The organism is Rhizobium sp. BK181 (assembly GCF_014193305.1).
Taxonomy (GTDB): domain Bacteria; phylum Pseudomonadota; class Alphaproteobacteria; order Rhizobiales; family Rhizobiaceae; genus Rhizobium.
On record NZ_JACHZA010000003.1, the window covers coordinates 229334 to 285884 of the forward strand.

At 60.4% G+C, this 56551-nt stretch carries 55 protein-coding genes, 1 tRNA gene and 1 riboswitch (2 of these 57 cut by a window edge); of the genes, 28 read left to right on the plus strand and 28 right to left on the minus strand.

Annotated features, from left to right (window positions below; genetic code table 11):
• From FHT77_RS11010 to FHT77_RS11035, 6 genes are all read left to right on the plus strand, one after another.
• Nucleotides 1-413 carry the 3' portion of an NAD(P)/FAD-dependent oxidoreductase gene (locus FHT77_RS11010; RefSeq protein ID WP_183755096.1) on the plus strand. It extends 871 nt beyond the left edge of the window, so 413 of the gene's 1284 nt are visible here — the last part of the coding sequence; the start codon falls outside the window, past its left edge; the stop codon is at nt 411-413.
• An 18-nt stretch (nt 414-431) separates the two neighbouring features.
• Nucleotides 432-1970 carry an aldehyde dehydrogenase family protein gene (locus FHT77_RS11015; protein WP_183755097.1) on the plus strand — a complete coding sequence of 513 codons (1539 nt, stop codon included), beginning with the start codon at nt 432-434 and terminating at the stop codon, nt 1968-1970.
• A gap of 71 nt (nt 1971-2041) precedes the next feature.
• Nucleotides 2042-3031 carry an Ldh family oxidoreductase gene (locus FHT77_RS11020; RefSeq protein ID WP_183755098.1) on the plus strand — a complete coding sequence of 330 codons (990 nt, stop codon included), beginning with the start codon at nt 2042-2044 and terminating at the stop codon, nt 3029-3031.
• A gap of 137 nt (nt 3032-3168) precedes the next feature.
• Nucleotides 3169-4197 (plus strand): iron ABC transporter substrate-binding protein, encoded by a 1029-nt coding sequence (locus FHT77_RS11025; RefSeq protein ID WP_016556703.1) that lies wholly within the window; start codon nt 3169-3171, stop codon nt 4195-4197.
• A gap of 176 nt (nt 4198-4373) precedes the next feature.
• Nucleotides 4374-5930, plus strand: a complete 1557-nt coding sequence (locus FHT77_RS11030) for an ABC transporter permease (protein ID WP_210280862.1) — start codon at nt 4374-4376, stop codon at nt 5928-5930.
• A complete protein-coding gene (locus tag FHT77_RS11035; RefSeq protein ID WP_183755099.1) occupies nt 5927-6967 on the plus strand; it encodes an ABC transporter ATP-binding protein in 1041 nt (346 codons plus the stop codon). Before FHT77_RS11030 ends, FHT77_RS11035 begins: the two co-directional genes overlap by 4 nt.
• Here FHT77_RS11035 and FHT77_RS11040 read toward each other — a convergent pair whose 3' ends face one another.
• The 13 genes from FHT77_RS11040 to FHT77_RS11100 all read right to left on the minus strand — a co-directional run bounded on the left by FHT77_RS11040 (nt 6968) and on the right by FHT77_RS11100 (nt 20607).
• A complete protein-coding gene (locus FHT77_RS11040; protein ID WP_183755100.1) occupies nt 6968-8293 on the minus strand; it encodes a glucoamylase family protein in 1326 nt (441 codons plus the stop codon). It lies immediately after the preceding gene.
• A gap of 112 nt (nt 8294-8405) precedes the next feature.
• The gene (locus FHT77_RS11045; protein WP_183755101.1) at nt 8406-9035 is read right to left on the minus strand and encodes a thiamine phosphate synthase; all 630 of its coding nucleotides are present in this window, start codon (nt 9033-9035) and stop codon (nt 8406-8408) included.
• Entirely contained in the window at nt 9032-9805 is a 774-nt protein-coding gene (locus FHT77_RS11050; RefSeq protein ID WP_183755102.1) for a thiazole synthase, read from the minus strand. Before FHT77_RS11050 ends, FHT77_RS11045 begins: the two co-directional genes overlap by 4 nt.
• A 2-nt stretch (nt 9806-9807) precedes the next feature.
• Nucleotides 9808-10005, minus strand: coding sequence for a sulfur carrier protein ThiS (gene thiS / locus FHT77_RS11055; RefSeq protein WP_183755103.1), 198 nt, complete (start codon nt 10003-10005; stop codon nt 9808-9810).
• Nucleotides 10002-10970 carry a glycine oxidase ThiO gene (gene thiO / locus FHT77_RS11060; protein WP_183755325.1) on the minus strand — a complete coding sequence of 323 codons (969 nt, stop codon included), beginning with the start codon at nt 10968-10970 and terminating at the stop codon, nt 10002-10004. The genes thiS and thiO overlap by 4 nt, the downstream gene beginning before the upstream one ends.
• 1 nt (nt 10971) lies before the next feature.
• Nucleotides 10972-12798, minus strand: a complete 1827-nt coding sequence (gene thiC / locus FHT77_RS11065) for a phosphomethylpyrimidine synthase ThiC (RefSeq protein ID WP_183755104.1) — start codon at nt 12796-12798, stop codon at nt 10972-10974.
• Between the two features lie 93 nt (nt 12799-12891).
• Nucleotides 12892-13003, minus strand: a riboswitch (TPP riboswitch).
• Nucleotides 13004-13050: 47 nt separating this feature from the next.
• On the minus strand, nt 13051-13821 hold the full coding sequence (locus tag FHT77_RS11070; protein ID WP_183755105.1) for a FadR/GntR family transcriptional regulator: 771 nt from the start codon (nt 13819-13821) through the stop codon (nt 13051-13053).
• Between the two features lie 18 nt (nt 13822-13839).
• On the minus strand, nt 13840-14901 hold the full coding sequence (locus FHT77_RS11075; protein WP_183755106.1) for a four-carbon acid sugar kinase family protein: 1062 nt from the start codon (nt 14899-14901) through the stop codon (nt 13840-13842).
• Nucleotides 14898-15890, minus strand: a complete 993-nt coding sequence (locus tag FHT77_RS11080) for an ABC transporter ATP-binding protein (RefSeq protein ID WP_183755107.1) — start codon at nt 15888-15890, stop codon at nt 14898-14900. The genes FHT77_RS11075 and FHT77_RS11080 overlap by 4 nt, the downstream gene beginning before the upstream one ends.
• On the minus strand, nt 15890-16897 hold the full coding sequence (locus FHT77_RS11085) for an ABC transporter ATP-binding protein (protein ID WP_183755108.1): 1008 nt from the start codon (nt 16895-16897) through the stop codon (nt 15890-15892). The genes FHT77_RS11080 and FHT77_RS11085 overlap by 1 nt, the downstream gene beginning before the upstream one ends.
• Nucleotides 16897-17859, minus strand: coding sequence for an ABC transporter permease (locus FHT77_RS11090; RefSeq protein ID WP_016556690.1), 963 nt, complete (start codon nt 17857-17859; stop codon nt 16897-16899). Before FHT77_RS11090 ends, FHT77_RS11085 begins: the two co-directional genes overlap by 1 nt.
• A 2-nt stretch (nt 17860-17861) precedes the next feature.
• Nucleotides 17862-18818, minus strand: coding sequence for an ABC transporter permease (locus tag FHT77_RS11095; protein WP_183755109.1), 957 nt, complete (start codon nt 18816-18818; stop codon nt 17862-17864).
• A 139-nt stretch (nt 18819-18957) separates the two neighbouring features.
• Nucleotides 18958-20607, minus strand: coding sequence for an ABC transporter substrate-binding protein (locus FHT77_RS11100; protein ID WP_183755110.1), 1650 nt, complete (start codon nt 20605-20607; stop codon nt 18958-18960).
• Between the two features lie 307 nt (nt 20608-20914).
• Between FHT77_RS11100 and FHT77_RS11105 the strand changes: the two genes are divergently transcribed.
• The 8 genes from FHT77_RS11105 (at nt 20915) to FHT77_RS11140 (ending at nt 29045) form a co-directional block, all read left to right on the plus strand.
• Nucleotides 20915-21820: a dihydrodipicolinate synthase family protein gene (locus FHT77_RS11105; protein WP_183755111.1), complete on the plus strand. Its 906-nt coding sequence runs from the start codon at nt 20915-20917 to the stop codon at nt 21818-21820.
• Between the two features lie 10 nt (nt 21821-21830).
• Nucleotides 21831-23018 carry a sialidase family protein gene (locus tag FHT77_RS11110; protein WP_183755112.1) on the plus strand — a complete coding sequence of 396 codons (1188 nt, stop codon included), beginning with the start codon at nt 21831-21833 and terminating at the stop codon, nt 23016-23018.
• Between the two features lie 349 nt (nt 23019-23367).
• The gene (locus FHT77_RS11115) at nt 23368-24501 is read left to right on the plus strand and encodes an iron-containing alcohol dehydrogenase (protein ID WP_183755113.1); all 1134 of its coding nucleotides are present in this window, start codon (nt 23368-23370) and stop codon (nt 24499-24501) included.
• 31 nt (nt 24502-24532) lie between these two features.
• Nucleotides 24533-25522 carry a 4-hydroxythreonine-4-phosphate dehydrogenase PdxA gene (pdxA, locus tag FHT77_RS11120; RefSeq protein WP_183755326.1) on the plus strand — a complete coding sequence of 330 codons (990 nt, stop codon included), beginning with the start codon at nt 24533-24535 and terminating at the stop codon, nt 25520-25522.
• Between the two features lie 77 nt (nt 25523-25599).
• The gene (locus tag FHT77_RS11125; protein WP_183755114.1) at nt 25600-26565 is read left to right on the plus strand and encodes a hydroxyacid dehydrogenase; all 966 of its coding nucleotides are present in this window, start codon (nt 25600-25602) and stop codon (nt 26563-26565) included.
• Between the two features lie 33 nt (nt 26566-26598).
• Nucleotides 26599-27648, plus strand: coding sequence for an Ldh family oxidoreductase (locus tag FHT77_RS11130; protein ID WP_183755115.1), 1050 nt, complete (start codon nt 26599-26601; stop codon nt 27646-27648).
• Nucleotides 27649-27762: 114 nt separating this feature from the next.
• Nucleotides 27763-27936: a hypothetical protein gene (locus tag FHT77_RS11135; protein ID WP_183755116.1), complete on the plus strand. Its 174-nt coding sequence runs from the start codon at nt 27763-27765 to the stop codon at nt 27934-27936.
• A 296-nt stretch (nt 27937-28232) separates the two neighbouring features.
• On the plus strand, nt 28233-29045 hold the full coding sequence (locus FHT77_RS11140) for a sulfite exporter TauE/SafE family protein (RefSeq protein ID WP_409527444.1): 813 nt from the start codon (nt 28233-28235) through the stop codon (nt 29043-29045).
• 451 nt (nt 29046-29496) lie between these two features.
• On the opposite strand, the gene FHT77_RS11145 is transcribed toward FHT77_RS11140, so the two are convergent.
• A tRNA-Gly gene (locus FHT77_RS11145) sits at nt 29497-29571 on the minus strand.
• A gap of 251 nt (nt 29572-29822) precedes the next feature.
• Here FHT77_RS11145 and FHT77_RS11150 point away from each other — a divergent pair.
• From FHT77_RS11150 to FHT77_RS11165, 4 genes are all read left to right on the plus strand, one after another.
• Complete coding sequence (locus FHT77_RS11150; protein ID WP_183755118.1) at nt 29823-30332, plus strand: prolyl-tRNA synthetase associated domain-containing protein; 510 nt, start codon at nt 29823-29825, stop codon at nt 30330-30332.
• Nucleotides 30333-30385: 53 nt separating this feature from the next.
• Nucleotides 30386-31351 carry a thioredoxin gene (gene trxA, locus FHT77_RS11155; RefSeq protein WP_183755119.1) on the plus strand — a complete coding sequence of 322 codons (966 nt, stop codon included), beginning with the start codon at nt 30386-30388 and terminating at the stop codon, nt 31349-31351.
• Between the two features lie 106 nt (nt 31352-31457).
• Nucleotides 31458-32126 carry an LON peptidase substrate-binding domain-containing protein gene (locus FHT77_RS11160; RefSeq protein WP_183755120.1) on the plus strand — a complete coding sequence of 223 codons (669 nt, stop codon included), beginning with the start codon at nt 31458-31460 and terminating at the stop codon, nt 32124-32126.
• 9 nt (nt 32127-32135) lie between these two features.
• Entirely contained in the window at nt 32136-32324 is a 189-nt protein-coding gene (locus FHT77_RS11165) for a Trm112 family protein (RefSeq protein ID WP_007528286.1), read from the plus strand.
• Here the strand turns inward: FHT77_RS11165 and FHT77_RS11170 are convergent, their stop codons facing one another.
• Nucleotides 32325-33539, minus strand: coding sequence for a ubiquinone biosynthesis hydroxylase (locus tag FHT77_RS11170; RefSeq protein ID WP_183755121.1), 1215 nt, complete (start codon nt 33537-33539; stop codon nt 32325-32327).
• 85 nt (nt 33540-33624) lie between these two features.
• Between FHT77_RS11170 and tesB the strand changes: the two genes are divergently transcribed.
• The 6 genes from tesB to FHT77_RS11200 all read left to right on the plus strand — a co-directional run bounded on the left by tesB (nt 33625) and on the right by FHT77_RS11200 (nt 41160).
• Nucleotides 33625-34509 (plus strand): acyl-CoA thioesterase II, encoded by an 885-nt coding sequence (gene tesB, locus FHT77_RS11175; protein ID WP_183755122.1) that lies wholly within the window; start codon nt 33625-33627, stop codon nt 34507-34509.
• A 211-nt stretch (nt 34510-34720) separates the two neighbouring features.
• Nucleotides 34721-35071 (plus strand): P-II family nitrogen regulator, encoded by a 351-nt coding sequence (locus tag FHT77_RS11180; RefSeq protein ID WP_019280527.1) that lies wholly within the window; start codon nt 34721-34723, stop codon nt 35069-35071.
• A gap of 28 nt (nt 35072-35099) precedes the next feature.
• Nucleotides 35100-36524 (plus strand): ammonium transporter, encoded by a 1425-nt coding sequence (locus tag FHT77_RS11185; RefSeq protein ID WP_183755123.1) that lies wholly within the window; start codon nt 35100-35102, stop codon nt 36522-36524.
• A 240-nt stretch (nt 36525-36764) separates the two neighbouring features.
• Nucleotides 36765-39425 carry a DNA translocase FtsK gene (locus tag FHT77_RS11190; RefSeq protein WP_183755124.1) on the plus strand — a complete coding sequence of 887 codons (2661 nt, stop codon included), beginning with the start codon at nt 36765-36767 and terminating at the stop codon, nt 39423-39425.
• A 134-nt stretch (nt 39426-39559) separates the two neighbouring features.
• Complete coding sequence (locus tag FHT77_RS11195) at nt 39560-40231, plus strand: outer membrane lipoprotein carrier protein LolA (protein ID WP_183755125.1); 672 nt, start codon at nt 39560-39562, stop codon at nt 40229-40231.
• Nucleotides 40232-40356: 125 nt separating this feature from the next.
• Entirely contained in the window at nt 40357-41160 is an 804-nt protein-coding gene (locus tag FHT77_RS11200) for an exodeoxyribonuclease III (protein WP_183755126.1), read from the plus strand.
• Between the two features lie 5 nt (nt 41161-41165).
• Here the strand turns inward: FHT77_RS11200 and FHT77_RS11205 are convergent, their stop codons facing one another.
• Nucleotides 41166-41621 carry a cyclic nucleotide-binding domain-containing protein gene (locus FHT77_RS11205; protein WP_183755127.1) on the minus strand — a complete coding sequence of 152 codons (456 nt, stop codon included), beginning with the start codon at nt 41619-41621 and terminating at the stop codon, nt 41166-41168.
• Between the two features lies 1 nt (nt 41622).
• Complete coding sequence (locus FHT77_RS11210; protein WP_016556671.1) at nt 41623-42306, minus strand: response regulator transcription factor; 684 nt, start codon at nt 42304-42306, stop codon at nt 41623-41625.
• 143 nt (nt 42307-42449) lie between these two features.
• Between FHT77_RS11210 and FHT77_RS11215 the strand changes: the two genes are divergently transcribed.
• Nucleotides 42450-42998 carry a L,D-transpeptidase family protein gene (locus FHT77_RS11215; RefSeq protein ID WP_210280863.1) on the plus strand — a complete coding sequence of 183 codons (549 nt, stop codon included), beginning with the start codon at nt 42450-42452 and terminating at the stop codon, nt 42996-42998.
• 137 nt (nt 42999-43135) lie between these two features.
• Complete coding sequence (locus FHT77_RS11220) at nt 43136-43966, plus strand: aldo/keto reductase (RefSeq protein WP_183755128.1); 831 nt, start codon at nt 43136-43138, stop codon at nt 43964-43966.
• 53 nt (nt 43967-44019) lie between these two features.
• On the opposite strand, the gene FHT77_RS11225 is transcribed toward FHT77_RS11220, so the two are convergent.
• The 6 genes from FHT77_RS11225 to rplS form a co-directional block, all read right to left on the minus strand.
• Nucleotides 44020-44556 (minus strand): SixA phosphatase family protein, encoded by a 537-nt coding sequence (locus tag FHT77_RS11225; RefSeq protein WP_183755129.1) that lies wholly within the window; start codon nt 44554-44556, stop codon nt 44020-44022.
• Nucleotides 44557-44666: 110 nt separating this feature from the next.
• Entirely contained in the window at nt 44667-46076 is a 1410-nt protein-coding gene (leuC, locus tag FHT77_RS11230) for a 3-isopropylmalate dehydratase large subunit (protein WP_016556667.1), read from the minus strand.
• 244 nt (nt 46077-46320) lie between these two features.
• On the minus strand, nt 46321-47142 hold the full coding sequence (locus tag FHT77_RS11235) for an amino acid ABC transporter permease (RefSeq protein WP_183755130.1): 822 nt from the start codon (nt 47140-47142) through the stop codon (nt 46321-46323).
• Nucleotides 47143-47164: 22 nt separating this feature from the next.
• Nucleotides 47165-47962: a transporter substrate-binding domain-containing protein gene (locus FHT77_RS11240; RefSeq protein ID WP_183755131.1), complete on the minus strand. Its 798-nt coding sequence runs from the start codon at nt 47960-47962 to the stop codon at nt 47165-47167.
• A gap of 201 nt (nt 47963-48163) precedes the next feature.
• On the minus strand, nt 48164-49042 hold the full coding sequence (locus FHT77_RS11245) for an aldo/keto reductase family oxidoreductase (RefSeq protein ID WP_183755132.1): 879 nt from the start codon (nt 49040-49042) through the stop codon (nt 48164-48166).
• 186 nt (nt 49043-49228) lie between these two features.
• Nucleotides 49229-49765 carry a 50S ribosomal protein L19 gene (rplS, locus tag FHT77_RS11250; protein WP_016556661.1) on the minus strand — a complete coding sequence of 179 codons (537 nt, stop codon included), beginning with the start codon at nt 49763-49765 and terminating at the stop codon, nt 49229-49231.
• Nucleotides 49766-50112: 347 nt separating this feature from the next.
• On the opposite strand from rplS, the gene FHT77_RS11255 reads away from it, so the two are divergent.
• Nucleotides 50113-51567 (plus strand): NCS1 family nucleobase:cation symporter-1, encoded by a 1455-nt coding sequence (locus tag FHT77_RS11255; RefSeq protein WP_183755133.1) that lies wholly within the window; start codon nt 50113-50115, stop codon nt 51565-51567.
• A gap of 39 nt (nt 51568-51606) precedes the next feature.
• Here FHT77_RS11255 and trmD read toward each other — a convergent pair whose 3' ends face one another.
• From trmD to ffh, 5 genes are all read right to left on the minus strand, one after another.
• A complete protein-coding gene (gene trmD, locus FHT77_RS11260) occupies nt 51607-52287 on the minus strand; it encodes a tRNA (guanosine(37)-N1)-methyltransferase TrmD (protein ID WP_183755134.1) in 681 nt (226 codons plus the stop codon).
• 8 nt (nt 52288-52295) lie between these two features.
• A complete protein-coding gene (gene rimM / locus FHT77_RS11265) occupies nt 52296-52865 on the minus strand; it encodes a ribosome maturation factor RimM (RefSeq protein ID WP_016556658.1) in 570 nt (189 codons plus the stop codon).
• 117 nt (nt 52866-52982) lie between these two features.
• A complete protein-coding gene (gene rpsP / locus FHT77_RS11270; RefSeq protein WP_016556657.1) occupies nt 52983-53351 on the minus strand; it encodes a 30S ribosomal protein S16 in 369 nt (122 codons plus the stop codon).
• A 49-nt stretch (nt 53352-53400) separates the two neighbouring features.
• Nucleotides 53401-53721 (minus strand): chorismate mutase, encoded by a 321-nt coding sequence (locus FHT77_RS11275; RefSeq protein ID WP_016556656.1) that lies wholly within the window; start codon nt 53719-53721, stop codon nt 53401-53403.
• A 16-nt stretch (nt 53722-53737) separates the two neighbouring features.
• On the minus strand, nt 53738-55306 hold the full coding sequence (gene ffh / locus FHT77_RS11280; protein WP_183755135.1) for a signal recognition particle protein: 1569 nt from the start codon (nt 55304-55306) through the stop codon (nt 53738-53740).
• 304 nt (nt 55307-55610) lie between these two features.
• Here ffh and FHT77_RS11285 point away from each other — a divergent pair, with 304 nt between their 5' ends.
• Nucleotides 55611-56551, plus strand: the 5' portion of a protein-coding gene (locus tag FHT77_RS11285) for an MBL fold metallo-hydrolase (protein WP_183755136.1). 64 nt of this gene lie beyond the right edge of the window; only the first 941 of its 1005 coding nucleotides appear in the window; it begins with the start codon at nt 55611-55613; its stop codon lies off the right edge, out of view.

Consider the following 56551-nt stretch of genomic DNA (forward strand, 5'->3'; position numbering starts at 1 on the left):
GCATGGACCAGGCCGGGCGTTTGGTCTTCGGCAGTGTCGGTGCGCTACGCAATACCGGGCTTCAGATCCACACGGCCTGGGCCAAACGCTCCTTGAAGAAGCTCTTTCCGCAGCTTGGCGATGTCGAGTTCGAATGCGAGTGGTACGGCAAGATCGGGATGACCGACAATGCATTGCCGCGCTTCCACAGGTTCGCGCCGAATGTTGTAGGCTTCTCCGGCTATAATGGTCGCGGGATCGCGCCCGGCACGGTGTTTGGCCGCACGCTTGCGCAGCTTATCCTGGGGCAGACAACGGAAGCGGATCTGCCGCTGCCCCTGACAGCGCCGTCCGAACCGAGCTTCCGCGCCGTGAAGGAAATGTGGTACGAAGCCGGCGCCCAAGTGGCCCATTTCGCAGACGCCCGATTTTGAGAAACCGAGGTTGAACCCATGACCATCTCCGCACTTGATCTCGCCACCGAGACGAAAAACCTGCTTACGGAACTGGGCGTCGGCGCCGACCGCTATACCGGCGGCACCCTTCGCGTTACCTCGCCGGTAACCGGCAAGGAGATCGGTGCGCTGAAGGAGCATTCTGCCTCGGAAGCAAAGGACGCCATCGAGGCGGCACACAAGGCATTCCTCGAGTGGCGGGCCGTCCCGGCTCCGAAGCGCGGCGAACTCGTCCGCCTGCTCGGCGAAGAACTCCGAGCGGCAAAAGCCGCACTCGGTCGCCTGGTCTCGATCGAGGTTGGCAAGATCACCTCCGAGGGTCTCGGCGAAGTCCAGGAAATGATCGACATCTGCGACTTTGCCGTCGGCTTGTCGCGTCAGCTCTACGGTCTGACCATTGCCACCGAACGGTCAGAGCACCGGATGATGGAAAGCTGGCACCCCTTGGGCGTGGTCGGCATCATCTCGGCCTTCAATTTCCCGGTGGCCGTCTGGTCCTGGAATGCTGCCCTGGCGCTGGTTTGCGGTAACTCAACAGTCTGGAAGCCGTCTGAGAAGACGCCGCTGACGGCGCTTGCCGTTCAGGCCCTGTTTGAAAAGGCTCTGAAGCGCTTTGTCGCCGAAGGCGGAGTCGCTCCGTCGAACCTGTCGACGTTGCTCATTGGTGGACGCGATGTCGGGGAAGTCCTTGTCGACCATCCCAAGGTGCCGCTCGTCTCCGCCACCGGCTCGACGGCCATGGGCCGCGTTGTCGGTCCCCGCTTGTCACAGCGCTTTGCCCGATCGATCCTCGAGCTCGGCGGCAACAATGCCGCGATCATCTGCCCGACGGCCGATCTGGACCTGACGCTGCGGGGCGTCGCCTTTTCCGCCATGGGGACGGCCGGTCAGCGTTGCACGACGCTGCGCCGCCTGTTCGTTCACGAGAGCGTCTACGACAAGCTCGTTCCACGCCTGCAGAAGGCCTATGGCTCGGTCTCGATTGGCAACCCGCTGGAAACGGGGACGCTTGTAGGACCTCTGATCGACAAACAGGCCTTTACGAACATGCAGTCGGCTCTTGAGCAGGCGAGGGCTGGCGGCGGTAAGATCACGGGTGGCGAGCGCGTCGAAAACGGTGCGGCAGACGCTTTCTATGTTCGTCCGGCGCTCGTTGAAATGCCCCATCAAACCGGCCCCGTCGAGCATGAGACCTTTGCGCCGATCCTCTACGTGATGAAGTACACGGATTTCGACCAGGTGCTGGACCTGCACAACGCGGTGCCGCAGGGGCTGTCCTCTTCGATCTTCACGAACGACATGCGCGAGGCCGAGACCTTCGTTTCTGCTCGCGGTTCGGATTGCGGCATCGCCAACGTCAACCTCGGTCCGTCCGGGGCCGAAATCGGTGGTGCCTTCGGCGGCGAAAAGGAAACTGGTGGCGGCCGCGAATCCGGTTCGGATGCCTGGAGAGCCTACATGCGTAGGGCGACGAACACCGTCAATTACGGCAAGACCTTGCCGCTTGCGCAGGGCGTAAAGTTCGACGTCGAATGACCGTTGCTGCATTGCAGCTGTCAGGGTGATGGCATAACACGTCATCACCCTTTTCTTTTTCGCAGGTCGCTATGCATCTGACCCTATCTGCGGCGGAAACGCTGGTTGTCGACGCCCTGGTGCGCAATCGTGTGGACGAGGCCAATGCACGTTCGGTTGCGAGGGCTCTCGTTGCCGCCGAGGCCGCCGGGCAGGGTGGTCATGGTTTGCGCCGGGTCGAGGCCTACGCAAAGCAGGCGAAGGCAGGCAAGGTCGACGGGTTTGCCAAGCCGCGGCTCGAACGGCCGTTTCCCGCGGTCGTGCGGATCGACGCCTGCCATGGCTACGCCTATCCGGCCTTCGATCTCGCGGCGACCGCGCTTCCGGAGATTGTCCTGCAGCAAGGGATCGCTCTGGCTGCGGTTCATCGTTCGCACCATGCCGGCGTCCTTGCCTTAACCGTCGAGCGGTTTGCGGAAATGGGCTTTGTCGCTCTGATGGTCGCGAACGCCACGGCGTCCATGGCCGCTTGGGGTGGACGGAAACCCGTCTTTGGAACGAATCCCATCGCGTTCGCCGCGCCAATTCCGGGTGCTGACCCTCTTGTCATTGATCTTGCTTTGTCACGCGTCGCCCGTGGCAAGGTGATGGCTGCGCGCCAAAAAGGCGTCGCCATTCCTGCGAATTGGGCTTTTGACCGCAATGGCGAGCCGACGACGGATGCGATTGCGGCACTCGAGGGGACGATGGCTCCCTCTGGAGAAGCCAAGGGCGCTGCATTGGCGATGATGGTGGAGTTCCTCGCTGGCGCATTGACTGGGGCCAATTTTTCCTTCGAGTCCTCCTCGCTCTTTGATGACAAGGGCTCAGCGCCCGGCCTTGGTCAGATGCTTATGGTCATCAACCCCGCGGCCAGCGGTGGGAAAGGCGTCGCCGATCGACTGGCTATGCTGGTCGGCGAGATTTCCTCCGATCCCGGTGTACGGCTTCCAGGACGTCGCGGCCAAACGGCCCGACGGCAGGCACTGGAACATGGCATTGACGTGGAGGATGAAGTCATCGCCGCAATCCGCACGCTCTAGAATGATTCTAAACCTGACGAATGTTTTCAAGTATTTGTGATGCCAACGGCATCACTAAAACTTGAAATGCGAAATCAACAAAAATATACGGGCTCCATCACCCTGGGGATCTCGGGTGAAACACCATGGAGGGCTTCATGAAAACTTCCCTTAACCGCGTTTCCGGCGCGCTGGCGCTTGCCGCTTCGCTCGTTGCCGCAACGTCGTTGGCCACCGGCGCCGCCGTGGCGCAAGAATCCGAAGGCATTGTCGTCTACAACGCTCAGCACGAAAGCCTTGGCCGCGAGTGGATCGACGCGTTCACCAAGGCAACCGGCATCAAGGTGACGATGCGCCAGGGCAGCGACATGCAGCTCGCAAACCAGATCGTCCAGGAAGGCGACGCGTCGCCAGCCGACGTTTTCCTGACCGAGAACTCCCCGGCCATGACGCTTGTCGACGCCGCTGGCCTCTTTGCGCCGGTCGACAAGGAAACGCTGGACCAGGTTCCCGAGCAATATCGTCCGTCCGACGGCATGTGGACCGGCATTGCTGCCCGTTCGACGGTTTTTGCTTACGACAAGACGAAGCTGACCGAAGACAAGCTCCCGAAGTCGCTGCTCGACCTCGCCGATCCGGCGTGGAAGGGTCGCTGGGGTGCTTCGCCGGCCGGCGCTGACTTCCAGGCGATCGTCAGCGCCTTGCTCGAGCTCAAGGGCGAGGAAGCAACTGCGGCTTGGCTTAAGGCGCTCAAGGAAAACTCCACACCCTACAAGGGCAACAGCGTCGCGATGAAGGCGGTGAATGCGGGTGAAGTCGAGGGGGCGGTGATCTATCACTACTACTGGTTCGGCGATCAGGGGAAGACCGGTGAAAACAGCAAGAACGTAGGTCTGCACTACTTCAAGAACCAGGATCCGGGTGCTTTCGTCAGCGTCTCGGGTGGCGGCGTTTTGAAGTCGAGCCAGCATGCCAAGGATGCTCAGGCTTTCCTCAAGTTCGTAACCGGCAAGCCCGGTCAGGACATCCTGAAGAATGGCACCTCCTACGAATATGCTGTCGGCAAGGATGCAGCATCGAACGACAAGCTGGTCCCGCTGGCTGACCTCGATGCGCCGAAGGTCGATGCGGCCAACTTGAACAGCAAGAAGGTGACGGAACTGATGACCGCCGCCGGTATCATCTAAGTCCTTCTGACACATGTCCGGCTGGTCAAAACTGTTGCTTTTGGCTCAAGAAAAACGTAGGGCATGACGAAATCGGCAACCGTCTTCCGTGGGCGGTTGCCTTCCTTTTTCAGCGTGTGAAGGCGGCGGCCTTGCTGCAGGACAACAGATTGCTTGTTCCCGGCCATGAAGGGCCGATGGCACGGCCCGTGACAGGAATAGATCGGCTGCGGGCGCGTCTGCCTCACGCTTCCGTCATTCTCTTTGCCTCCGTCGTGGCGTTGTTTAGCCTGGTTCCGCTTGGTTTTATCGGCTGGATCACCTTTGATGTCGGCTGGCAGACCGTCAGGGAGCTCGTTTTCCGCGCGCGTGTCGGCGAACTGCTCGTCAACACGGTGCTGTTGGAAGCCTTCACCATTCCTCTGTCGATAGCTCTTGCTGTCACGCTGGCCTGGCTGGTCGAACGGACGGACATACCCTTCGCACGGCTTTGGTCGTGGCTGGCTGTCGCGCCCCTCGCGGTGCCGGCCTTCGTCCATAGCTACGCCTGGATCAGTCTCGTACCGGGGATGCGTGGGCTGCAGAGCGGTGTCTTCGTGTCCGTGCTGGCGTATTTTCCGTTTCTCTATTTGCCGGTTGCTGCCGCGCTTCGCCGGCTTGATCCCGCCATTGAGGACGCGGCTTCTTCCCTTGGCCTCGGGCCTTGGCGTCTGTTCTTTCGCACGATCCTGCCGCAGCTGCGCTTCGCCATTTGCGGCGGTTCGCTGCTGATCGGGCTGCACCTGCTGTCGGAGTACGGCCTCTTCGTGATGATCCGTTTCGACACCTTCGCGACCGCGATCGTCGACCAGTTCCAATCCGCTTACAATAGCCCGGCCGCCAACATGCTGGGTGGTGTTCTGGTCGCTTGCTGCTTGCTTTTGCTGGGTCTCGAAATCCTGTTGCGCGGCAACGAACGATATGCCCGCGTCGGCTCCGGCTCGGCACGGCCGGCGGATCGCCGTCGGCTCGGCTGGTTCGCAGTGCCGGCGATCGTGCTTCAGGTGGGGCTGGCGGCATTGACCCTCGGGGTTCCCCTCGTGACGCTCGTGCGGTGGCTCTATCTGGGTGGGCTTGAAGTCTGGCGCGTCGACACGGTCGGCAATGCGTTTGTGCAAACCATCATTCTTGCCATCTCCGGCGGCATTCTTGCCACGATTGCCGCGGCACCAATGGCTTGGCTTTCCGTCCGAGCGCCGGGGCGTCTTCAGCGCCTGCTCGAGGCCTGCCATTATTATGTCGGCTCATTGCCTGGCGTGGTCGTCGCGCTTGCGCTGGTGACGATTACGGTCCGGCTCGTTCTGCCTCTCTATCAAACCTTCGCGACCCTTGTTGCTGCCTACATCCTGCTGTTCCTGCCACGTGCCATGGTAGGCCTGCGGGCAAGCATCGCCCAGGCGCCCGTAGAGCTTGAGCGGGCCGCAATGGGCCTTGGGCGGACGCCTGCCCAGGCTGTGCGACAGATCACCATGCGACTGGCCGCGCCGGGTGCGGCGGCCAGCGTCGCCCTCGTTGGTCTCGGCATTACCAATGAGCTCACCGCGACATTGATGCTGGCACCCAATGGGGTGGAAACTCTCGCCACGAAGTTCTGGTCGCTGACCAGCGAGATCGACTACGTCGCGGCCGCGCCTTACGCATTCATGATGGTCGTGCTATCGCTGCCGCTCACCCTCCTTCTCTATGCCCAATCGAAACGGACTGCCGGACAATGACGCTGCTTACGATTGATCGCATCAGCAAGCGCTACGGGCATGTCCAGGCATTGCAGAACATCTCATTCGATGTCGCCGCCGGAAGCCGCACCGCCGTGGTCGGGCCTTCGGGGTCGGGAAAGACGACGCTGCTGCGCATTATTGCCGGCTTCGAGCAGCCTGATAGCGGTCGCGTCACGCTGAATGACGAGCTTCTGGCCGACGGTCCGGCAACGGTGCCCGCGCACAAGCGAGGCATCGGTATCGTGTCGCAGGATGGCGCGCTGTTTCCGCATCTGAGTGTCGCCGACAACATCGGTTTTGGCTTCGAGCGCGGCGCCCCCGATCGCGAGCGACGCATTGTCGATCTACTCGATATGGTTGAGCTTGACCGCAACATGCTCACCCGCCGGCCGCACCAGCTTTCCGGCGGTCAGCAGCAGCGCGTGGCCCTGGCCCGCGCGCTTGGCCGCAAGCCGCGCCTGATGCTGCTCGATGAACCGTTTTCAGCACTCGATACCGGTCTGCGTGAGAATATGCGCAAGGCCGTGGCGCGCGTCCTACAGTCAGCAGGCATCACGACGATCCTCGTCACCCATGACCAGGCGGAAGCGCTCTCCTTTGCCGATCAGGTCGCCGTCCTGCGGGAAGGCCGGTTGATCCAGGCCGGGTCACCGCAATCGGTTTACTTGCAGCCGATTGATCGCGAGACAGCCCTGTTTCTCGGAGACGCGGTTATGCTTCCGGCCATTGTTCGCAACGGCTTTGCCGATTGTGCGCTCGGCCGCGTCGCCGTCGATGGCGGCCATAGAGGTAAAGTCGAGATCATGCTGCGGCCTGAACAGATCCGCGTCGTTCCCGATGAAAGCGCGCAGACCTACCGCGGGCGGGTCGTCGAGGTCGAGTTCGGCGGGGCGACCTGCACCGTCGCCGTGTCGTTGGAAGGCGTTGCCCTGCCCCCCATCATGATCAAGACCTCAAGCGTGGCGCTTCCGGAGCGCGGAGATCATGTGCGTCTCGACATCGCCGGCAAGGCGCACGTTCTCGGAAGCCGCTGATCAGGCGATCTTGAGTTCGGAACTCTCGTCTTCCGATAACCAGCCGCCGCTAAATCCCGCTAGCTCGAGACCGCGCCGGATAACCGATGAACGCCGCATAAGGCTCCAAATGAAATCGGACCGATCGTTTTCGATTGTCATCACCAGCAGTCCCTGGTCGATGCCGACGCAGCGGTCGTCGACCCAGCCCTCAGGTCGCTTGGTCTTGACCGTCGGGTTGAATCCACCGGGGAAACGATCCTCGTAGAGCAGGTTCGGATAGGTGGATATCAGGGCGCGAAGACCATCGAGCGAGGCTCGGCGGTCATATGGCAGCGATGCAAGCGCTGCCCAGGGAGCAATCGTGCCATCATCCGGCCCGAGCGGTGCGCCACGCGCAGCATAGCCGAGCACGCGCGGATGCCGACCGCCACGCATGTTGCGGGTGGGAGGCGGGCCATCCGAGGCGGACAGGCCCCATATGTCCTTGTTGTAGCCGACGAAGTGGCCGGGATTGCGCTCGGCATAGTCTCGCTGCACGGCGATCGATAACTGGGTGTTCCGGAAATAATCCCAGTTGCGCTCGGCCATTGCCTTGTCCTGGATCCCACGGAAATCGATCCACGCATGCGAGAAGAAGTGAATGAAGAGCGGGCCGGCATAGAGATAGGGCTGGTCGCCAAACAGCATCCACGAATAGCTCGCGGTAAAGGCCTCATAGCTTGACGCCGGGATCGGATGCGTCGGGGAGGCAAGAGCCAGCGTATAAAGCAGAACTGCTTCATCATAGCCCTGCCACCGCCAACGCAGGAAACCACTGCCTGGCTTCCAGCCCATGCAAACGGTCTGGCCTTTGTTCAGCGCCCAGTGCCAGTCGATCCTCTCGTAAACCAAACTCGCGAGCCTGCGAATCTCCGTTTCGGCTTCGGTGTTGCGGTCGAAATAGGCGGCGGCGGTCAACATGCCTGCCACCAGAAGCGTAGTGTCGATCGTCGACAGCTCGCTGTTCCAGGCGCGGTGGCCCGTATCCATATGCAGGAAGTGATAGAAGAAGCCGCGATAGCCGATCGCGTGTCGCTCACGGCCTTGGTGACCGTTGGCAAAGAAACAAAGTGTCTTCAGTGTGTAGTCGATCGCGTCGGACCGCTGCATCCAGCCACGCTCGACGGCGACTGGATAGGACGATAGGGAAAAACCGACCGCGGCGATGCTGCAGGGGACCCCCGTGATGGACGTGTCCGCGACGAGCCCGTTGGCGGGATTGTAGTGCTTCGGGAAATAATTGAATGCGCCTTGCTGAAGCCTGTCGATTAGCGCGGCATCCGTTTCCTCGGTCCGTTGTAACATGCGTGCCAAGCCCAACCTGTTGTTCGCCCCTGTTTGAAAATGGCGAAGGAGAATGCGCAAATCAATCATTTTTGAAGGCGTGCGACAGCACGCCCCTCGCTGCCCGGTCCTACTACCGATGCGGTGACGTTTTGGCAGCTCGCCAGCGTGTGGTGGCAGCGAGCCACTCCCGTGTCCGCGTTTCGGGATCAGCGCTGCGCGTGATATCGGTCACGACAGCGGCGCTATCCGCTCCGTGCGCGAAGACCCGTTCAATTCGATCGACGTTCAAGCCGCCGATGGCGACGAGCGGCAGGTCGCCCACCTGCGCCTTCCATGTGCGGAGGCGTTCTGGTCCCTGCGGCAACCATTTCATCTGCTTGAGAATGGTCGGATAGATCGGACCAAGCGCAATATAGTCCGGCTTTGCCGCCATTGCAGTCTCGAGCTCCGCATCGTCGTGCGTAGAGAGGCCGAGTTTCAAGCCAGCGGCGCGAATGGTATCGAGGTCGACCGCTTCCAGATCCTCCTGACCGAGGTGGACGAAATCGCATCTTTCCTCGATCGCCAGCTGCCAATAGTCGTTGACGATCAGCTGGCAGTCATGCGCTGCGCAAATTGCTTTTGCGGTTCGAATTTCGGCGCGTAACTCGGTCGTTTCCTTCTCCTTGATCCTGAGTTGCACAAGCTTGACGCCGAGCGGCACCAGACGCGCGATCCATTCGGCGCTATCAACGATGAGATAGAAGGGATCGAGCCTCATGCGAATACGGCCTTTCCGATGATGGGTGTCGAGGGAACCGCGACATCGCGCGGTTCGAGCATGCCGGCGCCGAAAGCTTCATGACCCGATTCGATCGCCTTGGCGAATGCACTGGCCATGGCAACCGGGTCGCCGGCGCCGGCAACGGCGGTGTTCAGGAGGACGGCATCGAAGCCGAGTTCCATGACAGATGTCGCGTGTGACGGCCGACCGATGCCGGCGTCAACGATAAGCGGAATGTCCGGGAAATGCGCGCGCATAGAACGGAGCGCCGTTGGGTTCAGCGGTCCCGCGGCGCTGCCGATCGGGCCGCACCAGGGCATCAATACCCCGCAACCCGCTTCGAGCAGCTTCTCCGCCACCACGAGGTCGTCGGTCGTGTAGGGAAAGACCTCAAAACCGTCGGCTGAAAGGATGCTTGCCGCCTCTACCAGACCGAACACGTCAGGCTGGAGCGTGTCGTGATTGCCGATCACCTCCAGCTTGATCCAGTTGGTGCCGAACAGCTCACGTGCCATCTTGGCCGTCAAAACGGCCTCGGAGACCCCATGGCAACCGGCCGTGTTCGGCAGAACCCGAACGCCAAGCGAGCGGATCATTTCGAAGAACGCACCACCACTTCGTCCGCCTGCGGTTTCACGGCGCAGCGAGACCGTGACGATCTCCGTTCCCGATCGTTTAACGGCCTCCGCGAGGATCGCCGGTGAGGGGTATCGTGCTGTTCCTAGAAGCAGGCGGGAAGAGACTTCGGCGTCATAAAGCTTCAGCATGATCAGCCTCCCTGCATTGGTGACAGGATTTCGATCCTGTCGTTGTCGTTGAGTGCATGGTCGGCGCGATCCTCGCGGTGGACGATTTCGTCGTTGACGGCGGTCGCCAGCCAGTCGCCTTCGTATTCCATCACCGTCAGCAGTTCGGACAGCGTTGGTGCAATCAGGTCGTGATGCTCACCGTTGACGATCAGTTTCATCGGTCACTTCCTCCTGGTTCGGTTCGGGAGAAGACAAGGTCGACCGCTTCCTTCGCCATCGCGGGCGCCAGCAAGAAGCCGTGGCGGTAGAGCCCGTTCAGCACGACGGCATCGGCTTCGCGGGACACGCGCGGAAAATTATCGGCGAATGCCGGCCGGATTCCGACACCCGCTTCGACGACAGCCGCGTCCGCAAAGGCGGGATGCACGGCATAGGCGGCGTTCAGCAGCTCCATCATTGAACGCGCGGAAATCGGGCCACCGTGTTCCGTCTCGATCATGGTGGCGCCAACCATAAACAAGCCATCTCCACGCGGAACGATATAGACGGGGAAGCGGGGATGCAGTAGGCGCACCGGTCTGGCGAGGGCAACGTCCTGAGTGTACAGATAAAGCATCTCGCCGCGAACGCCACGAAGTCCGCTCATCTGCCCTATGCGCGCTGCGCCCGTGCAATCGACGATGTCGTCGTAGCCGGTGGTTTCATTCATCTGGTCGATGAATTTGACGCGCCGAGCGATCAGCTTTTCTCGCAGCAGACCCAGCGCCCGCCTTGGATTGAGATGGCCCTCCAGCGGGAAGAAAAGCGCGCGTCGGAAGCGGCCTGCCAAGGCCGGTTCTAATGCAGAGATTTGTTCGTCGTTCAGCCATTCATGGCCGCCGGTGCGGCCGGCGAAGCGATCAAGTTCGCCTTGGTCACGCGCTGGAGCAACGACCAGCGTTCCGTTTCGCTGGACCTCGCCAGGCAGCATTGTGTCCCAACGGTCGATGGCATCCCCGCCGCACAGCAAGACGGCTTTGTCGGCGCTTTCACACTCACACCAGGGCGCGAGCATGCCACCAGCAAACCATGAGGCCGCTTGGTGAGAACCTGGATTCATAACGGTGACGTCGGCGCCGCGAAGGCTGAGTTCGTGCGCGACCGCAAGGCCGGCAACGCCGGCCCCTTTGACGAGGACATGCATCTCAGTCACGCGACTGTTCGATGGCGTCGATCGGCATATAGAGATCGCCGCCCTCGCGGTATTTCGCCGCCATGGCGTCGAGCCCTTCCTTCTGCGCCTCGGCGCGGATGTCGTGTGATATCCGCATCGAGCAGAATTTCGGGCCGCACATGGAGCAGAAGTGCGCGACCTTGTGGGCTTCCTTCGGCAGCGTCTCGTCGTGAAAGCTGCGGGCCGTCTCCGGATCGAGCGACAGGTTGAATTGATCCTCCCATCGGAATTCGAAACGAGCGCGCGACAGGGCGTCATCGCGCAATTGAGCGGCCGGATGCCCCTTGGCGAGATCGGCGGCATGGGCGGCGATCTTGTAGGTGATGACGCCCGTCTTCACGTCGTTGCGGTCGGGCAGGCCAAGATGCTCCTTCGGCGTGACGTAGCAGAGCATTGCCGTGCCGAACCAGCCGATCATCGCGGCACCGATTCCCGAAGTAATGTGGTCGTAGCCTGGTGCGATATCTGTCGTCAGTGGCCCCAGCGTGTAGAAAGGCGCCTCGCCGCAGACGGCGAGCTGCTTGTCCATGTTTTCCTTGATCTTGTGCATCGGGACATGGCCCGGGCCCTCGATCATGACTTGGCAGTCCTTGGCCCAGGCGATCTTCGTCAGTTCGCCGAGGGTCTCCAGCTCGGCGAATTGCGCGGCGTCGTTGGCGTCGGCAATCGAACCCGGACGCAGGCCGTCGCCGAGCGAGAAGGAGACGTCGTAGGCTCGGCAGATGTCGCAGATCTCTTCGAAATGCTCGTAGAGGAAACTCTCACGATGGTGATGAAGACACCACTTGGCCATGATCGAGCCGCCGCGCGAGACGATGCCGGTAACGCGGTTGACGGTGAGCGGGATGTAATGGAGCCGCACGCCGGCGTGGATGGTAAAATAGTCGACGCCTTGCTCGGCTTGCTCGATCAGAGTGTCGCGATAGACCTCCCAGGTCAGGTTCTCGGCAATGCCCTCGACCTTCTCCAGCGCCTGATAGAGCGGAACGGTGCCGATCGGCAGCGGCGAATTGCGGATGATCCATTCGCGGATGTTGTGGATGTTGCGGCCGGTGGAGAGATCCATGACGGTATCGGCGCCCCAACGCGCGGCCCAGACCATCTTCTCGACCTCTTCTGCCATCGAAGACGTAACCGCGGAGTTGCCGATATTCGCGTTGATCTTCACCAGGAAGTTCCGGCCGATGATCATCGGTTCGGATTCGGGGTGGTTGATGTTGGCGGGGATGATCGCGCGGCCGGAAGCCACCTCCTGGCGGACGAATTCCGGCGTGACGTGATCGGGAATATGGGCGCCGAAGCTCTCGCCGTCGCGCACCATTGCCTCTGCCTTCGCCTTGCGTCCGAGATTTTCGCGGATCGCGATGAACTCCATCTCCGGCGTGATGATGCCGGCGCGCGCATAGGCGAGTTGGGTGACGGCTTTGCCGTCCTTGGCGCGGAGCGGCTGGCGTTTGGCGGAAAATTCCGGTGTCAGCCGTTCGCCACTGGCAAAGCCGTTATCCTCCGGGCGCACCTGGCGACCCCGATAGGCTTCAACGTCGCCGCGAGCGACGACCCAGTTGCGGCGCAGTTCTGGAAGGCCTTGCTCGATGCGGATGTCGGCACCCTCGACGGTATAGATGCCCGACGAATCATAAACCGTGACCGGCGGCTCTCCTGACGTCGGATGGACGCTGATCTCGCGCATGGGAACGCGGATATGGGGGTGGATCTCGCCCGGGATGTAGATCTTGCGGGAGGCCGGTAGCGGGCCCGTTGTAACGGTCAGGGTAATGTTCTTTGCGGCAATATTCATGGTTTGAGGCTCCAAGTTTTAGGTTTGGAGACCCAGTCATCAGCCGGAATGATGAAAAGACGCCGGCACGGATTCCACGCGAGAACCCAATGCCTTCGAGCGCTTGCACCGTCCCTACGCCAGTATGAACTGGATCAGGTTCAACGGGTCACTGCGCGCGATAGCAGTATCTCAGCCCCTTGCCGGGACCCCCCTGGTGAATGCGAAAAGGTTAGAGCCAGAGCGGCAAAGCTGTCAAGCCAACTGCCGCAACTACATGGAAAGGTCCAGAGCGCGGCCTTCGAAGAGGCGGCTCTGCGAGCCCTCAAGATGGGCCTTCATCAAGGCTCGTGCGTCTTCCGCGCGGCCTTCGACGATGGCGAGGTAAATCTTGTTGTGTTCCTCGTAGACCTGCTCAAGGCCTTGACGCGGACCAAGAAGCGATAGGCCGTGAAGGTGCATGCCGACAGCGATGTGTGCCTTCAGGGCGTCGATCGAGGCCGTGTAGTAGTGATTGTTGGCGGCTTCGGTGACCGCACGATGGAACGTGAAGTCGGCGTCGGTGCGATGAAGCTGGTGGCTGGTTGCCTCGCGCAGATCGGCAAGCGCAGCGGCAATCTTTTGGATCGCCGCCTCGTCGCGACGCTTGGCAGCAAAGTAGGCGGCAGCAGGCTCGATCGTCAGGCGAAACTCATAGCAGCGCTGGATATCTGCGATCGTCTTGACCGGCGAATAGGAAAGTTGCGTCGTCGGCGAACCGTGGGCACTGACAAAGGTTCCCGCTCCCTGACGGGCATAGACGATTCCCTGATCGCGCAGCCGTGCCAAGGCGTCGCGCACGATCGGGCGGGAGACGCCGAGCATCGATGCAAGTTCGTGCTCGCCGGGAAGGCGCGAGTCCGGAGGATAGTTTCCAGAGCGAATGCGCTCCTGCAACTGATCAAAGACCCGATCGACCAGCTTCACGGCCTTGCCACGCTCCGGCTTGGCTGCCGGGGTCGTCTGGGCTTTCGCCGATACACCGCTTGCTTCGTCCACCTTCATTCTCCCCGCCGGCATTGCTTATGCCGCCTGATTCTGTGCAATCAGTCTTAGCAAACTATCAGAATTCCCAAAGCCCCCGGACTTCACCGCACAGCGCAGACGCAAGCCATCAGCAGTCGTAACGTCAAACCACGGAATCCCCGCCTCGATTTCGCCCTTCGGCATCAGGACCCGAATTCCAAGTTCACAAAATACCGCCAGCGCCGTGTCACCGCCCCCGACCATCAGCGTTTCCGGGCGTGTGGCATCTATGACTGATTTTACGCCTTTCGCGAAGCGGTCGGCAACTGCTGCTGCATCGCTGGTTATTTCACCCGTGCAACGCAGAAGCAGGGGCAAGGTAAATTGCCCTTCGCGGGGCACCGCTCCGATAGGGGCATCAATGGCCGAAGTCAGGGCGCCAGACCCTTCCAGCTTGGTCATTTGTGCTGCCGTGATCGGATCGCGAGAGCCAAAGGCAAAGATGGTCTCGGACGATGCAGCAAGCGGTTTGCGTGGCCGATCCATCTGCCCGATCTTTCGGGCAAAGGCAGCACCCAAGCCGCGAGCGCCGACAGCAAGCGTCGTCCTCCACTCATACTCGCCAACCAGTCGGTCAAGGTCACTGTCAGTCTCGGCGTCTCGCACGAGCACTTCGCCGTCATTTGCCTTGAAGAGCTCAGCAATCGGGATGGGTTCGGTTACGCCACGACCAAAGACATGGCCATCGCGGGTCAAGCGCTGCTGGTCGGGGATGGCAGGCGCCACAACGATGGCTCCGTGACCGAAAACTTCAGCCAAGGCGACGCTTTCGGCTGCAACATTGCCCTTGAGACGGGAGTCTATCTTCTTCAGGACAATGCCCGGCGAGGCGGCAAGAAGAGCCTTCGCCGCAGCAGTGACTCTTCTCGCCGCTTCCTCCCCCAGGAGAGCTCGTGAAGCTGTGTTGACCACAACCACGTTGCAGCCAGTCAGAAGCGCTTCGGGAATTGCATCCACATCGATTGCGACAGCGACGGATAGACCGGCATCGACAAACGGAGTGCCCGTGTCGAGCGCGCCGGTCAAATCGTCAGCGATGATCGCGACCTCAAGCGTCATGCGTTCGTTTCCGTGTTGACCGCATGGCAGGCGACGAGATGGCCGGGCCTTGCTTCCTTCCACTCGGGGATCATCTTGCTGCAAACCTCCATGGCGATCGGGCAACGGGTATGGAAGCGGCAGCCGGTCGGTGGACTAAGCGGGCTCGGCACATCGCCCTGCAGGATCTGGCGCTTGCGAGTACGCTCCAGCTCTGGATCGGTTTCCGGAACGGCGGAGAGCAGCGCTTTGGTGTAAGGGTGCAGCGGGTTCTCGAACAGCTCCTCGCGGGTCGCAAGTTCGGCAAGGCGACCGAGATACATGACGCCGACGCGTGTGCTGATATGGCGTACGACCGCCAGATCGTGGGCGATGAACAGATAGGTCAGCCGGTATTTTTCCTGCAGGTCGAGCAGCAGGTTGATGATCTGCGCCTGAATGGAAACGTCGAGAGCGGAGATCGCCTCATCGCAGACGATGAACTTCGGCTGACACGCCAACGCCCGGGCGATAACCACGCGCTGGCGCTGACCGCCGGAAAGCTCATGCGGATAGCGCTGCGCAAAACGGGTGGGCAGCCCGACGTCGGTCAGCAGCGTCGCGATCCTGTCCTTCAGTTCCGCCTTGGTGCAAAGCTTGTGGAACAGGATCGGCTCGCCGATTGCCTCGCCGATCGTCATTCGCGGGTTGAGCGTCGAGTACGGGTCCTGGAAGACGATCTGCAGGTCGCGGCGGAACGGCCGCATCTGCTTCTCATCAAGGGTCGCGAGATCCTGCCCCTTGTAGACGACCTTGCCTGATGTCGCCTTGTAGAGGTTGAGGATGGTAAAGCCGGTTGTCGACTTGCCGCAGCCGGATTCGCCGACAAGCGAAAGCGTCTCGCCTTCCATGATATCAAGGTTGACGTTGTCAAGCGCATAAACCGTCGCCGCACGCTCGCCGAAGGCGCCGAGCTTGACGTGGAAATGCTTGACGAGGTTTTCGACCTTGAGAAGCGGTTGTGCACCCATCACGCAGCCTCCTGCACTTTCTGAACGACGAAGCAGGCGGCGCGGTGATTGCCGGCGCCAGCCAGCGGTTCGAGTTTTGGCACCCGTTCGTGACAGACAGGCTCGGCCAGGGGGCAGCGCGGTGCAAAAGGACATCCCTTTGGCCGGCGGCCGGGTTCCGGCGGTGTTCCTCCGATCGACGAGAGCCGGCTTGCGGGTGCATCCGAGAGCTTTGGAATCGAAGCAAGCAGACCGCGCGTATAGGGATGGCTCGGGCGTGCGTAGAGTTCGTCCACCGGCGCATCTTCCACAACCGTGCCGGCATAGAGGACGGCGACGCGATCGACGAGACCAGCGATCAGCGCGAGATCGTGCGTGATCCAGACGACAGACATGCCGAGCTTGGCACGCAGATCCTTCACCAGATCGACGATCTGGGCCTGGATGGTCACATCTAGCGCGGTCGTCGGTTCGTCAGCAATCAAGAGCTTCGGATTGCAGGCAAGGCCGATGGCGATCATGACGCGCTGGCGCATTCCGCCCGAAAGCTCGTGCGGATAGGCCTGCAGCCGCTCTTCCGGCCCCGGAATGCCAACGAGACGCAGCAGTTCGACGGCGCGCTGGCGGGCCTGCGCCTTGCTCATCTTGCGGTGATAGATCAGCGGTTCGCAGATCTGGTCGCCGATGCGCATCACGGGATTCAGCGATGTCATCGGATCCTGGAAGACGAAGCCGATATCGCCGCCGCGGACCTTGCGCAGTTCCTTGTTGGACATCTTCTGAAGATCGTTGCCGTCGAAACTCGCAGAGCCCTTCGTCACCTTGATCTTGTTGGGCAGGAGCCGCATCAGGCTGAGCATGGTCAGGCTCTTGCCGCAGCCGGATTCGCCGACGACGCCGAGCGTCTCGCCCTTGTTGACGTGTAGGTCGATGCCGTCGACAACGACGGCAGGGCCATTGCGTCCGTCGATCTCGACGGTGAGGCCGCGTACATCGAGTAGGCGTTCATTGGATTTGGTTGTGTTCATCACTTGCTGCCCCGCGGATTGAGTGCGTCGTTGAGGCCATCGCCGAGGAAGCTGAAAGCAACCGAGGCAAGGCCAAGAACGGCTGCCGGTGCGGCGAGGAGATGGGGATAGTGCTGCCAGACGCGCAGGCCATCCGAGATCATGTTACCCCAGCTGGGGGTCGGCGGATTGACGCCGACGCCGAGGAAGCTGAAGGCGCTCTCCAGAACCATGGCGGTGCCGAGGCCAGCACTGACGGAGACGATGAGTGGTCCGAGCGCGTTTGGCACGACGTAGCGCTTCATAATCACCCAGTTGGAGAGGCCAAGCGCCTGTGCCGCGGTGATATAGGGGCGGCTGCGAATCGACAGCACCTGAGCGCGCACGAGGCGGGCATAGGGCGGCCAGGAGATCAGCGCCATCGAGCCGAAGACGAGGAAGAAATCGACCCAAATGGTCTGGCGGTAGAATGGATTGAGGGTTGCCATGTACTGGGCCTCCATCCATTTTGCAATCGGCGTTTTCAGCGAAGCGTTGATGACGACGACGAGCAGCAGATTCGGCACCGACATGGTCACGTCAGTCAGCCACATGATGGCGCTGTCGAACGGGTTGCCGAAGAAGCCGGCGATGGCACCGAGCACGAGACCGATCGCAACCGCGATGAACGTCACGACGATAGCGACCAGGAAGGCCGTGCGCGTTCCGAAGACGACGCGGCTGAAAACATCCCGACCTAGATCATCGGTACCGAACAGGTGGTGAAGTGACGGAACCGCGTTTCGCGCCTGCAGATCCTGCGTCAGATAGTCGTAAGGCGTCAGGTATGGCCCGAAGATTGCGGTGAAACCGAGGATCAGCACGACAACCAGACCGAAAAGGGCAAGCTTGTTGCGCTTCAGACGGTACCAGGCGTCACGCCACAGGTTGACCGGCGGCTCTTCCTGCGTTGCTTCGATCGTGGAGAGAGGGATGGCGGACATGGTCAGCGGCTCCTTCTTGCATCGTTGGCGCGCGGATCAAGCAGCGGATAAAGCACATCGACCAACAGGTTCGAGGCCATGACCAGGAAGGAACCGATCAACGTGATCGCCAGGATGACGGGATAGTCAGAATTGGTCAGCGCCTGCACCGTCAGGCGCCCGAGGCCCGGCAGGCCGAAGACGAGCTCGACGAAGATCGCACCATTGACGATGGTGATCATGATCAGGCCGAGCTGCGTGACGACAGGCGTCAGCACCGGGCGCAGGATGTGGCGCAAAGCGACGACGATCTCAGGCACGCCCTTGGCGCGGGCCGTGCGGACGAAATCCTCGGACAGGACTTCGATGACCGCAGCGCGCGTCTGGCGAACGATCAGTGCGATCGGCTGGAACGACAATACGAGCAGCGGCAAGAGGATACGCACGTCGAACACGCCGCCCCAGCCATAGGGCACCTTGATCATCGGCAGCAGCACGATGAGCGCGACCATCAGCAACGGACCGGCGACATAGGCAGGGATCGCCCAGAGAAAGAGCGCGCTGCCAAGGATCGTGTAGTCGAGTCGCGTGTTCTGGTTGAGTGCCGCGATCATGCCGAGCGGAATGGCGACGACGGCGGTCAGAATGATGGAACAGAGGGCGAGTTGAAAGGAAACCGGCGCCGCAGCCGAAACCATGGCCCAGACCGAACGGCCCGAGGTCAGCGAATTGCCGAACTGGCCATGCAGAAGATTCCAGATGTAAAAGCCGAACTGCTCGATGAACGGCTTGTTGAGGCCGGCGCTCTCGCGGATAGCTTCGATGCGCTGGGGATTATAGGCAACATCGCCGGGTGCGCGCAGAAAGATCAACTTGATCGGATCGCCGGCGCCGTAGAAAGCCAGCGCGTAGACGGCCAGCATGACGATCAGCACGGACGGGATCCAGATGGCAAACCGGGTTAGCACGTAGCGTAACAAGGTCATCTCCCACCGGTTGGCAGACACCTTTCCGCATCAACGCGGACATGCGATGTCTTCTTGAAACTTGCGCGAAGGCCTTGAGGTCTTCGCGCGGTTGCTATTTGCCAGAGGCTATCTATTCGGGACGTTCGACGGCTCAGCCGACGGAAATATCCCAGGGCGCGACGACCTGCCAGTCGAGGTTCTTTTCCATGCCCTTGACCTCCTTGGTGGCCCAGCGCGACATCGCCTGAGAATACCACGGAATGAACGCCCAATCCTCGCGGAACGCCTTCTGCGCGTCCTGGGCGAGCTTGACGCGTTGCGGATCGTCGGCAGCCTTCGTGGCCGCTTCGGCAAGGGCCGCGTCGACCTTCTCGTTCTTGTATCCGCCAAGCTTGTTCTGCGCGTTCGATGAGGTCGAAGCGATGCAGCCCGCAAGATAGGAAACGGCGTCCGGAACACGCGTTCCGACGTCGTCACGGAAGATCTGTACCGCGTTCTGGTCCGGACCTGCGTAGGAGTCCTGCTGCGGCTTCATGTCGACGGCGGTGATGCCGAGATTCTGGCGCCACTGCTCGGCAATGAACTGGGCCGCAGCTTCGATGGCCGGCGCGGAAATGCCGACGAACAAGATCTTCGGCAGACGCTCGGGGCCGCCATAGCTCGACTCGGCGAGCAGCTTCTTGGCGGCTGCCGGATCGTACGGATAGGGCTCGAAGCCAGAGTTGTCGGCGCCGGGCACGGAATTGAGGATCTGATCCGCCTTTTTGTGCGGCCCATCCGGGTAGGAAGCCTTAAAGAGACCGTCACGGTCGATCGCCATGATCAGGGCCTGGCGGACCTTGGGGTCGTCCATCGGGGCACGAGTGACGTTGAACCAGAAGTGCTGGCTGGTCGGGATCAGCGGGCCGGAGGAGAATTCCGGACCGAGGTCCTGGATAATGGTGGAGGTCACGAGCTCGGTGTGAGCGTTGAACTCGCCCGAATTGATCAGCGAGGTCGCGGTGACGTTGTCTTCAACCGACGTGATTTCGATGCGCGCCAGCTTCGGCTTCGGCCCGAAGAAATTCTCGTTCGGTTCGAAGACCAGCTTGCCGGCGTCGATGTCGAGGCTGGTCAGCTTGAACGGGCCGGAGAAAACCGGCTTGCTGTCAGGCTTGTACCAATCGGCAACTTCCTCGCCGTCACTGCCGCGCGACTGCGCCGCCTTGGTGATGGGAGCAATGTGGTTGGCAAGGCGCATGAAGAAGATCGGGTCGACTTCCGTCAGGGTGACGACAACCGTGCCTTCATCAGGCGTTGCAACGCCCGTCAGTTCGTTGCCGGAACCGCCGCTGATTTCCTTATAGCCCTGAACCTTGCTCAGCACTTGGTCGGCGCGCTGGCTCTTCGTGTTGGGCATGGAAGCAACTTCCCAGGAGCCCTTGACATCAGCCGAGGTGATCTTGCTGCCGTCGGAGAAGACGGCCTTGGGGTCGATCTTGAAGGTCCAGACCTTGTTGTCGGGCGAGTCCCAGCTGGTGAAGACATATGGCTTGATCTTGCCTTCGCTATCGAAATACATCGGCGAAGCCCACCAGATCGAGTTCCAGCGGAAGGGGCGCCCGCCGCCGCGCAGCGGTGACCAGTCTTGGTCGAAAGCCGGATGCGCGGCCTTGAGAACCTGTCCCTCATCGGCGAACACGATCCGGGCGTTCATCCCGAATACGGTGAGGCCAACGCCAGCGGCGAGGCCGAGCTTCAAAGCCTCGCGGCGTGACATCTGCGTTCCCTGCGCAGATTTCCCTTCATTGCGGTCAGTCATAGTGTCCTCCCATGGCAAAATTGATGGCGTCTCCACTTTCCACTCTATCCCGAAAGTGCATCACGACATGGCGCAGACACTCGCTCGATAATGTAAATATGTCAACCAAAATTAATCAACGCCTCGAGCTTGAGGAAGATCTAAAATATTTTATTTCACGTTTTCAGTTAGTTACAAATACAACAAGCCGCTGTCGCATATTGTCATATTGACAACATCTGCTGTGAGGAAGATGAAAACCGCATCTCGCGGGCTCGAGTTCCCGCCTTGGCCGCCAGCTGTGCGGCGTTCATCCGAGGAGGACGATATGAACGATCACAAGATTTCAGGCGTATTCAGCGCGGCGGCGACCCCGCTCAATGCGGACGGCAGCCCGGACCTGGAGCTTTTCACCGAGCACTGCCAACGCTTGTTGCGGGAAGGATGTCACGGCGTAGCGCTGCTTGGCACGACCGGTGAGGCGAATTCCTTCTCCTCCGGCGAGCGTCGGTCGATCCTTGAGGCAGCCCTCAAGGCAGGCGTGCCCGCCGACAAGCTGCTTCCCGGTACTGGTGTCGTTGCCACTCCTGAAACGGTGGAGTTGACCAAGCATGCGCTCTCTCTTGGCGTGACAAAGGTCGTGATGCTGCCGCCCTTCTATTACAAAGGCGTATCCGACGACGGGTTGTTTGCTGCCTATTCGCAGGTTTTGGAAAAGATCGGCGATACCAGGCTGCAGGTCATTCTCTATCATATCCCGCAAGTCTCAGGCGTTCCGCTTTCGATCCCGTTGATCGGCAGGCTGATCGAAGCATTCCCGAACACGGTCGTCGGAATCAAGGAATCCGCAGGTGATTTCAATAACATGCAAGCGATCATCGCCGCTTATCCGGGCTTTTCCGTGCTGGCCGGAGCTGATCCACTGCTCTTGCCGCTCCTGAAGGCGGGAGGTGCGGGCTGCATCACGGCAACCTCCAATCTCGTCGCGGACTCGCTGCGCACCGTATACGACAAGGTCCACGATGAGGCGTGTGCCGGTGAGGTCGAGATTGCCCAAGCTCGCATCAATGCCTATCGAACGCTCTCTAACTCCTATGTCCAGATTCCGACGATCAAGGCAATGGTGGGCCTCAAGACCGGTAACGCAGCCTGGCGGCGGACCCGTGCGCCGTTGATGCCAATCAGCGACGCCGACTATGCGGCGCTTTCCGAAGCCTATGCCAAGCTGCCGTGAGGGACGGAACATGAGCTTTACAGGTTTGCCGCCCGAGGCGGTTCCGGCGTTGATGACCGGAGATATCGCCGAGCATTCCGCCGAGAAGGGTCGCGCTGAAGCGTATCTACCCTCTCCCTGTATCCAGAACCACGCGGCCAATCTCGCATTTCTGCCAGATGGAACCCTGACTTGCGTTTGGTTCGGAGGCACGATGGAGGGAATGGGTGATATCTCCATTTACATGTCGCGACTGGCGACGGGAGCGGCGGGCTGGTCGCAGCCGGAGAAGATGTCGGACGATCCGGCGAAATCCGAACAAAATCCTTTAGTTTTCAATGCGCCAGACGGAAGAGTCTGGTTACTTTATACCTCGCAGACCTCGGGCAACCAGGACGGCTCGATTGTAAAATGTCGTATCTCGGAGGATGGCGGAAAAACCTTCGGAGAGGTGCGCGTTCTCTGTGATATCCCGGGCACGTTCGTGCGCCAGCCGATCATCGTCAATCGCACTGGCACCTGGCTGTTGCCGGTCTTTCGCTGCATTGGATTGCCCGGAGAACGCTGGACGGGAGACGTCGATACGGCGGGCGTGCTGATCTCGCGCGACGCGGGCAAAAGCTGGGTCATGACGGAGGTCCCGGATAGTATCGGCGCGGTTCACATGAATATCGTGCCGATCGACGGCGACAACCTTGTGGCCTTCTATCGCAATCGATTTGCCGAATCGGTCTTGTCCAGCCGCTCGAGTGATGGCGGTACGCATTGGAGCGCGCCTCGACCGATTGATCTGCCGAACAACAACTCGTCAATTCAGGCGACGCGACTGGAAAACGGCATGATCGCAATGGTTTACAACCATTCCAATGCCTCGACCTCGGATGCTCGGCGCCAGTCGCTCTACGATGAGATCGAAGGTGACGAGGAGACAAAGGTGGCGCCGGTGCAAACAAGCGAGCGACGCAAGGCTGTCTGGGGCGTCCCTCGCGCGCCGCTCAGCCTTGCCCTCTCCGGTGATGGCGGCGTGAGCTTTCCCCGACATGTCGATCTTGATACCGGTGACGGATATTGCTTGAGCAACAACTCGAAAGACTCGGTGAACCGTGAGTTTTCCTACCCCTCGATTATTCAAGGGGCGGATGGCGTGGTGCATGTCGCCTACACTTATTATCGCCGTGCCATAAAATACGTGCGGCTTTCCGCCGATGCGATAGCGTAACGCCTTCATAGGTTGTCAGTTGTGAATTTTCCTCAACCGATTCCACTTCTTGACGACAGAAGTGGGTCGGATCGCGCGTTCATTTAACAACTTCCTATTATCTTATGGCCATTCGGCCCCCCAACTCCACCTCAATGTCCTCAATGACCGGCTCTTGTCATTTTTACTTGCAAAATCAGTTATTTGAACGATGAGGCGGGATAAATGGCGTGCGGACGTGATTGGCAAAAGCACGATTTCCTGGTCGCGGGCGATCTGACTGCTTGCCAAATGCCGTAGCTTTGTATAACAAATTTACATCTTATGCGACGGAGATAAGTCGCCAGCACTTGCAGGGAGGAGTGGTCCAGTGGTCAGCTTGGATTCGCCTATCACAATCGTCCGGCCGCACCTGATCGAGTTCGGCGTCGGCACGGCAGAGCGGCTCGGCAGGTGGGCGAACGAGAAAGGCTACAGCAGGATTCTCGTTATCTCCGACGCCTTCAACGCGACGCGCGTCGATACGCTTGCCCTCAAGGGCGACGTCACGGTGTTTGCCGATGTAACCCCAGAGCCGGATACTGCCAATCTCGACAAGGTGCTGGCCGTGGCAAATGCAGCAGACGCCCAACTGGTGGTTGGCTTCGGCGGCGGCAGTGCCATGGATCTTGCCAAGCTTGCCGCAGTACTTGCCGGTTCCTCGCAGACATTGCATGAAGTTGTCGGGCCGAACAAAGTCAGGGGGCCGCGCCGCGTTGCGCTAGCTCAGGTGCCGACGACATCAGGCACCGGCAGCGAAGCCGGCATCAGGGCCCTCGTCACCGACCCCACGACGATGGCCAAGCTTGCCGTCGAGAGCATGCACATGCTGGCCGATATCGCGGTTGTCGATCCGGCGCTGACCTTCAGCGTGCCTGCGCGCACGACCGCGGCAACCGGGGTCGACGCGATGGCGCACTGTGTCGAGGCTTTCACCAATCGCAAGGCGCATCCGATGATCGACCTTTATGCGATCGAAGGAACGCGGCTGGTCGGCAAGTATCTTGCTCGCGCCGTTCAGGATGGCTCCGACGCCGAGGCGCGTGCCGGCCTGGCGCTTGCCTCCCTGTATGGAGGCTTCTGTCTCGGCCCGGTCAATACCGCTGGTGGTCACGCTCTCGCCTATCCGCTCGGTACGCGTTGGCATGTGGCGCACGGCGCGGCAAATGCGCTGATCTTCCCTCATGTGCTCGCCTTCAATACGCCGGCGGTGCCTGAGAAGACCAATATCATCATGGAAGCATTGGGCCGCCAGACTTCAGGCCATATCGAATCTGTTTTCGATGCCGCCTATTCCTTTTGCGCCGAACTCGGGATTGAAATGAAACTCTCTGGCCTCGACGTGCCGGAAAGTGATCTGGATGCGATGGCTGACGATGCCTTTGCGATCCGTCGCCTGCTGGACAACAACCCGCGCGACCTGTCGCGCGCCGATATCCGCTCGATCTACCAAGCCGCTTTTTGAGGCCGCTTTCATTCAAAGAGGACCGTGAGTGATGGACAGGAATGCGAAAGTTGCCGTGACGCTCGGCGATCCGGCCGGTGTCGGCCCCGAGGTGATCGTCAAGGCGCTTGCCACGATGCCGAAGCAGGAGCGTCGCGATTTCGTCATCGTCGGCAACACGGAAGCGCTCGAGCGCGCCAATCGCGCCGCCGCAACCGGGCTTTCCTTCGCGCCAGCAGATGCAGCTGGCACGGGCAAGATTGCCGTCGACGAGGTCGAGCTCGGTGCGCCGCTGCCTGAGATCGGCAAGGTCAGTCCAGTCGCGGGTGACGCGTCGGTGCGCTACATCAGCCGTGCCGTCGATCTTGCGATGTCAGGCAACGCCGATGTCATCGTTACCGCGCCAATCAACAAAGAAGCGATGAATCTCGCCGGCCATCATTATGACGGCCACACCGGCCTGCTGGCGCATCTCACCGGTTCGAAGAGCTCGTTCATGCTGCTCGCTTCGGAGCGGCTGAACACCATCCACGTTTCTACCCATATCTCGCTGAAGGGCGCGATCGAACGCGCCAAGACCGAGCGCGTTCTCGCAACGATCGAGGCGGGGCACAATCACTTCATGCGCCTTGGCAGAAAGGCGCGGATCGCGGTTGCCGGTCTCAACCCGCACTGCGGCGAGAACGGCTTGTTCGGGACCGAGGATAGTGAATTCCTCGCGCCTGCCGTCGAACTGGCGCAGGCGAAGGGCATCGATGTCGTTGGTCCGATCTCGGCCGACACGGTCTTTGCGCGTGCCTATAATGGTGCCTTCGATCTTGTTATCGCGCAGTATCACGACCAGGGCCATATTCCGATCAAGCTCATCGCATTCGACACGGCGGTCAACGTCTCACTCGGCTTGCCGATCGATCGCGTGTCCGTCGACCACGGCACGGCCTTCGATATTGCCGGCACGGGCAAGGCAAACCACGTGAATATGCTTTCAGCCATCGCCTATGCGCGGTTGATGGCGCGGTCTCCACGCCGGCGGGCGGCTTAGCGCGTCGGTTCTTGCGGGGTTGTTGGCCGTGCCGTGGTGTGCCGCCTGCTGCTTTGCTCGCTGGAGGAGTTGAGCGAATGGAAAAGACTGTTGTCATTCTTGGTGGCGAATTGGCGCCCGAAGGCCGGGCGCTTTTGGAAAATGCCGGAGTACGCGTTATCTCCACGCCGCCCTACATCGACCGGCAGGCCGTCATTGAGGTCATGAAAGCTCATAAGCCGGATGCAGTCATCGTGCGGCTGCTCGCTGACTTGCTTGGGGCTGAGGAAATGCAGGCGGGCGGAAGGCTCCGACACATCGCCAAGCACGGGGTCGGAACGAACGACATCGACGTTAAGGCGGCCGCAGCGCTCGGCACCCCCGTGTCGATGACGACGGGAAGTAACGGACACTCGGTCGCCGAGCACGCGCTCGCGCTGATCATGGCGCTCGTCAAGGACTTGCCGCGCCAAGACGGGCTCATTCGGGACGGTATTTGGGACAAGAACCAATATAACGGGCGCGAGTTGCGCGGCCAGCGGCTTGGTCTTGTCGGGTTTGGCTTCATCGGCCAGACGCTCGCCCGTATGGCGGGCGCCATCGGCATGATCGTCTCGGCCTTCGATCCACATACGCCCGGTCACGCGTTTCACGATGGGGTCACCCGCGAAACCGACCTGGATACACTCATTGCGAACTCCGACATTGTCAGCCTCCACTGTCCGTTGACGCCGGAGACACAAAACCTCATCGATGCTCGTCGCATCAGGCTGATGAAGCGGGGCGCGCTATTGATCAACACGGCGCGAGGCGAAGTGGTCGACGAGAAGGCATTGATTTCCGCGCTTGAAGATGGGCACCTCGCCGGGGCCGGTTTGGACAGTTTCGCCGTCGAGCCGCCCGGCTCCGACAATCCCCTATTCCGACTTCCGAATACGCTGGTAACCCCGCACGTCGCCGGCGTCACCCTCGACGCGAAACGCGCCGTGTCGATCATGTCTGCCGAGAACGTGCTTGCGGCGTTCGATGGCAAGACATTGGAACCCCGCTTTCTCGCGCGCTGACCGGCTCGCTGCCGCCAAATGATGGAGAACAACATGGGCGAGGCTCCCGATATCCGCTATGCACCGGATACGTTGCGCATGTTCGCGCAGTCCTTGTTTGGCGCCGCCGGACTTGAGGAGGAAAAGGCGGCCGCCGTTGCGCACTATCTCGTCGAAGCCGATTTGATGGGCCACACGACGCATGGCCTGGCATTGGCCGGCTGGTATCTGCAAAGCATCGCCGATGGTGTGATGAACCGTGAGGGCCTACCGGATATTCTGTCGGATCGTGGTCCAGCCGTCGCCTGGCGTGGGCGCCGCCTTCCCGGCGCGTGGCTGACATCCGAAGCGGTGAAACTCGCCTGCGAGCGCGCTGCCACCTACGGCACAGCCACGATCGCGATCGCCGACAGTCATCATATCGGTTGTCTCGCCGCCTATCTCACCATCGCCACGGATCGCGGCTACATGGTCAGCATCGCAAGCTCCAGCCCATCCGGTGGACAGGTCGCGCCTTTCGGCGGACGAAAGGGTGTCTATACTCCCAACCCGGTTGCCCATGGCATCCCAACGCCCGGCGATCCCATCCTGATCGATATCAGCGCTTCGATCACGACGGTCAACATGGCGCAGCGGTTGGTGCGCGAGGGCCGGCAATATGAGCACGAGTGGCTGATGGATGAGAACGGCGAGCCCAGCTGTGATCCGCGGGTGATCGACCGTGGCGGCACGCTTATGCCGGTGGGAGGGCTCGATCATGGCCAGAAGGGCTATGGCATGGCGCTTCATGTCGAGGCCTTCACGCAGGGGCTTGGCGGTCTTGGGCGTGTCGACGAATTGAAGGGGACAAACGCGGCAGTCACCGTCCAGGTTTTCGACCCTGAAGCTTTTGGTGGCCGCGAGGCCTTTCTACGGCAGACGGGCTGGCTTGCCGAGGCATGCCGCAGCAATCCCCCGCGACCGGGTGTTGCGCGCGTTCGGCTGCCGGGAGAAAACGGGCTGGCCCGCAAGCGCGAGGCACTCGCTGAAGGGATCATGCTCCACCCCAATATCATGACCTCACTTGCGCCGCATGCCGAACGGCTAGGGGTGGCCACCCCCTAGTCTCGGGCGCTTGTCTTGTCCCCGAAAAAGCACGGGGAGAGTTCGATCGAACCATTTCGATCAGCGCTGTGACCCGCTAAATGTTTACAAACGGTAAACAGGGCGAGGGAAGAGATGAGGAGCTTTGCAGGCGGACTGACAGCGGCTCATTTGGAGCAAATGCTGGCACCCTACATTGCCGACCGGCAGGCCGAAACGGTTCGCGACAACGCCGAGCAGCGGGATGAGCGCGACCTTGCGCCGGCAAAGAAAGCCGCGGAAAATGCCTGGACGTCGCCCCGCAACTAAAATCCGCTGACCGCCCTTCGAGGATCTAAGGACCGACCATACCGGTATTGCGGAAAGGGCGGGAACGCGGGTGGCATGGTCGCCGCGATCATGGGACAGGCAAAGTTGTTGGGCCTGGAGGCTAAACAGAAACTTTAGATTATCCATAAGTCATCATCACTACCAACGCGTGTTCTTGAGCTTTCCGTTTCGGAGTGGGAGGCGCAGTTTGCGGTCGAGCGAGGACCAAACGCGCAGTAGCCCAACTGACGACATCCAGCTACCACTACAAGAGGTGAGATTTTCGCGGAGCTTGGATGATGACGGACGACACCTCTGTTGCGCAGCAATCACGCAACCTTCCGATGGCTTTAGGTGGTGGAGGTGTCATCGGCGCATTCGCTGGACTGATCGGCCTCGGTGGTGGTCAGTTTCGCTTGCCCCTTTTGATCGGCCTTTTCAATTTTCCAGCTTTGGAAGCAATCATTCTCAACAAGGCCATGAGCCTCGTTGTCGTTGTATCGGCATTGCTGTTTCGGGCGGCAACGGTTCCTTTCGGCACGATTGCGGCAAGCTGGCCTATCATCGTTAATCTCCTCTCCGGAAGCCTGTTAGGCGCATGGTTCGGAGCGGGTTTGGCTACGCGTCTAAAGTCCGACACGCTGTACAAAGTCATCGCCATTCTGCTCGTCGAATTCGCGATCGTATTGGTAGTTGGGCGTGACGTAGCAGCTGGGCAGCCGCTTCTGACGGGGGGCGCGCAACTGGTCGCGGGCGTCCTCGCGGGCTTCGTCATCGGGACAGTTGCCTCGCTGCTTGGTGTGGCGGCCGGTGAACTTCTAGTCGCGACTTTGGTGATATTATTCGGGGCAGACATCAAGCTAGCTGGCTCTATCTCCCTTGCGGTGAGCCTGCCGACAATGCTTGTCGGTTTCACTCGCTACAGCCGCGACCAAAGTTTTTCCGTCCTTGGGCGCAACCGGCTTTTCCTGCTCGTCATGGCAGCTGGGTCGATCGTCGGAACTTTCATCGGCGGCAAGCTGCTTGGCATCGTTCCCAACGCTTTCCTGCTTCCAGCTCTTGCTTTGATCCTGCTAGTTTCCGCCCTCAAGGTCTGGCGACACCACTAGTTCCGACAAGGCGGCCCTGTCTCCTCCGTAAGGAAGCTAAATCTAAGAGTAAGCGCCCACCAGCGCCGGAACCCGACCCCCCCGAGCAGTAGTAGGAAGGGATTGATTGGCTCCCGCCCCTGCGGGGGGCTTCGGCGGGATGGGGGCGGCGTTGTTAAAAGGAGCCCCCTTCCCACAAAGAAACCGTGCCGATAAAATCCCCACCCGTCGTGACCTTGTTCTTCCATGACATGGCTTCGTTTCAGCCACAGAAGCCCGGCAGCGCGCGATTTTGGCTTTTCGGCACGTCACCTCCATCGGGGATCGGAAGCAAGGTATAGCCCGTCGTCAGTCGGTCGGGCACTGAGGTGCCGTTACGCTGCGCCGTCTCTTCCGGTGGCGACACGGCCAAAAGCCCGAATTGGCTCCTCGACAAGCGAGGTCTTAAGATGTTGACTTATTCGAGGAAATTTGGAGCGGGCGAAGGGATTTGAACCCTCGACCCCAACCTTGGCAAGGTTGTGCTCTACCCCTGAGCTACACCCGCTCAATCCGCACCGGTCCGGGGTAGTTGTGAGGACCGTGGGCGCCACCTTGCGGCGACGGGCGCTATATCGCCCAAACGATTTTCAAATGCAACAGGGAAATGACGGAATTTCGAAGAAAAATTTCCGGGCCTCGTTCGAAGACATCGGAAGTGCCGCAAATGCAGGGCCAAGCGTCAACCACGAACATTGCAAAAGGCGATCGCGGACCGTAATCAGGCACCTTATCGCTCTCAGACCCACGGATTTTACGATGACCGATGTGACGCCGAAGACCAGAAATGACCTTTTTGCTTTCCTTGACGGCCTGGAGATCAAGCACAGCACCAAGGATCATGCGCCGGTCTTCACGGTCGCCGAATCGGTGGCACTGCGCGATGAAATTCCCGGCGGCCACACCAAAAATCTCTTTGTGAAGGACAAGAAAGATCAGTTCTTCTTGCTGACGGTAGAAGAGAATGCGGCTGTGGATCTGAAAACGGTGCATACGCTGATCGGCGCTTCCAGCAAGGTCTCATTCGGGAAACCGGAAAAGCTGATGGAGTATCTGGGCGTTGTTCCGGGGGCGGTTACGGCTTTTGGGGCCATCAACGATACAGGCGGACATGTCACATTCGTTCTCGATGCCGATCTGATGAAGGATGAGATCATCAACTGTCATCCGCTGTCGAACGATGCCACGACATCGATTGCCAGCAGCGACCTTATTCGCTTTATGGAAGCAACAGGACACAAGCCGCTTGTCTTGAAAGTGACGTCCTGACATACGATTTTAGCGCTACACAAGCCGGCTGACCGGCACGGCGGGAGATATCCATGAGCGGCAACGACAATCCTTACAGCAATTCCTTGGGCCAGATGACGGCAACGGCAAACTACGGGGCAGCGCCGGCACCCGGCGCGGGCGGCTATATCAAGGATACGACGACTGCTAATTTCACGAAGGATGTCATTGAGGAATCGCGCAACCAGCCGGTTCTCGTCGATTTCTGGGCACCGTGGTGCGGTCCCTGCAAGCAGCTGACGCCGGTCCTGGAAAAGGTCGTCAATGAGGCGCAGGGGCGCGTCAAGCTGGTCAAGATGAACATCGATGACCATCCCTCGATTGCCGGGCAGCTTGGTATCCAGTCGATCCCGGCCGTGATCGCCTTCGTTGGCGGTCGTCCCGCCGATGGCTTCATGGGCGCAGTGCCAGAGAGCCAGATCAACCAGTTCATCGATCGCATCGCCGGTCCGGCCGGCGCCGACCAGGCGGCAGAAATCGAGAGCGTTCTCAAGGAGGCCGACGAGCTGCTGGCTTCAGGCGATATCAACGGTGCCGCGCAGCTCTATGGTGCTGTCACGCAGGCCGATCCCGAGAATGCGAAGGCGTTGGCGGGAATGGCGGAGTGCATGATAGCCGCCAACCAGCATGAGCGTGCGCGCGAGGCGCTAACCGAACTGCCGGAGGAAATGGCGAAGGATCCGGCCATCCAGGCGGTCTCGAAGAAGCTCGATCAGATCGAGGAGGCGCGCAAGCTCGGCGATCCCGTAGCCCTGGAGCAGGAGTTGGCGCGAAATCCCGACGATCATGAAGCGCGTTTGAAGCTTGCCAAGATCCGCAACGTCGAGGGCCGGCGTGACGAGTCGGCAGATCACCTGCTCTACATCATGCGCAAGGACCGTGCCTTCGACGACGACGGCGCGCGGCGCCAATTGCTGCAGTTCTTCGACGTCTGGGGCTTCAAGGATCCGGCTACGGTTTCGGCACGCCGCAAGCTTTCGGCGATGCTGTTTTCATAATTCGGACTCCAGTTTCGATTCGTCGCCCTTGCGTTTTTAGAGGCGGGCACCACATTTCCGTTTGTGCGGGCGTGTCGCGCCCGCCGGCAATGCAGGACCAGTCTCTATGCAAGTGGGGAATGCACGATATCTGAAACCCGGTGATCTGCCTGATACGATCGCGGTCTTTCCGCTGGGCGGTGCGCTGCTGCTGCCTACAGGGCAGTTGCCTCTCAATATTTTCGAGCCGCGCTATCTTGCCATGTTCGATGCGGCCTTATCAGGTAATCGATTGATCGGCATGGTCCAGCCCGCGCTGGGCGACCAGGAAGGGCAGGGTGAGGCTAGTCTGGCGCCGGTTGGGTGCCTCGGACGCATCACTTCTTTTGCCGAGACCGGCGACGGTCGCTACATCGTGTCCCTGACTGGCATTTGCCGTTTTCGGCTGCTGGAGGAGCGGGAAACCCATAATCCGTTCCGAACCTTCCGCATTGCGCCGTTCATTGCCGATCTTTCGGCGCGCGACGAGGAAGATGCGGTTGATCGGACCGCGCTTCTGGCCGCCTTCAAGGCCTATCTCGACGCGAACAAGCTCGAGGCGGATTGGGAAAGTGTCGAGCGCGCCAGCAACCTGACGCTCGTCAACTCGCTGGCCATGATGTCTCCTTTCGGGCCGGCGGAGAAGCAGGCGCTACTCGAAGCGCCGGATCTGAAAACACGAGCGGAAACACTGATCGCGATCACAGAGATCGTGTTGGCCCGCGTCTTCGGTGACTCGGACACCGTTCTGCAGTAAAACCGGTTCATGGACGAAAAACTCAGCCGCGTTGACCCGAAGCTTCTGGAACTATTGGTATGCCCTCTGACCAAGGGCCGGCTGACATACGACCGCGAGCACAATGAACTGGTGTCGGAGAAGGCGCGTCTCGCCTATCCGATCCGAGATGGCATTCCAATCATGCTGGTTTCCGAGGCACGCGAGCTCGACGACTGACTAGATCGCCTGTCCCGCGAGCAGGCGGGGGTTGTCTTTGGCGGTTGTGCCGGCCGCCTGCCCGATAAAGAACGATTTGAGGCCGGGCAGCCGATCGACGATTCCGAGGCCAAAATCACGGGCGATACGCAGTGGTCCCACGTCGTTGGAGAAAAGCCGATTCAGCACATCGGTGGTGACGCCCATCCGGAAGGTGTCAAAGCGTCGCCAGGCCTGGTAGCGCTCGAGTATGTTGATTGAGCCGATATCAAGGCCAAGCCGATCGGCCTCGACGACGGTTTCGGCAAGGGCGGCGACATCCTTGAAGCCGAGGTTCAGGCCCTGACCTGAAATCGGATGAATACCATGCGCCGCATCTCCGGCGAGCGCCACACGTGGAGCTACGAAAGCCCGTGCAAGCGTCAGCCCCAGCGGGAAGGCGCGTTTGTCGCCGGCAACCCTCAATGCACCGAGCTTGTGACCGAAGCGGCGCTCCAGCTCTTCGTCGAAAATCAGATCGTCGGATGTGACGAGACGGTTTGCCTCCGGCGTCGGCTCGGTCCAGACGAGCGAGGAGCGGTTGCCTTTCAGAGGCAGGATGGCGAACGGTCCGGACGGAAGGAAATGTTCTTCCGCGCAACCGTGATGAGGGCGCTCATGCTCGACAGTCGTGACAATCCCGGATTGCCCATAGTCCCAGGAGACGGTCTTGATCCCTGCCAGGTCCCTGAGGTGTGAACGGACGCCGTCGCAGGCGACGACCAGCCGGGCTTCCTGCACGCTGCCATCCGCGGCCGTGACTGTCGCATGCGTATCGGCAATGGAGAGGCCGGTCGCGCCAAAGCCGTGATGAATTTCGATCCCAAGCCGTTCACATACGCCACGCAGCGCCCGGACGAGCACGACATTCGGAATCATATGTGCGAACGGCCGTCCATCCTCCACCTCGCCATCGAAGGTCAGGAAGACCGGACGTACGGGATCCGATGTCTTGGAATCGGTGACGATCATCTTGGTGATCGGCTGAGCGTCGGGCTCGATCTCATCCCAGATGCCGAAAACCTCGAGCATCCTGGTCGCGGCCGCGATAATGGCCGAGGCGCGCATGTCCTTCTGCCATACGCCGGCAGGAGCAGCCTCGACAACCGCGACCTCGAGGTGAGGTGCTGCCTGCTTGACCGCCACGGCCGCGGAAAGCCCCACATAACCCGCGCCTACAACCAGCATGTCCCGCATGGATTCCGTTCCGTTTCTTGTGAATATCGTATTGATCTATATAGATCATCGCTGCCGTACTTCCTACCGCCCGGAGCCGTACAAAATGACGCGTGACACCGAAAAGCCGACTGCGATGGAGACCCTGCTTTCTACGCTGGATCTCGAAGGGGTCGAGGTCGACATCTTTCGGGGTCGCAGCCCCCAGGTTGGCTGGCAGCGCGTCTTCGGCGGTCAGGTCATCTCGCAGGCCTTGATGGCGGCACAGCGCACAGTGGAGCGCGACCGGATCGTACATTCGCTGCACGCCTATTTTATGCGACCGGGCGATCCCTCCGTGCCGATTGTCTATCAGGTGGAAAGGATTCGCGACGGGTCGAGTTTCAATACGCGCCGGGCCGTGGCCATCCAGCATGGAAAAGCGATCTTCGCCCTGTCGGCCTCGTTTCAGATCGAGGAACCTGGTTTCGATCATCAGATCGTCATGCCCGACGTGCCCGTTCCGGAAAAGCTTCTCGATGAGCGGCAGATCGCGGCCCAGTTTCTAGCCAACGCGCCCGCGCCGATTCGGAAATACTGGGAGCGCGAGCGGCCGATCGAGATTCGCCCGATATCGCTCACGCACTATTTCTCTGACAAGAAGCTCGATCCGGTGCAGCATGTTTGGGTTCGGGCGACGGGGCCAGTTCCCGACGATGGGCACTATCAGGCAGCCATTCTTGCCTACCTCTCCGACATGACCCTGCTCGATACGTCGCTCCATCCGCATGGAACGTCGATTTTCGATCAGAGCATCCAGGTGGCCAGCCTCGATCATTCGATGTGGTTCCATCGGCCTACCAAACTCGATGATTGGCTTCTCTACACCCAGGACAGCCCCTCGGCTTCCGGTGCCAGGGGGCTCACCCGCGGTAGCCTGTTTACGAGAGACGGTGTCTTGATTGCGTCGGTGGCGCAGGAGGGGCTGATTCGTAAACGGGCAATTGAATAAATCGTAGGCATATTCATTCATTTGAACATTTTTTGAGCGATTATTGGGCAATCAATTGCCCGTTTATTAGCGCCGTTATAAATAACGTATACTTTTCAATCTGTTAGATCGCCAGATCGAATCTGGCACGTCCTTTGAATGTCTAGTCTCGGTCGCTGTTCGTGAACGTCAGCGGCAAGGAGAGTCGGCTCCGTGCCGAGGATAACGAAGGATGGGAAACCAGATGAAAATTGTGATGGCCATTATCAAGCCGTTCAAGCTGGATGAGGTGCGCGAAGCCCTCACGGCGATCGGCATCCAAGGCCTGACCGTGACCGAAGTGAAGGGCTACGGGCGCCAGAAGGGGCATACTGAAATTTATCGCGGCACCGAATATGCGGTCAGCTTCCTGCCGAAGCTCAAGATCGAGATCGCGGTCGCCTCCGAACTCGTCGACAAGGCTGTCGAAGCCATCGCCTCATCTGCCAAGACCGGCCAGATCGGTGACGGCAAGATCTTCGTCTATTCGATCGACCATGCCGTGCGCATTCGCACCGGCGAAACCGACACAGAAGCGCTGTAAGAGCCGCAGAGCAAGGGAGCCTGTTTCAATGTCAATTTCGAAGTTTTCTTCCACCTATGCGCGGCTTGCTGCTGCGTCGGCTGCGCTGCTCGCGCCCGCCGTCGCTTTCGCGCAGGATGCAGCTGCTCCTGCAGCCGCCGCTGCTGCTCCTGCGATGACGGTCGACAAGGGCGACAATACCTGGATGATGATCTCCACGGTTCTCGTCCTGCTGATGACGATCCCGGGCCTCGCCCTCTTCTACGGCGGTCTGGTTCGCGCCAAGAATATGCTCTCCGTTCTCATGCAGGTCTTCATGATCACGGCAGTGGTGATGATCATCTGGGTGACCTACGGCTACTCGCTCGCATTTACGGACGGCGGCTCGCTTAACAGCTTCGTCGGCGGCTTCTCGAAGGCTTTCCTCGCAGGCGTCGACACGACCACTCTGTCCGAAACATTCACAAAGGGCGTTGCCATTCCGGAGCTGACCTACGTTTGCTTCCAGATGACCTTCGCGTGCATCACGCCTGCCCTGATCGTCGGCGCTTTCGCCGAGCGCATCAAGTTCTCGGCCGTCATGCTGTTCGTCGTTCTGTGGGTCACCTTCGTCTACTTCCCGATGGCACACATGGTTTGGTTCTGGGGCGGTCCGAGCTCCTACACCTCGCCGTCGGGTCTGATCTTCTCCTACGGCGCACTTGACTTCGCTGGCGGTACGGTCGTCCACATCAATGCCGGTATCGCCGGTCTGATCGGGGCCATCATGCTCGGCAAGCGCACCGGCTATAAGAAGGAAATCATGGCTCCGCACTCCATGACCCTCACCATGGTCGGCGCATCACTTCTGTGGGTTGGTTGGTTCGGCTTCAATGCCGGCTCGAACCTCGAAGCCAACGCCTATGCCTCGCTCGCGATGATCAACACCTTCGTCGCAACGGCTGCAGCGGCTGTGTCCTGGTGCCTCGTCGAAAACTTCACTCGCGGCAAGGCGTCGATGCTCGGCGCAGCTTCGGGTGCCGTCGCCGGCCTGGTTGCCGTTACGCCGGCAGCAGGTTTCGCAGGCCCGATGGGTTCGATCGTCCTCGGCCTCATCGTTTCGCCGGTTTGCTACTTCTTCGTCGACGTCGTGAAGAACAAGTTCAACTATGATGACTCGCTCGATGTCTTTGGCGTGCATTGCGTTGGTGGTATCCTCGGCGCCATCGGCACTGGCATCCTAGTCAATCCGGCGCTCGGCGGCGCAGGCATCGTCGATTACTCGACGGCCGACTTCGCGGCCAGCTATCCGGGTACCGCGACGCAGGTTTTCGCCCAGCTGAAGGGCGTCCTGACGACGATCGCATGGTCGGGCATCGGTTCCTTCATCCTCTACAAGATCGTTGATGTCGTCATCGGTCTGCGCGTCTCTGTCGAAGCGGAGCGCGAGGGTCTCGACCTCGCAACCCACGGCGAAGCCGCGTACCATTCGTAATCTAGGCATTGCGGCGCTTGCATAACAGGCGCCGCTGAACAGCCCGTCGCGGCCTATTCGTCCGAATAGTCCGCTTTTGGCCCGGACCTCCATAGGTTCGGGCTTTTTTATTTTCAGATGCAAGATGTGGGGGTGGCATGGTTAATACCGCTTTAACCGTCCTTTGATTAGGTGGGGCGAAGGTACTGGGCGCAGACGCTTGGCGATTCGCACGCTCTCACGCATTGGACGGGTACACACATGGCAAGAAGCACATCGCCTGCAATGGATGGCCGGCCTGACCGTTTTTCCCTTTCGGGCTTCATGTTCCGGCAGGCGCAAACCCTTATCGGCTTCGGGATCTTTCTGCTGCTCGCTTTGGCCGTTGCTGCGCTTGCGACCTGGAATGTTGCGGATCCGAGCTACTCCTATGCAACAGGAAACGATCCGACCAACATTCTAGGCTATAGCGGGGCTGCCTTTGCCGACCTTGCAATGCAGTTTTTCGGACTTGCCAGCGTCGTCGCGCTTTTGCCTGTGGTCGCCTGGGCGCTTGCATTGATCTCAGGACGCCGCATCAGCCGCATCCCGGCGCGCGCCGCCGCCTGGGGTCTGGGATCGGTGCTTTCTTCCGCCGTAATAGGTTGCTTCCCGCCGCCGCTCACCTGGCCGATTCCCAACGGTATCGGCGGTGTCATCGGTGACATGATCCTGCGGTTCCCTGCGCTGTTTGTCGGCGCCTATCCGACCGGCGCCTTCGCAACAGCGGTTGGCTGCGTATTCGCCATCCCCACCGTCTGGATGCTGCTGTTTTCTGCCGGTCTCGTCGGTCGCAACGAGGAGGATGAGGACGAAGCTGCGGAAGACTACGCAAAAAGCCGCTCCAAGCTGCCCTCGGTAGGTGACGAGGAAGAAGATGACGATGAAGGCGGCTGGCTGGCGTTCGGCGCGCTGACGCATGCCTGGTACATGAGCCAGGCTCGCATGCGTCGCTTGCTCGGCATGGGCCCTCGCAAACGGCGGCAGGATGATTTCGAGTCGCCCTACGACTTCAATGATGACGAGTTTGGCAAGCTGAATGAGCCGGTCCGCGCCAAGGTGCCGGCTGCACGCGGAGAGCGCATGGATCCATCGATGGATCCGCGCGCCGCCTCACAGCGCCGTGTTGTTTCCGCGCCGTCCATCTCGCTCAATGACGACGACGATGACGATCTGCCGTTCGATGATATGCCGCCGCGTCCAGCCGACATTCTGCCTGATGACGACGACTGGATGATGCGCGCTCCCTCCAAGCCCGCCGGCGGACGTTCGGAGCCGCGCGTGGTACAGCCGACGGCGCGGCCGAAACCCGGCGCCCGCGTCGAACGCGAGCAACAGGGATCGTTCATCCGCCCCGAGGGCTTCCAGCTTCCGTCGATGCATCTCCTCGCCGAACCGAAGAATGTCGTGCGTGATTCGACGCTGTCTGCCGATGCGCTGGAACAGAATGCGCGCATGCTCGAAGGCGTGCTCGAGGATTTCGGTGTCAAGGGCGAAATCATCCACGTCCGTCCCGGTCCGGTTGTAACCCTCTATGAACTGGAGCCTGCTCCCGGTATCAAGTCGTCGCGCGTCATCGGCTTGGCCGACGATATCGCCCGCTCGATGAGCGCGATCGCTGCCCGCGTCGCTGTCGTGCCGGGCCGCAATGCCATCGGTATCGAGCTGCCGAACTCCACGCGCGAAACCGTCTATCTGCGCGAACTCATCGCTTCACGCGATTTCGAGGGCTCGAAGGCGAAGCTTGCCATGGCGCTCGGCAAGACCATCGGCGGCGAAGCTGTCATAGCGGATCTGGCCAAGATGCCGCACCTGCTCGTTGCGGGTACCACAGGCTCGGGTAAGTCAGTCGCCATCAACACAATGATCCTGTCGCTGCTCTACCGCATGACGCCGGAGCAATGCCGCCTGATCATGATCGATCCTAAGATGCTCGAATTGTCTGTTTACGACGGCATTCCGCATCTTCTCTCGCCTGTCGTCACGGACCCCAAAAAGGCTGTCGTTGCGCTCAAGTGGACCGTCCGCGAGATGGAAGAGCGCTACAAGAAGATGTCGAAGATCGGCGTCCGCAATATCGACGGCTTCAACAGCCGCGTCGAACAGGCCCTTGCCAAGGGCGAGGTGATCTCGCGCACCGTGCAGACCGGCTTCGACCGCCACACGGGCGAGGCGATGTACGAGACGGAAGAATTCGACCTGCAGCCGATGCCTTATATCGTCGTCATCATCGACGAGATGGCCGACCTGATGATGGTTGCCGGCAAAGACATCGAAGGCGCGGTGCAGCGACTGGCGCAGATGGCGCGTGCCGCCGGCATCCATGTCATCATGGCGACCCAGCGCCCGTCTGTCGACGTTATCACCGGCACCATCAAGGCAAACTTCCCGACCCGCATCTCCTTCCAGGTGACGTCGAAGATTGATAGTCGCACCATCCTCGGCGAACAGGGCGCGGAGCAGCTGCTCGGTATGGGTGACATGCTCTATATGGCCGGCGGCGGACGCATCCAGCGCGTCCACGGCCCGTTCGTTGCCGATATGGAGGTCGAGGAGATCGTCTCCTACCTGAAGACGCAAGGCGCGCCGCAATATCTCGACGCCATTACGGCTGACGAGGACGAAGATGGCGACTATGGCGGTGGTCCGGCGGGAACGTCCAATCTTTCTGAATCCGACGATCCGTACGATCAGGCCGTGGCCATCGTTCTACGTGACGGAAAGGCATCGACGTCGTATATTCAACGCAGACTTGGCATTGGATACAACCGCGCCGCATCACTGATCGAGCGGATGGAGCAGGAAGGCATCATCGGTCCCGCCAATCATGCTGGAAAACGCGAGATCCTGGTTCCGACCGAGGGCGATATTCTTGACCGCTGAGGCCGGCAGCATTGATTGATGCCAACCTCACGGAAACCTGATCGCATTGAAACCGTTAGTTTATGCAGGCCTGCGAGCTCCGCCATGAAGGCGCCGCGTTTCCGCAGCATTCAAAATGCATAAAGGAGACATAGATGAACAACTCCAATTCCGTCATGGACCGCATCTCGCTGACCCGGCGCCATCTTCTTGGCACGCTGGCCGTCGCTGCGGCGTCGGCAATCCCGATTGCGGCCTATGCACAGGCGGCGGCCGCTGCTTCCAGCGCCTCTACCGCGCAGGCGATTGCGGACCACTTCTCAAGCGTTGCGACGATGCAGGGCGAATTCGTCCAGTTTGGCCCGCGCGGCGAGCAGACCGGTGGGAAGTTCTATATCCAGCGCCCCGGGAAGCTGCGCTTTAACTATGACAACCCATCGCCGATCCGTGTCATCGCGGACGGAAAGAACGTTGCCGTCGGCAATATGAAGCTCAAGACCTGGGATTTGTATCCATTGTCGAAGACGCCGCTCAGCCTGCTGTTGGCACAGCGGATCGACCTCTCGGCAGGCTCCGTGAAGAGCGTGAAGCAGGAATCCGACCTGACGACGATCGCGCTTGGCAACAACACGATCTTTGGTAACTCGACGATTACGATGATGTTCGATCCGAAGACCTATGATCTCCGTCAGTGGACGATCACCGACAACCAGGGCAAGGACACCTCCGTCATGGTGTTCAACGTCAAGACCGGCATCCAGTTCGACGACAAGGTGTTCAGGGTGCCTTACGAAGTGATCCCCGGGACGGCCGCCTACCGAGATTGATTTCCCGCTGTTTTGTCAGGACAACGCCCTGCAATCTTACAGGGCGTTTTTCTTTGTGCGCATCCGTTCCATAGCGACAGCCTTTCCTCTAAAGCCAGTTCGTCCGGTTTTTGAAAGGCAATGGAATGGGCTTCTCGGTCACGACTTGGAATATCAACTCTCTGCGGTTGCGCATGCCGATCGTCGAGCAATTCGTCCTCAAGCATAAGCCAGACATCCTTTGCCTCCAGGAAACGAAGGTGCCAAACGATCTGTTTCCTGCCTCGCCGCTACGCGCGATGGGCTATGAACACATTATCATCCATGGCCAAAAGGGCTATCATGGTGTTGCCATTGCCTCACGTGTCCCGCTCGTCGAGGATCACCGTCAGGACTACTGCAACGTCGGTGATGCCAGGCACATCTCCGCCGTCTTCGAGCGCGGTGGCCGGCGTATTCGCCTGCATAACTTCTATGTGCCGGCCGGCGGCGACGAACCGGATCGGACGATCAATCCGAAGTTCGGGCACAAGCTCGACTTCATCGAGGAAATGAAGCAACTCAAGGCGAACGGCGAGACGAATACCTCGGCAATCCTTGTCGGCGATCTCAATATCGCTCCGCTCGAGCACGACGTATGGTCGCATAAGCCGCTGCTCAAGATCGTCAGCCACACGCCGGTGGAGACCGAAGGCCTTCTTGAGGTCATGCAGCGGGGCGCCTGGCTCGACCTGATGCGCCAACACGTTCCGGAGAATGAAAAACTCTATACGTGGTGGAGCTATCGCGCCAAGGACTGGCAAGCGGCCGATCGCGGCCGCCGGCTCGACCATATCTGGAGCTCAAAGGACCTCGGGCCACACCTGCAGCGCATCGATATCCTGAAGGAAGCGCGCGGTTGGGAACGGCCATCCGACCATGTGCCGGTTACCGCGCACTTCAATCTCTGATCGATTCAGACAAAGCGGTGGAGCTGTGCCACTGCTTTGGCCGCAAGCTCGGCGATGTTGTCCCGAATGCGGCTCTCTATCAGCCGGGCAGCATCCGGATATTCCTCGATGAGCCGATGGAACAGCGAGCGAGTGATGCGAATGATACTCGTGTCTTCGGTTGCAACGGCCGTGAACTTGCGCTCAACCAGCGTGATAAGCGCAAGTTCGGACAGAAGCGTGCCAGGTCCGACCGTATTCTGGACTTCAGGTTGGCCATCGCGGCCAGTCCGGCTGAGTTCGACGCCGCCAGCGAGGATGACGTAGGCGCTTTCCGCCGGCGAGCCTTCGCGGAAGAGCATCTGGCCTGCCGAAATGACGCGTCGATCCGCGCCGAAGGCGATCAGCCGCAGCTGATCCTCGGACATGCCGTGGAACAGAGGCAGCTGCGACAATAGCCGGATGTCATCGTTCAGAGCCATGCTACGGGATGATCTTGTAGCCGCCGTTTTCTGTCACCAGAATCTCGGCGTTGGATGGATCGCGCTCGATCTTCTGGCGCAGGCGGTAGACGTGGGTTTCCAACGTGTGCGTGGTGACGCCGGAATTGTAGCCCCACACTTCTTCCAGGAGCACGTCGCGGGTGACGACCTTCTGCTCGGCGCGATATAGGTAGCGAATGATTGCCGCTTCCTTCTCCGTCAGCCGGATCTTCTGGCCGCTGTCCATCGTCAACAGCTTCTGGCTCGGCTTGAAGACATAAGGGCCGACGCTGAAGGTGGCGTCCTCGCTTTGCTCGTGCTGGCGCAGTTGCACGCGGATGCGGGCAAGCAGGACAGCGAAGCGGAAGGGCTTGGTAACGTAGTCGTTGGCGCCCGCTTCGAGGCCGAGGATGGTATCGGAGTCCGTGTCATGACCGGTCAGCATGATGATCGGGGCTTTCAGTCCGCCCTTTCGCAGCAGCTTGACGGCCTCGCGTCCGTCCATATCGGGCAGCCCGACGTCCATGATGAGCAGGTCGATCGGCGTTGATCGCGCACGCTCGACGCCCTTGGCCGCCGTCGTTTCTTGAAGCACCGTGAATTCGTCGTAGAGCGAAAGCTGTTCCGTGAGTGTCTCGCGGAGGTCGTCATCATCATCCACCAAGAGAATGGTGCGTGCGGTCATGCGGCTCTATCCCTCGCCTGCGGTCCCTCACTCCTACGCCAATTCGCTAGCATTGGCAAAGATTGGGCAACCGAGCTGTTGTCGTATACGATGCTATATGTTTTCAATCGTAATCCTAGCAATCGCAACCACATGTGAGAAAAATGGAGAAAACAAGGCGTCCGAGACCGATACAGTCGACGACCCTCGTTGTTCGTCCTGCACCAGGCAAAAAAAGTAGGGCCCTGATCAAGTTCGGTACGATTATCGTGCCGGCCGCAATCGGTCGGTCTGGCCGAACGGTGCTCAAGCGTGAGGGAGATGGGGCCACTCCTATTGCCTCGATGAAGCTACTTTCCGGCTTTCGTCGCGGCGAGCGACTCACGCGTCTTGAGTCACCGCTTGCGGTTCTCCGCATCCGTAGCGATATGCTGTGGTGCGACCAACCTGATAGCGCGAACTACAACAGGCTAGTCAAAGCACCGTTTCGGCCGAGCCATGAGGAAATGAAGCGCAAGGACGCCCTCTATGACGTCTGCCTCGTCATGGACTGGAATATCACCTCGCGAGCCCGCAATCGCGGCTCGGCGATCTTCTTCCATCTGATCAAGCCCGGCTACGAGCCGACGGCTGGGTGCGTGGCCGTTCACCCACGAGACATGCGGCGCCTCTTGCCGTTCATGCGCAAGGGGACGGTCGTGCGCGTTCTTTGATCCGCGGGGGTGATAAACCAGCCCCGCCGACCTATATGCCCTTTCGACCGGCGCACGGGCTGAAATGCGCGCAGGGAAATCCGTAACCGCGGCTTCAATCACGCCCCGTCCAATTCTTCAAACTCCGGAGACATATTGTGGCACAGCAACCCATCATCACTTTCCATGACGGACATTCAATTCCCCAGGTCGGCCTCGGCGTCTGGCAGACGCCCCAGGAGATCGCCGCACCGACGGTGCGTGCGGCAATAGCCGCCGGCTATCGGCACATCGACACGGCGTCCGGCTACGACAACGAGGAAGGCGTCGGCGAGGGCATCCGCTCGTCCGACCTCGACCGCAAGGACATTTTCGTTACCACCAAGCTCCGCAATACCGATCAGGGCTACGACGCGACCATGCGCGCGTTCGAGGGCAGCCTGAGGAAGCTCGGCATGGAGTATGTCGACCTCTACCTCATCCACTGGCCGTCGCCGCACCGTGGGCTCTATCGCGAAACCTGGAAGGCCTTCGTGAAGATCAGGGAAGAAGGCCGTGCTCGTTCGATCGGCGTTTCGAACTTCTATCCGGATCATCTCGAACAGATCATCGGCGATACCGGCGTCGTTCCGGTCATCAACCAGATCGAACTGCACCCCGATTTCCAGCAGAAGGCTGCGCAGGAAGCGCACAAGAAGCTGAACATCGCCACCGAATCGTGGAGCCCGCTCGGTCAGGGCAAGTTGATCGCCAATCCGGCGATCGGTGAGATCGCCAGGAAGCACGGAAAAACACCGGCTCAGGTCATCATTCGCTGGCATATCGACAGCGGCCTTGTTGTCATTCCGAAGTCGGTTACGCCGTCGCGGATCGAGGAGAATCTCAAGGTCTTCGATTTCAAGCTGGATGCGGCCGACATGGAGGCAATCGCCAAGCTTGACGACAAGAGTGCCCGCATGGGGCCGGATCCATATACGGCCAATTTCTGATCGAAACTCTGCTCTCCCTTCTCTCTATTTCGAGGGAGGGGAGAGACGCCACCTCAGGCAAGCGAGCGTGGCGTGATGAAGCGTTCCAACATGCCACTTCGCGGCTTCAGATCCTTCCAGCGATCGGCATCGAACTCGATCACCGCAAGTGCGGCCGTCGGGAAGTTCTCCCTGATGCGAGCGCATGCGTCGGCATCGCCTTCGCCGATCAAACCGTCTGCGAGATCCTGAAAGCCGGGATTGTGCCCGATCAGCATAAGCGTCCGAACCTTGGGATCGATGGTTTGTACGACAGCCGCGATCTTTGCGGCAGAAGCTTCGTACAAGTCCTCCGCATCACGCTTTGCGATCGCAGACGGAAGCTTTTCGGCAAGAAGCCCCCAGGTCTCCTGGGTGCGCCGAGCCGAGGACACCAGAACCAGATCGGGGATAAGCTTTTCACGCGCGAGATAGCGGCCCATCAACGGTGCTGCCTTCTCTCCGCGACCCGCTAGCGGGCGATCGTGGTCGGGCACGTTCTCCGGCCATGCGGATTTGGCGTGACGAAGAAGGAGCAGGCGTCGTTTTGTGGACGGTTTTGCAGCGCTCATATGCTCACCTGAAAGGTGCTAAGGTTCGAACGCGGCTATTGTCTCACCGAATGCGTCCGGTGTCTGCTGAGATGGCCTCCCCGTCGTTTCCGAGGGGAGGCCGTCATGTCTTAGTTCCACTCGCGGATATCGACGAAGTGGCCGGCGATCGCGGCGGCTGCGGCCATCGCCGGGGAGACGAGGTGCGTGCGGCCCTTGAAGCCTTGGCGGCCTTCGAAGTTGCGGTTCGAGGTGGAAGCGCAACGCTCGCCCGGCTTCAGGCGGTCGTCGTTCATGGCGAGGCACATCGAGCAACCGGGTTCGCGCCAGTCAAAGCCGGCGGCCTTGAAGATCTTGTCGAGGCCTTCCTGCTCCGCCTGCTCCTTCACGAGGCCCGAGCCCGGAACGATCATGGCGTTGACTGTGGAGGCGACGGTCTTGCCTTCAACAACCTTGGCAACGGCGCGCAGGTCTTCGATGCGGCCATTCGTGCAGGAGCCGATGAAGACGCGGTCGATGTTGATCTCGGTGATTGGGGTGCCGGGTTTCAGGCCCATATAGTCGAGCGCACGCCACTTGGACGCGCGTTTCGTCTCCTCCGGGATTTCGTCCGGGTTCGGAACGACGCCCTGAACGGAGATGACGTCCTCCGGCGAGGAACCCCAAGACACAATCGGGGGCAATTCGGCGGCGTTGAGCTTCACAACGCGGTCAAAATGCGCGCCTTCGTCCGACTTCAGAGTCTTCCAATACGCGATCGCTTGCTCCAGCGCCTCGCCTTTCGGCGCGCGCGGCTTGCCCTTGATGTATTCGAAGGTGGTTTCGTCCGGCGCAATCAGCCCGGCGCGGGCGCCGCCTTCGATCGACATGTTGCAGATGGTCATGCGGCCTTCCATCGACAGCGCGCGAATGGCTTCGCCGGCATATTCGATGACGTAGCCGGTGCCGCCGGCGGTGCCGATTTCACCGATGATGGCAAGAACGATGTCCTTGGCGGTGACGCCGGCAGGCAGCTGCCCGTCGACCTGCACCAGCATGTTCTTCGCCTTCTTCTGGATCAGGGTCTGCGTGGCGAGCACGTGCTCGACCTCAGAAGTACCGATGCCATGGGCGAGCGAGCCGAAGGCGCCGTGCGTCGAGGTGTGGCTGTCGCCGCAGACGATCGTCATGCCGGGCAGGGTGAAGCCCTGTTCAGGTCCGATGATATGGACGATGCCCTGCCGCTTGTCGTTCTCCGAGTAGTATTCGACATTGAACTCGGCGGCATTGATGGCGAGCTGCTCTACCTGAATGCGGCTCTCTTCGTTCTTGATGCCGAGATGGCGGTCGGGCGACGTCGGAACGTTGTGGTCGACGACGGCCAGCGTCTTTTCCGGCGCGCGAACCTTGCGGCCAGTCATACGCAGGCCTTCGAAAGCCTGCGGCGAGGTGACTTCGTGGACCAGGTGGCGGTCGATGTAGAGAAGACAGGTGCCGTCAGCCTGTTCATCAACCAGATGGTCGGCCCAGATCTTGTCGTAAAGGGTACGCGGTGCGCTCATGGCGTTGTGTCCGTATTGAATGCGTATGGAGAGATAGAGTTTGGGCGGACAAGGCTCCGCCGGCCGTCATTCGATCAACGAAGTCGGCTGTTGAGTGCACCGGACACGGACGCAAAGAAGCGTGCCGGCAGGCGGTAATGATCCTGCAGCACGAAAATATGCGCGCCAATGCACTTGAACTTGGATTCCATGGGCCGTCACATATCAATTTTTGGCGACGGCGGCAATTCGAATCATGACGCCGCTATCGCCCGTCTCTTCTGCGCATCCGCTTCTCGACCTGGCGCAATGCAAGCGACAGGCCGATCGTCAGGATGAGATAGATGTAGGTGACGATCGAGTAGGTTTCAAAGAAGCGGAAGGAGCCGGAGGCGTAGATTTTTCCCATCTGGGTGATGTCGGACACGCCGAGGACCGATACCAGCGACGAGTCCTTGACCATCGCCACGAAGTCGTTCGATAGCGGCGGAAAGATCACCTTGATGGCCTGCGGGAAGACCACGAAGCGGAAACGGTGATAGCGCGAGAGGCCGAGCGCCTTGGCGGCCTCGATCTGCCCCTGATCGACTGACTGGATGCCGGCGCGGAAGACTTCGGCGATGAAGGAGGAGTAGCCGATCATAAGCGCGATGATCGCTCGCCACATCAGCGAGAAGTCGCGCACCATCACCGGTTCGCTGAAGCCCGCCTGGACCAGTGGACTGGTCAGGAAGTTGTAGGCGGCGACGATGCCGGGGGCGCCGACGAAGGCGACATAGAATAGCAGCACCAGCATCGGCACGCCGCGGATGACTTCGACATAGAAGCGGGAGATCTGGCGAAGCACGACACTGTCGGACAGTCCGAGCAACGCGATGCCAAGGCCAAGAAGGGTCGCGAGCGCAAACCCTACCAGCGTCACGAAGATGGTAACGCCGACGCCATTGAAGACGGTGCGGAAGACCTGCGCGTAGATGTCGTTGGTGACGATGACGACGGCAAGGACGATGCCGATCGCGACGAGGGCGACCAGCCACCAGGGGTAGTCGCCCTTACTCTGCCCAACCGGGGTCGGCTGAGGAGCCATTACGTGCTGACCAAAGAAGGGATCATTGTCCCATCTTGTAGTCGAGGAACCACTTTTTGTTCAGCGCATCGAAGGTGCCGTCCGCCTTGAGGCTGGCGATCGCCGCGTTGACGGGCGCCACGAGATCGGAGCCCTTCGGGAAGATGAAGCCGAAATCTTCGGTGCCGAGCGGGCCGCCGACGACCTTCAGGCCACCGTTCGAGGCATCGACATAGCCTTTGGCCGCGACGCTGTCGGTGAGCACGACATCGACGTCTCCGGCCTTGAGGGCCTGAACCGTGGCGCCGAAAGTCTCGAAAAGCTTGATGCGCGGGTTCTGCTCATTGCCGTCGAGGATTTCATAGACGGCCGTGTAAAAAGGCGAGGTGCCGGGCTGCGCGCCAACGAGGCCTTCATTGAAAGCGCCGAAGGTTTTCGCGTCGGTGAACCGATTTTCGTCGCCACGTACCAGCATGAACTGCTGCGAGCGCATGTAGGGATCGGAGAAATCCACCTTTGCCTTGCGGTCGTCCTTGATGGTGATACCGGTCATGCCGATGTTGTACTGGTTGTCGGAGACGGCCTGGATCATCGCGTCCCAGCTGGTGTTCTGGTACTCGACCTTGAAATTCAGCCGCTTTGCGATCTCGTTCATCGCGTCATATTCCCAGCCGATCGCCTTGCCGGACTTCGGGTCGACGAATTGCAGCGGCGGGTAGGCGTTTTCGGTCACGACAACGACTGCCTTGCCCTTGAGGTCGGGAAGATCGGCGGCCAAGGTCGCGAGCGGCGACAGGATGAGAGTGGTCAGTCCTGCAAGGACGTCGCGGCGGAACGGCATTAGGTATCTCCCCGAAATATAGCTCGCGAAACCTGTCATAGTTGCGAAGCGGATAGCAAGAGAATTGCCGCATGTCGCCGTGCAAAAACAGAAAAGGCGGCCCCAAAGACCGCCTCTTCCTGCGAAGATTTTTGCGAGATGCATTGCGAGCATCACCGGCCAAGTAACAGGATGGCAACGGCTCCATCACAGCCGCGAAAGCTAGCTCACTTTTGCCGATGCGCTGCCGTTCAATTTCGCAATCGCATCGGCGGGCAAGCCAATGTCTGCGACCGCGAGATTCTCCCTGAGGTGGACCCGTGACGAGGTGCCGGGTATGAGCAGGATATTCGGTGCGCGCTGCAGGAGCCAGGCAAGCGCAACCTGCATCGGTGTCGCGCCTAGTTCCTCGGCGACGTCCGAAAGCGTGGAGGATTGCAGCGGTGAGAAGCCGCCGAGCGGAAAGAACGGAACATAGGCTGTCTGCTCCACGGCAAGCTGGTCGATCAGTGCATCGTCCTCCCGATGCGCAAGATTGTATTGGTTCTGGACACAAGCGATCTCAGTGATCTTTCGGCCATCGGCAATTTGCTTGGCGGTGACGTTGGAGAGGCCGACGTGTTTGACAAGGCCCTGGCGCTGAAGGTCGGCGAGGACCGTGAGAGGCTCCTCCAAAGATCCTTCCGCGGGTCCGTGAACATCAAACATGGCGCGCAGATTGACCACCTCGATCACATCGAGGCCGAGGTTCGTCAGGTTGTCGTGGATCGCCTTCGTTAGCGCTTCCCGAGAGAAGGCCGGGTTCCAGGATGCATCCGGGCCGCGTGTCGCTCCGATCTTGGTTACGATCACGAGACTGTCCCTGTAAGGATGCAGCGCTTCCCTGATGATCTGATTGGTGACGTGCGGGCCATAGAAGTCGCTGGTGTCGATGTGGTTGACGCCGCTTTCGACGGCTTCACGCAGAACTGCTATGGCTTCGCCGCGGTCTTTCGGTGGGCCGAAGACGCCCTTACCGGCCAGTTGCATGGCACCATAACCGAGCCGCGTCACCGCATGGTCGCCCAGTGTGAATGTGCCCGATTTTTCGAGATTGGACATGGTCTACTCCGTTTAAAGACGGGGTAGACATAGGGCAGGCTCGGTCTGCTGATAACGCCATGCTTTCCGCACGGGTTGTTCGCAATTCCGGACAATGTTCCTTGGGGGACCGTCTGTGTATCATCGCGCGCAATAAAAAAGGCGACCCGAAGGTCGCCCTTTCCAACAATCCGTGAGGATTGAAACTTATTCTGCTGCCGGCTCGGCCGCTGCTGCAGCTTCTGCTGCTGCCTTGGCTTCTGCGGCTTCCTGAGCTGCCTTTTCGGCCGCGAGAGCCTGAGCTGCTGCAACCTTTTCGGCTTCCAGACGTGCCTTTTCCTCGGCAACGGCCTGGCGCTCGGCGTCGTTGAGCTTGCGGGCGCGGGTGCCGGTGTTCTCGACGATACGAGCCGACTTGCCGCGACGATCGCGCAGGTAGTAGAGCTTCGCGCGACGGACCTTACCGCGGCGAACGACTTCTACGCTTTCGATTGCCGGGGAGTAGACCGGGAATACGCGCTCGACGCCTTCGCCGTAGGAGATCTTGCGAACCGTGAAGTTCTCCTGCAGGCCACCGCCGGAGCGAGCGATGCAAACGCCTTCGTAGGCCTGTACGCGGGTACGGTTGCCTTCCTTGACCTTCACGTTGACGCGAACGGTATCGCCTGGGGAGAATTCAGGAAGCGTGCGCTGGGCTTCGATCTTGGCGACCTGTTCGGCCTCAAGCTGCTGAATGATGTTCATGACTCAACCTCTTTGTTGGTTCAACAGCCAGAGCGCTCTGAACGATCTATCCTTGGTCGAGCCTCAGATATTTGCCGGTGAGGGCAGGAGCGAATTCGTCTGTTTTTCTTTGCATGGTTGATGGGAGTTTTCCCATTCCGGGCGTGCGCATACCGTATTGCGCAGGCTTTGTCACCCCTTCGGCCCGGAAATTTCGCTGCGTCGGCCGATAAAACGCGGCCTTCAACGGCGCTGCACAATATCAAGCCTGTGACTCATTTGATTAAATATTTGTCAAATGCCCAACCGAGGAGCAGATTCTGTTTCGGATCAAATTGTGATCCGTGGGAGTTTTCGGAGGGGAATGAATGACAGTCAGTAATCCGTCGCCCTCGTTATATAACGAGGACCTCGCGCCCGCTCAGGAGAGGAAGTGGGGCGCCTTCAGCATTTTCAATGTGTGGACTTCTGATGTTCACAGCCTTTGGGGCTATTATCTCGCCGCCAGCCTTTTCCTGCTGTGCGGCAGCTTCATCAATTTCGTGATCGCCATCGGTCTCGGCTCGCTGGTCATCTTCTTCCTTATGAGCCTCGTCGGTAACGCCGGCGTCAAGACGGGCGTACCGTTCCCAGTACTTGCACGCGCCTCGTTCGGCACGTTCGGAGCCAATGCCCCGGCTCTGGTTCGCGCCGTTGTCGCCTGCTTCTGGTACGGCGCGCAGACGGCGGCTGCATCCGGCGCGATCGTCGCTCTTCTCATTCGCAACGAGAGCATGCTGTCATTCCATCAGAACAGCCACATGCTTGGTCACTCCACGCTTGAGGTGATCTGCTACGTCGTCGTCTGGGCGCTGCAGCTCCTGATCATTCAGCGCGGCATGGAGACGGTGCGCAAGTTCCAGGACCTGGCCGGCCCCGCCGTCTGGATCATGATGCTTGTCTTGGCGGTCTATCTCGTCACCAAGGCCGGCACTTTCTCCTTCGGCAGCGAGATTCCGCGCGACGTTCTGCTTGAGAAGACAAGGGACGCGGGCATTTCGTATGAACCCGGCACCTTCCCGGCTCTTGCCGCCGTTGCCGCCACCTGGATTACCTACTTCGCAGCGCTCTACCTGAACTTCTGCGATTTCTCGCGCTATGCCAAGGACACGAAAACCCTGCGCACCGGCAATCTCTGGGGCCTGCCGATCAACCTCCTTGCCTTCTGCCTGGTTGCAGGCGTTACGACCACAGCCGCATTCACCGTCTACGGCGAAGTGTTGCTGCATCCGGAAGCAATCTCGGCGAAATTCGACAGCTGGTTCCTGGCATTGCTTGCCGCCCTGACCTTTGCCGTCGCAACGCTTGGCATCAACGTGGTGGCCAACTTCGTCTCGCCAGCCTTCGATTTCTCGAATGTCTTCCCTCGCCAGATCAGCTTCAAGGGCGGCGGCTATATCGCAGCCCTGATCGCGCTGGTGCTCTACCCCTTCGCACCGTGGGAGACGGGTGCTGCACACTTCGTCAACTTCATCGGTTCGACAATGGGTCCGATCTTCGGGATCATGATGGTCGACTACTATCTGATACGGAAGGGTGAGCTGAATGTAGCAGACCTCTATCAGGAGAATGGCGAGTTCCGCTTCCAGAATGGCTGGCACACGAATGCGTTCATCGCCTTCATCATCGGCTCGCTGTTCTCGTCGGTTCTCCCGACTTTCACGTCGATCTTGCCGGAATGGTGGGGGACCTATGGCTGGTTCTTCGGCGTCGGCATTGGCGGTGTCGTCTACTACGTGTTGCGGATGGGCACACGTGGCTCCGCAGTCGGCGCTACGAACTGACACCAAACAATGCAATGCCCGGCTTCGGCCGGGCATTTTTCATTCTTCCAACAGGTCCGGGCGTCGTTCGCGAGTCAGCTGCAGCGCCTGCTCGCGGCGCCATTTTTCGATTGCGCCATGATTGCCCGACGTGAGGATTGCCGGAATTTCATGGCCTTCCCATTGCTGCGGGCGAGTGTAGTGCGGATGTTCCAGCAGCCCGCCCTCGAAGCTCTCATGCAAACCGGAAAGATCGTTTCCCATGACGCCCGGCAGAATGCGGACGATTGCGTCCAGCACGGTCAGCGCCGCCGGCTCGCCGCCCGACAGCACGTAGTCGCCGATCGAGACTTCTTCCAGCTCGCGCGCTTCGATGACGCGCTGATCGACACCCTCGAAGCGACCGCAGACGATGATGACGCCATCGCCGGACGCCAGTTCGCGCACGCGCTCCTGGGTCAGCGGCTTGCCGCGCGGGCTCATCAGCAGGCGTGGACGGCTGTCGTTCTCTGAAGCGCTGTCGATGGCGCGGGCGAGGACGTCGGGTTTGAGCACCATTCCGGCGCCGCCGCCAGCGGGCGTATCATCGACAGTACGGTGCTTGTCGGTGGCAAAATCGCGAATCTGCAACGTGTCGAGCGACCACTGGCCACGTTCCATCGCCTTGCCGGCAAGGGAATAGCCGAGGTGACCCGGAAACATTTCCGGGTAGAGGGTCAGCACGGTCGCGCGAAACGCCATCGACCGCCTCACTTCTTCTTTTTCGGCGTGTCTGGCGTGAATTTCGCGCTGTCATCCTCGGTATCGACGAGGCCGGCAGCCAAGGGATCGATGGTGATCCTGCCGCTTTCGAGGTCGATATCGAGAACCGAGGCTTCCGAGAAGGGGATCAACACGGGGCGCTTGCCGGGCCCCTTCAGTTCCAGGAGGTCGCCGGCACCGAAGTCGAAAACGCCGGTCACCGTGCCATAGCTGACGCCTTGGTCGTCGAGCGCTTCCAGGCCCTCGAGGTCGGCGTAGAAGAATTCGTCTTCCTCCAGTTCCTCGTCCGGCAGGTTGTCGCGCTCGATATAGAGCTCCAGTCCGTTCAGTGCCTCGGCAGCATTGCGATCGTTAATCCCGCGGAAGCGGACGACAACGACGTTCTTCATTTCCCGGATGTCGAGGATTTCGAAGGTACGGCCATCAAGGCTGTGCAGGTTGCCATAGTCGCCGAGGGCCGTCGGGTCGGCAGTGTAGGCCTTGGCGCGCACTTCGCCGCGCAGGCCCTGGGCGCCACCGATCGTTGCCATCAGAACGGGATTTTCAAGCTTTGCCATGACGTCCTTCACATGAAGCCGCAAATCTTGGCTTCTCTTAAACGAAGTGCGGCGGAATGGAAACGAAAACGGGCGGCATGTCGCCATGCCGCCCGTTCGATAAGGGAAAGTCCCCGATTATTCTGCGGAAGCAGCAGCTTCAGCAGCGTCGGCGGCCTTCTGAGCCTTTTCAGCAGCGCGCTCCTGAGCCTTCTTGCCCGGCTTTGCCTTTTCCGGGTTGCTCTTGGCGTCACGCTTTGCGAGGCCGGCTTCGTTGAGGAAGCGCAGAACGCGGTCGGTCGGCTGTGCGCCCTGATCGAGCCAGTGCTTAATGCGGTCGTTGTTCAGGGTGATACGAGCGCCGTTGTCCTTGGCGAGCATCGGATTCCACGAACCGAGGTTTTCGAGGAATCGACCATCGCGCGGCGAACGGGCGTCAGCGAGAACGATGTGGTAGTACGGGCGCTTCTTGGAACCACCGCGTGCGAGACGAATTTTCAGTGCCATTTTCTTTACTCCTTGGACTTTTCTGGACCGCCTGATCCGGCGGTATGGTTCATTTTGCTGCGGCGCCGTTTTCGGCGTGGTCTGCAGCGATCTGCTCATGATGCCGGATGACTTCCTTGATGATGAAGTTCAGGAACTTCTCGGCGAAATCCGGATCCAGATTGGCATCCTTCGCCAGATGGCGGAGGCGTTCGATCTGGTATTCCTCGCGCGCCGGGTCGGCCGGCGGCAACTTGTACTTGGCCTTGAGAACGCCGACCTCTTTGGTGCAGCGGAACCGTTCAGCCAGGATATGGACCAGCGCGGCGTCGATGTTGTCGATCGACTGGCGATAGTTCGAAAGCTGGGCTTTGATTTCAGGATCAATCATCTTCTACGCGACCCCTTCACTTCTTCTTGGGCAGGCCAGGAAGGCCTGGGAAACCACCGCCGAGACCTGGCAGCTTGGCGCCGCCCAGGCCTGGCAAACCGCCGCCGCCCAAACCGGGCAGCCCGCCGCCCGGCTTTCCAAGACCGGCAGCTTCAGCCTGCTTCTGGAGCGCTTCGAGCTGCTTGGGGTCGATGTTCGAAAGATCGGGCATGCCGCCGCCGAGGCCGCCAAGGCCCATCTTGCCGGCAAGGCCGCCCATCATCTGCTTCATCAGGCCGCCTTTGCCCTTGCCGCCCATCATCTTCATCATGTCCGCCATCTGGCGGTGCATCTTCAGAAGCTTGTTGATGTCGGAGGCGTCGGTGCCGGAGCCGGCCGCAATGCGCTTCTTGCGCGAATGCTTGAGCATGTCGGGATTGGCGCGCTCTGCCTTGGTCATCGACGAGATGATAGCGAGCTGGCGGCCGAACAGGCTGTCGTTCAGGCCGGCGGACGCCATCTTGTCCTTCATGCCGGCCATGCCGGGCATCATACTCATGATGCCGCCCATGCCGCCCATCTTCTGCATCTGGCGCAGCTGGTCGGCGAGGTCGTTGAGGTCGAATTTGCCCTTTGCCATCTTGGCGGCCATGGCGGCCGCCTTTTCGGCATCGATGTTTTCGGCGGCGCGCTCGACGAGGCTGACGATGTCGCCCATGCCGAGAATGCGGTCGGCGATGCGGCGGGGATGGAATTCCTCGAGCTCACCCATGCGCTCGCCGACACCGATGAGCTTGATCGGCTTGCCGGTAACGGCGCGCATCGAAAGGGCGGCACCGCCACGGCCATCGCCGTCCATGCGGGTGAGCACCAGGCCGGTGATGCCGACACGTTCGTCGAAGCTGCGCGCCAGGTTGACGGCATCCTGACCGGTCAAGCTATCCGCGACCAGCAGGATTTCATGCGGGTTCGACTTCTTCTTGATGTCGGCCATCTCGACCATCAAGGGCTCGTCGATATGCGTACGGCCGGCGGTGTCGAGGATGACGACGTCATGGCCGCCGAGCTTGGCGGCCTGAACGGCGCGCGCAGCGATATCGGTCGGCGACTGGCCCGCGATCACGGGCAGCGTGTCAACATTTGTCTGCACGCCGAGCTGGCGCAGCTGCTCCTGGGCAGCCGGGCGTCGCGTATCGAGCGACGCCATCAGCACTTTCTTCTTCTCGCGATCGGTGAGCCGCTTGGCGATCTTCGCCGTCGTGGTCGTCTTACCGGAGCCCTGCAGGCCGACCATCATGATGACGACGGGGGCAGCGGCATGTAGGTCGACGCCCACGCCTTCGCCGCCGAGCATCTCGATCAGCTCGTCATGGACGATCTTGACGACCATCTGGCCGGGCTTGATCGACTTCAGGATCTCGGCGCCGACGGCCTTCTCGCGCACCCGGTCGGTGAAGGCGCGCACCACATCGAGCGCCACGTCGGCCTCCAGAAGCGCACGGCGAACCTCGCGCAGCGCTGCGGAAACATCGCTTTCCGAAAGCGCGCCACGGCCTGTCAGTCCATTCAGAATGGATCCAAGACGGTCCTGGAGGTTCTCAAACATCGGCTCTTCCTTGTGATTTCCTGGAGACGGAAACCTTGTGCTTTTCCTTGACGAAAACAAGACGCATAGCCAAAAACCACCCGAGGGCGCATCGCGCTGTCGGGTGTGGACCTCCGGGATCGATTTATACCTTTGCGGGTCCCGGTCGGTGGCTCGAGTCTTGAAGCTCGTCGCAGATTGAGCGGCGGTAAACAGGAAAAAGCGGCGCGAGTCAAGGCAAAGCCGAGAAAAGACGGCGTTTCGGCCTTTCAAAACCGCGCGCCCGATCCCAGATCTGCTTTTCCTTCAACGGAAACGCTCTTGCATGCCCACGGCCAAACGACGCAATCCCTATTATCAAGGTCCGGTCTCCGATCACTTCGACGGTACGCATTTCTTCAATCCTGACGGTATCGAGCCTCTCGGTTTCAGAGATCTGATGCGATGGCAGTTCGGCGGCGGCCGGGATCGCTGGCCGAAGGCGGTTCCGAGCCCTTTCCAGCCAGCCAAGCCGGATTTGCATGTCGCCGGCGAGAACATCAGGGTAACGATGGTCGGCCATGCGACTATGCTAATTCAGGTCGCGGGGTTGAACATCCTGACGGATCCCGTCTGGTCCGATCGAGCCAGCCCCTTTGCCTTCGCCGGGCCTAAGCGCGTCGTTGCGCCCGGTATCGCGTTCGACGATCTGCCGCCGATCGATCTCGTGCTCGTTTCGCATAACCACTACGATCACCTTGACGTTGCCACGCTTCGCCGTCTGCACACGAAACACCGGCCGCATGTCGTCACACCGCTTGGCAACGATACGATCATTCGCCGTGCCGTCCCCACCATGCAGGTGACGGCGATGGACTGGGGCGAGCGCATCTCGCTTGAGCGGATCAATATCTACGCGGAACCCGCCCACCACTGGTCGGCGCGCGGCACCGGGGATCGTCGCATGGCGCTCTGGGCGGCTTTCGTGTTGTCGACGCCGGCGGGTAAGATCTACCACGTCGGCGATACGGGCTTTCACGGCGGCGTCAATTACCGGGCCGCTCAGCAGAAGCATGGTGCCTTTCGCCTCGCCATCCTGCCGTTCGGGGCCTATGAGCCGCGCTGGTTCATGAAGGGCCAGCATCAAAATCCCGATGAAGCGGTCATGGGAATGAAGCTTGCCAATGCCGCCTATGTTGCCGGGCACCACTTCGCCACATTCCAGCTGACGGACGAGTCGGTCGATGCGCCGGTCAAGGCCCTCACTACAGCGATGATCGAGCACGG

Coding starts and splice junctions, on each gene's coding strand:
- FHT77_RS11015 (WP_183755097.1), top strand. CDS start 432: ATGACCATCTCCGCACTTGATCTCGCCACCGAGACGAAAAACCTGCTT.
- FHT77_RS11020 (WP_183755098.1), top strand. CDS start 2,042: ATGCATCTGACCCTATCTGCGGCGGAAACGCTGGTTGTCGACGCCCTG.
- FHT77_RS11025 (WP_016556703.1), top strand. CDS start 3,169: ATGAAAACTTCCCTTAACCGCGTTTCCGGCGCGCTGGCGCTTGCCGCT.
- FHT77_RS11030 (WP_210280862.1), top strand. CDS start 4,374: ATGGCACGGCCCGTGACAGGAATAGATCGGCTGCGGGCGCGTCTGCCT.
- FHT77_RS11035 (WP_183755099.1), top strand. CDS start 5,927: ATGACGCTGCTTACGATTGATCGCATCAGCAAGCGCTACGGGCATGTC.
- FHT77_RS11040 (WP_183755100.1), bottom strand. CDS start 8,293: ATGTTACAACGGACCGAGGAAACGGATGCCGCGCTAATCGACAGGCTT.
- FHT77_RS11045 (WP_183755101.1), bottom strand. CDS start 9,035: ATGAGGCTCGATCCCTTCTATCTCATCGTTGATAGCGCCGAATGGATC.
- FHT77_RS11050 (WP_183755102.1), bottom strand. CDS start 9,805: ATGCTGAAGCTTTATGACGCCGAAGTCTCTTCCCGCCTGCTTCTAGGA.
- thiS (WP_183755103.1), bottom strand. CDS start 10,005: ATGAAACTGATCGTCAACGGTGAGCATCACGACCTGATTGCACCAACG.
- thiO (WP_183755325.1), bottom strand. CDS start 10,970: ATGCATGTCCTCGTCAAAGGGGCCGGCGTTGCCGGCCTTGCGGTCGCG.
- thiC (WP_183755104.1), bottom strand. CDS start 12,798: ATGAATATTGCCGCAAAGAACATTACCCTGACCGTTACAACGGGCCCG.
- FHT77_RS11070 (WP_183755105.1), bottom strand. CDS start 13,821: ATGAAGGTGGACGAAGCAAGCGGTGTATCGGCGAAAGCCCAGACGACC.
- FHT77_RS11075 (WP_183755106.1), bottom strand. CDS start 14,901: ATGACGCTTGAGGTCGCGATCATCGCTGACGATTTGACCGGCGCGCTC.
- FHT77_RS11080 (WP_183755107.1), bottom strand. CDS start 15,890: ATGGGTGCACAACCGCTTCTCAAGGTCGAAAACCTCGTCAAGCATTTC.
- FHT77_RS11085 (WP_183755108.1), bottom strand. CDS start 16,897: ATGAACACAACCAAATCCAATGAACGCCTACTCGATGTACGCGGCCTC.
- FHT77_RS11090 (WP_016556690.1), bottom strand. CDS start 17,859: ATGTCCGCCATCCCTCTCTCCACGATCGAAGCAACGCAGGAAGAGCCG.
- FHT77_RS11100 (WP_183755110.1), bottom strand. CDS start 20,607: ATGACTGACCGCAATGAAGGGAAATCTGCGCAGGGAACGCAGATGTCA.
- FHT77_RS11105 (WP_183755111.1), top strand. CDS start 20,915: ATGAACGATCACAAGATTTCAGGCGTATTCAGCGCGGCGGCGACCCCG.
- FHT77_RS11110 (WP_183755112.1), top strand. CDS start 21,831: ATGAGCTTTACAGGTTTGCCGCCCGAGGCGGTTCCGGCGTTGATGACC.
- pdxA (WP_183755326.1), top strand. CDS start 24,533: ATGGACAGGAATGCGAAAGTTGCCGTGACGCTCGGCGATCCGGCCGGT.
- FHT77_RS11125 (WP_183755114.1), top strand. CDS start 25,600: ATGGAAAAGACTGTTGTCATTCTTGGTGGCGAATTGGCGCCCGAAGGC.
- FHT77_RS11130 (WP_183755115.1), top strand. CDS start 26,599: ATGGGCGAGGCTCCCGATATCCGCTATGCACCGGATACGTTGCGCATG.
- FHT77_RS11135 (WP_183755116.1), top strand. CDS start 27,763: ATGAGGAGCTTTGCAGGCGGACTGACAGCGGCTCATTTGGAGCAAATG.
- FHT77_RS11140 (WP_409527444.1), top strand. CDS start 28,233: ATGATGACGGACGACACCTCTGTTGCGCAGCAATCACGCAACCTTCCG.
- FHT77_RS11150 (WP_183755118.1), top strand. CDS start 29,823: ATGACCGATGTGACGCCGAAGACCAGAAATGACCTTTTTGCTTTCCTT.
- trxA (WP_183755119.1), top strand. CDS start 30,386: ATGAGCGGCAACGACAATCCTTACAGCAATTCCTTGGGCCAGATGACG.
- FHT77_RS11160 (WP_183755120.1), top strand. CDS start 31,458: ATGCAAGTGGGGAATGCACGATATCTGAAACCCGGTGATCTGCCTGAT.
- FHT77_RS11165 (WP_007528286.1), top strand. CDS start 32,136: ATGGACGAAAAACTCAGCCGCGTTGACCCGAAGCTTCTGGAACTATTG.
- FHT77_RS11170 (WP_183755121.1), bottom strand. CDS start 33,539: ATGCGGGACATGCTGGTTGTAGGCGCGGGTTATGTGGGGCTTTCCGCG.
- tesB (WP_183755122.1), top strand. CDS start 33,625: ATGACGCGTGACACCGAAAAGCCGACTGCGATGGAGACCCTGCTTTCT.
- FHT77_RS11180 (WP_019280527.1), top strand. CDS start 34,721: ATGGGAAACCAGATGAAAATTGTGATGGCCATTATCAAGCCGTTCAAG.
- FHT77_RS11185 (WP_183755123.1), top strand. CDS start 35,100: ATGTCAATTTCGAAGTTTTCTTCCACCTATGCGCGGCTTGCTGCTGCG.
- FHT77_RS11190 (WP_183755124.1), top strand. CDS start 36,765: ATGGCAAGAAGCACATCGCCTGCAATGGATGGCCGGCCTGACCGTTTT.
- FHT77_RS11195 (WP_183755125.1), top strand. CDS start 39,560: ATGAACAACTCCAATTCCGTCATGGACCGCATCTCGCTGACCCGGCGC.
- FHT77_RS11200 (WP_183755126.1), top strand. CDS start 40,357: ATGGGCTTCTCGGTCACGACTTGGAATATCAACTCTCTGCGGTTGCGC.
- FHT77_RS11205 (WP_183755127.1), bottom strand. CDS start 41,621: ATGGCTCTGAACGATGACATCCGGCTATTGTCGCAGCTGCCTCTGTTC.
- FHT77_RS11210 (WP_016556671.1), bottom strand. CDS start 42,306: ATGACCGCACGCACCATTCTCTTGGTGGATGATGATGACGACCTCCGC.
- FHT77_RS11215 (WP_210280863.1), top strand. CDS start 42,450: ATGGAGAAAACAAGGCGTCCGAGACCGATACAGTCGACGACCCTCGTT.
- FHT77_RS11225 (WP_183755129.1), bottom strand. CDS start 44,556: ATGAGCGCTGCAAAACCGTCCACAAAACGACGCCTGCTCCTTCTTCGT.
- leuC (WP_016556667.1), bottom strand. CDS start 46,076: ATGAGCGCACCGCGTACCCTTTACGACAAGATCTGGGCCGACCATCTG.
- FHT77_RS11235 (WP_183755130.1), bottom strand. CDS start 47,142: ATGGCTCCTCAGCCGACCCCGGTTGGGCAGAGTAAGGGCGACTACCCC.
- FHT77_RS11240 (WP_183755131.1), bottom strand. CDS start 47,962: ATGCCGTTCCGCCGCGACGTCCTTGCAGGACTGACCACTCTCATCCTG.
- FHT77_RS11245 (WP_183755132.1), bottom strand. CDS start 49,042: ATGTCCAATCTCGAAAAATCGGGCACATTCACACTGGGCGACCATGCG.
- rplS (WP_016556661.1), bottom strand. CDS start 49,765: ATGAACATCATTCAGCAGCTTGAGGCCGAACAGGTCGCCAAGATCGAA.
- FHT77_RS11255 (WP_183755133.1), top strand. CDS start 50,113: ATGACAGTCAGTAATCCGTCGCCCTCGTTATATAACGAGGACCTCGCG.
- trmD (WP_183755134.1), bottom strand. CDS start 52,287: ATGGCGTTTCGCGCGACCGTGCTGACCCTCTACCCGGAAATGTTTCCG.
- rimM (WP_016556658.1), bottom strand. CDS start 52,865: ATGGCAAAGCTTGAAAATCCCGTTCTGATGGCAACGATCGGTGGCGCC.
- rpsP (WP_016556657.1), bottom strand. CDS start 53,351: ATGGCACTGAAAATTCGTCTCGCACGCGGTGGTTCCAAGAAGCGCCCG.
- FHT77_RS11275 (WP_016556656.1), bottom strand. CDS start 53,721: ATGATTGATCCTGAAATCAAAGCCCAGCTTTCGAACTATCGCCAGTCG.
- ffh (WP_183755135.1), bottom strand. CDS start 55,306: ATGTTTGAGAACCTCCAGGACCGTCTTGGATCCATTCTGAATGGACTG.